Raw genomic sequence first — 57,166 nt, 5'->3', positions numbered from 1 at the left:
TTCATGATCGCCGGTCAGGCCTCGACGTACGGTGAGATCTGGGAGGAAGCCCGCATGATGTCTTCTCTTGTAGGAGTTAATTGCACATCCGTATCAGCGGTGGGTGAAGGTGCGTCGGTGCTATCGGCCATCGAGCTGCTGGATCATGTAGGCGGCGCATCTCCCCTGTGCGAACGATGACATCGGCGCGGTGCTTGGGGCAGTGGTTGTTTTTTATGAGCGCGCCCCACACAGTCAGAGCCTTGTCCGGTCAATCGGGCAGGACGAAGCGATGTGGAGAATGGAGGAGCGGCTTGGAAGGCCGCAGGGGATCATCAATCTGTGCTTCTGGCGCAAACGGGTCACGGAACAGTCCGGCGAGTGGTATGATCTCGCCACCTTCATCGCAGAACGCTCGGCGATTCAGTTCAACGGCCGGCTCTGTCCGGACTCTATGGACCAGTGCTTCCCCTTCGACGGCAGGCATAAGTAGCGCGAGGCATTCCCGAACAATTTATCACGCTTTCGGTGGTGCCACGTCGGTGGGTCGATGGTACGCGTCCGCTTCGTAGGGCTGCTCCGCCTTGTTGCACGAATTTCGAAGAACACTTCAAGAACGCGCGAGAATAGACTATAGTAACACTGCAGATTTGCAGATTACTTGTGACAAACCCTAGCCAGAACACTCCAATTTCAGGGCCGTTGCGGATTGCGCTCATCGGCGCAGGCCGCCACGCGCAACACCATGCCCGCGCCATCTTGCGATGTCCCGGTGTGCAGTTGGTTGCGGTGGCCGATCCTTCCGATGCAGCTCAAGCCGCCATGCGCGACATCGTGCCGGGTATTGGCTGTTTTAAGACGCCGGAAGAGCTCTTTGCTTCGGAAAAGCTTCACGTCGTCCATATCATCACTCCGCCGGCGACCCATGCCCCGCTCGCGCGTATGGCGCTTAAGGCCGGATGCCACATTTATGTGGAAAAACCGTTCACCGAGTCGGTCGAAGACGCACAGCAGATCCTGGATGAGGCGAGCGCAAAAAACCTTCGCGTCTGTGCCGGCCACCAGCTGCTCTACGAACCGCCCACCCGGGTGCTGACGCAATATTTGCCCTCGATTGGCCGGGTCGTGCACGTCGAAAGTTACTTTTCCTTTCGGACCGTCCGGCATGCGCCTGGCGGACGGAAGGTGCTTCGCGCCGACCATCAATTACTCGATATCCTGCCGCATCCCGTCTATCTTCTGCTGCAGGTGTTGGAGCAAGCCGGAGAGGGGCGCACGGAACTATTGTCGCTGGAGGTCAGTCAAGCCGGAACCGTACACGCGCTGGTACGACGCGGCGGCGTCACCGGGACGTTGATCGTGACGCTGGAGGGACGCCCTGTCGAAAGTTATCTGCGGGTGATCGGTCGCAACGGTTCGTTATTTGCTGATTACGTTCGGAGTACCACCCAACGGGCTATCGGGCCGGGATCGTCCGGCATTGATAAGCTCTTCGCGCCCTACCGGCAGGCCTGGCAATTGTTGGCCGGGACCACTTCTGCGATGGCGAGCCGGTTCCTCAAGAGCCAGCGGAGTTATCCGGGATTGGCCGAACTGTTTTCGGCCTTTTACGAGTCGGCCCGCACCGGTCACCAGTCGCCGCTGTCGCCCGAGAGTTTGCTCGAGACCGTGCGTATCTGCGAGCGGGTGGCGAAGGCACTCAAGGCAGGGGAAGCCAAGGCCCTGGCGGCGGCCGCACCAAAACCGGTCGAGAGCCGCGGCGTGCTGGTCACCGGCGGAACGGGATTTTTAGGGAAGGAAATCGTCCGCGCGCTCTTGTCGCGCGGACGTCCTGTTCGTGTGGTGGCACGGCGCGAGCCATCGCCATGGGAACGGATTGCCGGCGCCGAATATGTGGTGGCCGATGTGGCGACCGGCGCTGCCGCGTCTCTCTTCAAGGGGGTGGATACGGTCATTCATGCAGCCGCAGAAACCGCGGGTGGCTGGCCGGAGCATCAGCGTAATTCGTTGGATGCGACGGAGCAGATGCTGCGAGGGGCGGCCGGGGTGGGCGTCAAACACTTCGTTCATGTCAGCAGCCTCGCCGTGCTGGCACAGGGCACGGGGCAGCCGATTCCCGACAATCATCCCTTGGAACCGGACAGCAAGGGATCGGGACCTTATGTATGGGGGAAGTTGGAATCAGAACGTCTGGCGGTGCAACTCGGCAGAGAGCTGGGCCTGTCGGTGAAGGTCGTCCGTCCTGGCGCATTGGTCGATTATCGCGATTTTGACCCGCCCGGCCGTCTCGGCAAGCGATTGGGCAATATCTTTGTGGCGGTCGGATCAGCGGGTGATCGTCTTGGAGTGGTGGATGTCGGATTTGCCGGTCGATTCCTCGGCTGGATGACAGACGCCTGGGACATGGCGCCCAGTCCCTTGAATCTGCTTGACCCCGTGTCTCCGACCAAACGTGAGCTGCTGCATCGTCTCCGCCAGGCCAATCCGGATCTGTCGGTGTGGTGGCTGCCCAGGTTCGTCCTCGTTCCGCTGTCGTGGCTGGCAACATTGGCGCAAAAAGTCTTGCGTCCCGGGAAGCCGGCGATCGATGTGGCTAAAGTCTTCAGTGTGTTGCCCTACGATACTTCCGGGATCGCGAAGCTCGCTCCTCACGTCGATTCCGCATTGGAAAAACCATAGTTGGTTTCCTTCCTCACGATGTGCCCCTGCAGTCGTTGATGGCCTCTGGTCCGCAGAATATCTGTCCGGATCGAGAGGGCTAAGTGCCTGAAAAAGTGAACGATCCACCTCCTGTCAAAATAGTTGCTTCCCCGGGGTTGATTTGAGTCTCTAGAGGGGGTAAGTCTTATTGTATTCCGCAAGCAAAGGTAGTCTTCAAACAGCAACCGCCTCACCACCGAAGAGTTAACCATCATGAACATGCGATCGAATGCGCTGGCATTTACCATTGGTCTAGCCTTTCTGGGCTTCTTCTCCGGATGCGCGGAGGACCATCGCTGGCGCGCGGCGATGAATAGTGGCAATAACGCGATGCGCTCGGGCGATTATACGCATGCCGAAGAATCCTTTGTGGCGGCGCGTAAAGAAGCGGAAGTATTGGACCCGCAAGGCAAGCGTCTCGCCGAAACCTTGAGCCAATTGGGAGAAGTGAATCGTGAGCTGGGCCGGTATCCCCGCGCTGAAGCACTCTTTCAGGAGGCCTTGGCCATCAGAGAGCGCGTGTATGGACCCGCCCATGCTGAGACGGCTGCGAGTTTGACGGACTTAGGCGAGCTCTATCGCCTCCAAGGGTTGTACACGCAGGCGGAAGCGCTCCATCAACGAGCCAGAGAAATCCGTGAGAAGGTGTTCGGCCCTGATCACAACAAAACGGCGGAAAGTCTCAACAACATTGCCGTAGTGTATCAGGATCAACGGCGATTCTCCGATGCGGAACCGGTGCTGCAGCGTGCCCTTGCCATTTTCGAAAAGCAGCTCGGTCCGGAGCACAGCCTGACGGCGATCACACGAGACAATCTGGCGAAAATGTATCAGGCGCAGGGGCAACATCCCCGCGCCATGCCGCTGTATCAGCGCGCCCTCACCATTCATGAAAAGGCCTTCGGCCCCAATCACCCGATCGTGGCGAGGAACCTGGAAAATCTGGGCGACACCTATCGCGCGCAGAATCAATATCCACAGGCCGAAGCGCTGTATCAGCGTGCCGTCAGCATCTTCAGAAAGTCGCTCGGGAGCGACCATGTAGATACGGCAGAGGCCATGAGTCGATTGGGACAACTCTATGAACTGCAGGGACTCTATTCGCAGGCAGAGCCGTTGTTTCAGCAGGCGATTGCGATTCGGGAAAAACAGCAGGGCGCCTATAACCCTCAAGTGGCGGGCGAGCTGAAAAATCTGGCGTCGCTCTACCAGTCGCAGAATAAGCTGGATCAGTCGGAAGATCTGTACAAACAGGCCCTGGTTATCTACGAGCAGGCTGTCGGGTATGATCGTGAGACGTATGTGAAGACCTTGAAGAGTTATGCCTCCTTATTGAGACGCCGGCAACGCTCGGGCGAGGCCGAACGCCTGGAAGAGCGGGCGAATAGCGTGTTGAAGCGCCTCTCGTTGGAGAGTCAGAACCTGGGGAAAACTGCCGCGGATATGCCGCTTGCGCCTGTTTCTCCGGTCCCATAGGAACTGCAGCACTGCCCCCCGACCGATTCTCCTGTCCTCTCTCCTGCCTCTCACCTGACAATCAGGTGATTGCATGCCTGCTTCTTGGCGAAGCCCGCCCGGCGGCGACATGCCCCCTTCGTAAGTATCGATTGAGACACAACGTAGAATCTCCTACACTGTGGCCGACGAACCGGTCAGTGCGACCCACCAAGAGGAAGTTCTATGAATCGAATGGTCATCTCGATGGTAGCCGTCGTGTTTCTCGTCAGTGCGGCCTGTGCGAGTAAGCCCCCGAAGAAACAGTTTCAGCGGCTAGCGGGGGAGTTTGTCTCGCCGGTCCACATTACCAAGCCGATCGACCAGCAGAGCGCCGTGATCGGGATCACGCTCAAGAGTTCCGCATGGACGCCGAACACAGAGGATCGCCTGTATCTCGTAAAGATCGAGAATGATCGCGATGTATTCGAAGGAACGAAGCTTATTCCGACGAGTATCGTGGCCCCACCTCCGGGAAGCGGGGGAGGCGGAACGGTGTATGTGCAGAACGTGCCGCCGGGACGTTATGCCGCGGTGGCGTTCAGCACATCGGAAAAGGGGTTTGGTAAGGTGCGGGAGGTGACCCTCTTTCTGTTGCCGAAGACGGCGGTGAAGCAGAGCGACACGACCGTGACTCCCGGGAGCATGCATTTCATGGGGGAGTATGAGGTCGGCGCGTCGATGATGGTGCTGCAGGAGAATGCGGCCGATGACGTGCAAGCCCATTACTTCGAAGCCTTCTGGGGGAAACCCTTGGGACAAGTGATTGCCGATCTCCAGGTCCTTGGCACGCCTGCCTATTTCGCCGTTCATACTGTTAGCGTAAAACGAGGAAGCCGGGATGGAGAGGCTGAAGCCCGGTTTCAGGCAACGGCGAAGCGCGATCTTGAACCTTCGTGGGCGCCGATCATTGAACGGTATCGAGCGTCGGCGAAGTAAGAGGCGGAACGCATCAGTCTGAGGTTGCGCACCATACGGTCGGTGCGCAACCGTTTGTATGACGCATCCGGCAAGACCCTGCCTATTCGTGACCCACATGTTATCAGCGCAGGCCATGTGTTCAACATGGCCGCTCCTCGTTAACACACTGTTTACTTGCTCCGGAGCGCTCTGTGATCTTCCACCTGTACGCTGGTCGTGATCGACTCACCTCACCACCACCGCAGGAGGAATCACATGCGACTTGTACAGGAAGGGCTGAAGATCAGTCGATTCCGTCCACGCCGTCAAAATATCTTGTCGTTTCGTCATGGGTTGTCCAGGGTTAACGGCGTCTGCCGTGAGTGTAGAACCGATCTTCGCGCCGTCCCCGGGATCCGTCGACCTCAGGCGACGCTGTGCCAGGGTTGCATAGCCGAACGACTTGAACGTCTCTCTGCCGACGCGTTGTAAGATGGGTTCACCAGGGCCGCCGTCTGACCTGTAAAGGCTGCGCGGGAGTGTCCGGTGCCAACCGCTGTGCGCGCTGCATGGCGGGAGGTACAGAAATCGGCATCTGTCCTCCTGTCAGCGTTCCTCCTCATGCCTCGAATCTTTCTAATCGTCGTCCCGGCATGAGCTGGAACCGAGCGCCCTCTATTTTCTCGCTCCGTCACCAATGATGCACAGTCACGATAGATAAGGGGAGCTGTCCCGCTCCGGCTCAGAAGAGGGGGACAGCCCGGGAGAGGAGGTGCGGAGAGGTGGGCGCAGCTCAACTCCCATCCCACGAAGCGATTAGGCCCCCGTACGCAACAGGGCGCGATGTCTCACGAGCTCGTCGAGCGCCAGGTCGCGTTCGCACGTGGCGGTGTCGAGGACATCGGCGTGAAGTTCCGATTGCGTTGCCGCTGGTGTCCAGTCCGCAGCTTGCCGCAATAAGTTGCGCTGTTCGTGAAGCAATTGCCGGCGAATGGATCGGAACGCCTGGTGACGTGATCGTGATCGAACGACATGCGCGACGCCCATGCCCCCCTCCCATCGGTAAAGTGACTGTTGCGGCCACAGGCTACCGCGTGAACACGACAAGCGGATCACGGACAGGTTAAGAAGGGGTTACAACGTGCGGAGGAAAAAGACTCTGGTCGTTGATGGAAGCGTTAGGTGACGAGTCGGTTCATCAACCATTGTTGCGCTGACCGCGCCGCTCTTCGGCCGGGCGTTTGTCGCTTGTAGGTTCCGTCTCGATGGAGAATCCAGGCGTGGGTATTGTCTTCCAGGTAGGGACGGAGACCTTCCTCGATGATCCGGTGGCGAAGTATCGGATCCAAGACTGGAAACGCGACTTCGATCCGCCGGAAAAAATTGCGATCCATCCAGTCTGCGCTGGAGAGAAACACTCTGTCATCGCCGTCGTTGAGGAAATAGAAAATCCGGCTGTGCTCGAGAAAGCGTCCGATGATCGAACGTACGCGAATATGTTCTGAGAGGCCGGCGATCCCGGGTCGCAGGGCGCAAGGTCCACGGACGATCAAATCGATTTTGACGCCGGCTTGAGAGGCCTTGTAGAGCGCGCGAATAATCTGCGGCTCCAGAAGCGCATTCATCTTGGCGATGATGTGTGCCGGTTTGCCTTTCCTGGCGCGGTCGGTTTCTCGCGCGATCCATTTCAGCAATGTCGTATGCAAGGTGAACGGCGATTGGAGCAGATGTTTGAGTCGACCCGGTTGCCCCAGCGAGGTGAGTTGTTGAAACACCGTTCGCACATCCCGACCAATCGCCGCATCGCAGGTGAGCAATCCGAAATCCGTATACAGCCGGGCATTGCGGGCGTGATAGTTGCCGGTGCCGAGATGGGTATAGCTGCGCAGAAGCCGGCCTTCGCGCCGAAGCACGAGACTCATCTTCGCATGCGTCTTGAGTCCCACCACGCCATACACCACATGGGCTCCGGCTTCCTCCAAATCATGCGCCAGCTCGATATTGGCTTCTTCGTCGAAGCGGGCTCGCAATTCGATCACCACCGTGACTTCTTTTCCGCCGCGCGCGGCATCCACGAGGGATTGCACGATGGCAGAATCGGCCCCGGTTCGATACAACGTTTGCTTGATCGTGAGCACGTGGGGATCGGTGGCCGCCTGGCGAAGAAACTCGGTGACCGGAGCGAATGATTGATACGGATGATGCAAGAGGATGTCGTTCTGCCGGATGGCATCGAACCAATCCTCGCTCGGCACCGGAGTCGCGGGAACGCCGGGCGTGAATGGCTGAAACTTCAGATCCGGTCGATCGACCAGGTCGGGCACGGCCATGAGCCGGTGCAGGTTGACTGGACCGTGGCATTGATAAATATCACGCGCATCGAGATGGAATTGCTCGCGGAGAAAATAGACCAGGTCCGGGGGGCAATTGTCCGCCACTTCCAGTCGCACCTCATCGCCGAAGCGGCGATCCGGCAACTGCCCCTCGAGGGCCCGGCGAAGGTCGTCCACGTCTTCTTCGTCGACGAACAGATTGCTGTTTCGCGTCACGCGGAATTGGTAGCAGCCGGTGACATGCATGCCGGGAAACAGTTGATGCACAAAGGCATGAATCACCGACGACAGGAACGCAAAATCGTGCGGCCAGGCTGCATTGCGAACGGGGAGTTGAATCACGCGCGGCAGCGACCTCGGAACTTGTACGATGGCCGTCCCATTGGGGCGCCCGAACGCATCGGTCCCTTCCAGGGTCACGAGAAAGTTCAGACTCTTATTGAGCAGTTTCGGAAAAGGATGCGCGGGGTCCAGCCCGACCGGACTCAGCAACGGGAGCAACTCGCGCGAAAAGAACCGGCGCATCCAGCGAATGTGCGACGGCATCCAGTCGGCCCGTTTTAGAAAGCGGATCCGTTCGTCGGCGAGTTTCGGAATGAGCGACTGGTTTAGCACGACGTACTGTTCCTGCACCAGTTGGTGGGTGAGTACGGCGATGCGGGCCAGGAGCTCCGACGGCGTCAGACCGTCGGCTCCCCGCTGCTCCACTCCATGCGTGACCTGTTCTTTAAGCCCGGCGACTCGAACCTCGAAAAATTCATCGAGGTTGGAACTGACGATGCAGAGGTATTTTAATCGTTCCAGCAGGGGAACTTTCTGGTCTTTGGCCAGATCAAGCACGCGGCGGTTGAATTCCAGGAGACTCAGCTCACGATTGATGAACCATTCGGGACGGGAGAGATCGCTCGTGACCGGGCGTCCGGGAGCAGCCTTAGGTGTCGGCGCCTGGGGTTGGCTGTCTGAAACTGTCGACCGTAATGCCATACGTAATGGGTGGGCAGTCTACACCAGCCGGGTGTCACGGCAGATCAAGAAACGGTTAACTTTTTCCGGTTACCGGCCGGACCTGCTGCCGGATTCGCCCGTTATCGGGCACAGCCGATCCTGGCGGTGGAGACCACGAAGTTGTCGAAATAGCGCTGTTGAACTTTGCTCAATGGAACAGAGGTCCAATATTGTTCCAGGTACACGGCATTGATGCCATATTCATGATAGCGGCCGATCCAATTCACGCCGGTCCGTTGCGCTTCCAACTGATCATCGATCCAATATTCCAGGACGCCGTCTTCCGCATCGCGACTGTTCAATTTCATGTGTACTTCGAGACAAAACCATTTCCCGATGTTGGCAGGGTTGAACAGCGCAGTCCGGCCGCCGGCGGCGCCGAGCCATCGCAGGCGCGAGAAATCGTTATAAGTGGTCGTGCGCAATGCGCCTGATTCGTCGGTGCCGGATGCGGGATCGATGTAGAGGCGGTCGGGATCCGAGTCCGGACGGGCCCCGCTCCACAAATGGCCGATTGCCGCCTGAGCAAATCGGTCGCTGGAGAGAATGGTGGCCCTGGTTAACTTATCGGCTCCGCCACCGGTCCAGCCCGGTTGCAGCCGCAGGTCGAATCGCCAGTAGATGTCGCGGTATTGAGCCGTCCCCGCATCGACCGGCCTCATGTAGCCGCTTGGAGTCTTTCCGAAGGCCAGATGGAGCGAACCTCCATGCGGATCGCCGGGAAGGTATTCCGCGCGCATGCCGATGGAGGCCCCGACGCCTGCCCCGTCTTCGCGGACGAAGCGGCCATGCCGGATGTCGTACTCGAAGTAATGGCTTAAACGGTCGATCTCGAAATCATCGCACCAGATCCATTCGGGGTGCCGGCTCTGCCAGTCTTCGCACAGGGCCTGGTGGGAATCAGTTGCAGCGCCAGGGCCAGGCCCGAAGAGACAAACGGCGGCGCACAGCGCCGCCGCGAGACTCCATCGAGACCGAATTGCCATGGCTAGCAAATTACGAAAGACCTCGTTGCGTTGCATGACGTCGCCCTTCGCTCGCATGTCTTGTTGGTGCCACAATCACCGCAGGATGCGCAGAAAGGCCGTCCAGCGAGACCGCAGCGAGTGAAGAAGCGAGTCGTACTCATTTGGTACGGTGAGCTTCTGAACGACGCGAGAACGCCGCTGGCGGACTTTGTCCGCATCCTGCTAGCTGGTCACCGCCCCTTCGGAAGCGGAGGAGACGTGGCGGGCGTATTTCCCCATCACCCCGGAGAGATAACGGGGCGCCGGGTGTTTGACTTTCTTCAGACGAGCGGCCATGTCTTTCTGGGTCACGTTGACGTCCAACCGCCGTTTCACAATGTCGAAGGTGATGACATCCCCGGTCTTCACGGCGGCGATCGGGCCGCCCTTGATGGCTTCAGGGGCGACATGTCCTGCCATCAGGCCGTGTGTCGCGCCGGAGAATCGCCCGTCGGTGAGCAGCGCGACGGAATCGCCGAGTCCTGCGCCGACGATGGCGGCTGTTACGCCGAGCATTTCCCGCATGCCCGGCCCGCCGGACGGTCCCTCGTATCGAATGACGACGACATCGCCGGCTGTGATCTTTCCGGCCTGCACGGCCTTGAAAGCATCTTCCTCGCGCTCGTACACCTTGGCCGGCCCGCTGAAATGCAGGATAGAATGGCCGGCGACTTTCACGACGCACCCCTCCGGGGCCAGGTTGCCTTTGAGAATGACCAGGCCGCCGGTCGGTTTGATCGGCTTGGACAGCGGGCGCAACACCTGCTGATCCGCTTTCTCGACGGCGGCCTTGGCCTCTTCGCCGATCGTCCGTCCGGTGACGGTAATCTGGTCCGGATGCAGGATCTTTGCATCGATCAAGCGTTTCGCCACGAGGGTCGTTCCCCCGGCCGCATAGAGATCCGCCGCCGTGAAGTGACCGCCCGGCTTCAGATCGGCCAGCAGCGGCACCTTCCGGTTGATCTTGTCGAAATCGTCGATGGTGAGACGCACACCCATCTCACGGGCCACCGCCAGCAGATGCAGGACGGCATTGGTCGAGCCGCCGGTCGTCGCGACGGCGGCGATGGCATTTTCGATTGAGCGGCGAGTGATGATCTGTTTGGGGCGAATGTCTTTCTTGAGCAGGTCCATGACCAATTTGCCGCATTCGAAGGCCACATCGTCCTTGCGCGCATCCATGGCCGGAACCCCGTTGCGTCCCATCGGCGAGATACCGAGGAATTCGAACGCAATGGCCATGGTATTGGCGGTGAACTGGCCGCCGCAGGCGCCGGGTCCCGGACAGGCATGATCTTCCAAGTCTTTCAACTCGGCATTCGTCATCTTGCCGGACGCGTGCTTGCCGACTGCCTCGAAGACGTCTTGAATGGTGACATCATGTCCTTGAAAGTGTCCCGGCATGATGGAGCCGCCGTAAATCATGAGCGAGGGGACGTTCAGCCGGCAGAGCGCCATGACCGTGCCGGGAATGGTCTTGTCACATCCCGATAAGGCAACGACGCCGTCGAAGAGATGCCCGCGTGCGACGAGCTCGATGGAATCGGCGATCACCTCACGACTGATGAGCGACGCCTTCATGCCCTCGGTGCCCATGGAGATGCCGTCTGAGACCGCAATGGTGTTGTATTCGATCGGGGTGCCGCCAGCCGCGCGGATGCCTGCCTTGACCCGCTCCGATAACCGGCGCAGGTGAAAGTTGCAGGGCATGACTTCTATCCAGGTGTTGGCGACGCCGATCAAGGGGCGTTCGAGGTCGGCATCGGTAAATCCGACGGCTTTCAGCATGGCGCGGGCCGGCGCGCGGCCCGGTCCGTCGAGCAGGTTATGACTTTTGTGCCGAGGGTCGATCGTCATGGAAACTCCTTCAGTTACGGGACGGGACACCACCGTTCAATGCGAGACGTGTCGAGATTGATCGCAAACTTTCGCATAGATGGGCGTGGGGGGTCAATCCGCGTACATGATGGTCAGGCCTGGCAGGGACACTGGCAATGCTGGAGCGCTGAAGGGGGGATGAACGGGGAGGCGGTACCGAACGCGCGGCAGGGAGGCACCCGAGGATGCGACCCTGCCGCAAGGAGTATTAATGCTTGTCCTTCTTGTCGTGCTTTTCTTTCTTGTCGTGTTTCTCGTGCTTCGCTTCCTTGTCGATAACGGCGCCTGTGGCTGCGTCGATATGCACTTCCGTCATCGCGCCGTCGGCTCCGAGCACTTCAACTTCCCAGACCGTCTTGTCGTGCTTCTTTTCGAGTTCAGCTTCGACTGCCGTGCCCGGCGCCGCCTCCAACGCAGTTTTGATCGCCTGGTCGATGGTGACTTTGGCGTCCTTCACCAGGTCCGCGACATCGCATGTCTCGTCCTTGCCCTTGTGGCCCTTGTCACTCCACGCGGGAGTCGTCATGAGACACAGGGCCGCAACCATGAGGGCTGGAACTGCCAGGTGCTTGATCATCTGTGACCTCCGATTCAGTTCAGGTGAACGGATTACTGAGGTTTCGCTTCGCCATGTGGATTCGCGCCATGAGGGTTGCCGCCGTGCGGATTCTTTCCATGGGGTGCGCCCTGGCCCATGCCCTTGTGCTGCTGCATCATCTTCTCATGCTCGGCCTGTTCCTTGGCGCGCTGTTCGGGAGTCAGCAGCGCAAGGACATCCCGTCTGGTTTTGACCGACAGCACCCGGAGTCCGATTTGCACGTCGGCGCTCTGCTTCAACTTCGCTTCGATGGCTCCGATGTCGGACTTTTCGTCATCGGTCAGCGCCTTCACTTCCCGTTCGGCGACCTGAATATCGGCCTCCATCTTGATCCGGTTCTTGTCGAGATTCAGCTGCAGTTCCTTCAGCTTGGTCACTTGATCGGCGCTCAACCCGATCTCCTTTTCATGCTTCAGAAGGTGACGGATGAGGTGGCCGGCGCCCCCATGCATCATCATCTCCATCATGGCGGCGCCCATGCCGTGCTGGCCTTTCTGGTAGCCGCCGCCGTGCCCGCCATATCCGCCTTCGGGATTCGCCCAGGCGGGGGAGAGTGTCAGCGCGCAGGCAACGGCAGACGCGGTGGCCAGAGTGAACAGTTTCGTCGTCATTCGGTTCCTCCTTCAGTTAAGTGCGATTAATGTCCTGTCAGCCCACGTAACAAACCCCGGTCACCGGTGAGGGCATTCACCATAAATTGAACGGCCAACGCAGCCAGCAACAATCCCATCAAGCGAGCGATGATTTTCTCGGCGATGGGATTCAGCCATTTCGCGCTGCGCGCGCCGATCGCTAATATACTGTAACTCGCCAATCCGATCAGTACAAGGCATCCCAACAATACTATACGCAACAACCAGGTGGTGGCCTGCGTTTCCAGCAGAATCACGGTTGAGATCGCCGCTGGTCCCGCCAGCATGGGGATGGCGAGCGGGGTGATGGCGATATCGTCTTTGCTGGTGCCGGCGGCGGTTTCTGCCGCCGTTTCCTGAACCGTGGACCGTTGGGCGCGCAACATGTCCAGCGAGACCAATAACAAAATAAGTCCGCCGGCGATTTGTACGGCGGGTAAGGAAATGCCCAACAGACTGAGCAATGTTTGGCCGAACAGGGCGAAACCACTCAGGATCCCGACCGTCACGAGACAAGCGACCCGCGCGGTTCGAAGTCGCTGGGCGACTGAATCGCGAGGGGTCATGGCGAGAAACGCCGGGACCACGGCGATGGGATCGACGATCACGAAGAGGGAACTGAACGCGAGGAAGGCATATTCGACCATCGTCATAGAAGTGGCCGGCATCAGGATCGTGCGGATCAGGACGAACTGCGTCTCGACGCGGCGAGGATCTCGGCTCGTGGATCGCTGTGGCGGCCCTGTCTCAACTGTTCATAGAGCGCCCGCTCTTCGGCGGATATGTCCGTCGGCATGACGATTTTCAGCTTCAGGAACAGATCCCCATGCTCCCCGGCGGCAGTGGGCAGGCCTTTGCCCTTCAGGCGCAGCTTGCTGTCGGCTTTACTGCCGGGCGGAATTTTCACCTTTACCGGTTCCGCCAGCGTAGGCGCCATCACTTCAGCGCCGAGCGCCGCTTCCCATGGCCAGACCGGGAGGGTGACGTGAATGTCGGACCCCTTCTGCCGGAAGACGCCGTTGGCTTGAAGATGGACGCGCAGGTACAGATCACCCGGTCGGCCTCCATTCACTCCCGGTTGACCTTTGCCTGCGATACGAACGCGCGTATTGTCTTGAACACCTGCCGGAATACGAACTTCAATCGTACGCTTTTCGGTTTGAGTGCCGGTGCCGCCGCAGACGACGCAGGGGCGGCCTCTCACGATGGCGCTGCCGCCGCACGCCTTACAGGGCACGCGCTCGGTGAGGTCGATGCGCCGGCTGACGCCGGTCGCCACGTCGCGGATGCTGAGCTCCACATCTGTTTCCAGGTCTTCTCCATCGACGGCAAATCCCGTGGCGTTTCCGCCGCGTCCCCGTCCGCCGAAGAAGGTTTCGAAGATATCCCCGAAGTCACCACCGCTGAATCCCCCGGCTGCGCCGCCTCGTCCGGTTTGGGCGCCTGCCTGCTGCCGGGCTTTCTCGTAGGCTTCGGCCTGTTCCCAGTTCTGGCCGTACTGATCGTATTTTTTGCGTTTGTCGGGATCCGACAACACCTCATGCGCTTCGTTCAATTCCTTGAACTTTTTCTCCATTTCCGTTTTTTTCACGCCGGTATGGAGATCGGGATGAATTTCGCGGGCCCGCTTGCGAAATGCCTTCTTGATGTCGTCGGCAGAGGCGTCCCGTTGGATGCCGAGGATGTCGTAGTAACCGCGTTGTGCTGTAGCCATCAGGATCTGTCCGTAGAAAATCTTGTGCGGCGCGCAGGCAAGGAGTGTAATCCTTTCCGGAGCTTACGGAGTCTCCCGGCGCATTGCAAGTGAACTGATGGTTTTTCCTCTTTGCCGCCGTTCTTTCTCCTCACGAGATAAGAAAGTCCTTCGCGTAGTCAAGGGCCGGAGATTAGGGCGAGGCGACACGACGGAGCGCAATGCGTCTTGGCCGGCTATCCCCTGTGCCAGGACAGGCGGGCGTGTGAAGCCTACCGTCTCTTGCGTGCGGTTCGGCGTTACTGTCGTCGGCGAGACCATGCGAGTTCCCAAAGGATGATCGCTAGGAAGAGGTCGGTGGCCGGTTCCGAGCCGGCTTGGAATGTAGACGAACTGGTACAGATCCAGGATGATCCTGCGGGCCTTCAGAATAAAATGATGTGATGGACTGCGTGAGCAGGACAGGATTGGGTCCTGTTCGGACAGGGATGGTGCTGGAGAAGAGATTCGTCGCATGACTGACAAGGAACTGTCTTCCTGCTGTGTCCGTCCAGTTACGATGAACGTTGCCCAGGATGTCCATGCTTGCGGACAGGTCTAACAGGATGCGGAAAAAGTCCACCAGCGGCGTTCTCGCCTCGTTCAGCGGCTCAACGTACGACAAGAGTACGATTCGCCGCTTCACTCGCTGCGGCCTTGCTGGATGGCCTTTTTGCGCATCCTGCGTACTATCCTGATACCAACACGCCACGTGACCTGATCGCGGCGCAGCGTGCAAAAAATGAGTTTTTCCGCAGCCTGCTAAGACAATACACCACACCATGATTCTTTGTTGACGACAGATCGGCGACCTCCTGGGTATTTTCTGGAGACTGTCGAGTAAGCACGCGTCTGGGTTACTCATCACTAGATCAGCTCCCTGTGCGTGCTGGTTGAAGCATCGACTCAGTGCGGTCGACCAGAATCAGCCGGTCGTTGCATTGTTCATTGTGGTGTCTCTACGCAGTCTGGCCAAGTGTAAAGGGGGGAGCTGGGTGTCAAGCGTTCAAGTTAGGGTATGTCTTGCGGTCGCACCGTTCGCTGCGGGCTGAGATCTCTCGTGCCATTTGTTCCGCGCCGCTAGAAAGTGACTGGTGTCGCTCAAGCAGGCGTCGTTGATAGCGGATCGACCCGCTGGCGGTCGATGAATAGATGCAATTTGCGGGTAGGAAAATAGAGGCGTACCGACGAGTTCGCGCTGCGGGCGATGCCACGATCGGCCCGTGCGACAAGTCGAAGGGGCCCGACGCGGCAGTGTAGCAGCAGATCCGCGCCGAGGTCTTCGATCAAGTCTACTTGGGCGTCGACCATGAGTGACTCCGGCGTTTCCTGCAGCGCAATGTCCTCCGGGCGGATGCCGAGCATGACAGGCGTTGGCTGTTGCGGAGGGCCTGCTATCAATCGCGACGGAAGCGGCACCGACAAGCCGTCGCTGTGAAAGATTGTCTCACCCGCCTGTGCGCTGAGACTGCCTTCCCAGAGGTTCATCGGCGGGGTGCCGATGAAGGCGGCGACGAAGGGGTCGGCCGGCGCGGTATATGTCTGCTGGGGCTCATCCGCCTGTCTGATCCGTCCACCTTCGATGACGACGATGCGGTCGCCCAGGGTCATCGCCTCCACTTGATCGTGGGTCACATAGATCATGGTGGCCTGCAGGCGTTGTTGTAACTTCTTGAGCTCGATGCGCATTGTGGTGCGAAGTTGGGCGTCCAGATTGGACAGCGGTTCGTCGAAGAGGAACAGCTTGGGCTTGCGGACAATGGCGCGTCCCATGGCCACCCGTTGCCGTTGCCCTCCGGATAAGTCTTTCGGCTTGCGATCCAGCAGCCGCTGAATGTCCAGGAGCTGCGCGGCTTCGCTGATGCGGGCTTCAATGGTGTCGCGTGGCACGCGGCGCATCTTGAGCGCAAAGGCGAGATTTTCACGAACCGACAGGTGCGGATACAGCGCATACTGCTGGAACACCATGGCAATGTCGCGGTCGGCCGGTGGCAAGTGATTCACTGACTGGCCGTCGATCAACACTTCACCTGCGGTCTGATTGTCGAGTCCGGCGATAATGCGCAACAGCGTGGATTTGCCGCAGCCGGAAGGGCCGAGCAGAATCGTGAAGCTGCCGTCAGGCACCTTTAGCGACACGTCGCGTAAGACTGGTTGATCGCCAAAAGATTTTGAGACGGAGCGCAGTTCTAGTTCGGCCATAGCGATTCTCTAGCAGATAACATGCTCACAGCATGCTCAAAAGGGTTCTCGATCTCGACGGCCCTGCTTATACCGGCCTTGCCGGAGTATTTATCTGGATGTCTGTCACTTTCATGCGTGGCAGACGCAGGCTATTCAGAACGGCTGTCCAACAAGGCCATACGAAGCACGTCGACTGAGGCGTACCCTTGCGGTACGTCGCAGGGAGATGCGCGACCGAGAACGAAGGTGGCGGTCGTTTCCGATAGTCTGCTAGCCTTTCACGGCCCCGGCGGATAGTCCGCTCACAATCCATCGTTGGCACAACAGGACGACTCCAATCAACGGCAGAGTCGCGATCACCGAGGCAGCCGCCAACTCGCCCCAGGGCATGGTGAACTCTCCCTGGAAAAGCGCGATGCCCACAGGCAATGTTTGCTGTTCGGGTTGGGTCAGAATCAAGAGGGCAAAGAAGAACTCGTTCCAGGCATAGATCAGGATGAGAATCGCGGCCGTGAAAATCCCCGGCGCCGCCAGGGGGAGTGTGATGCGGAACAGGGTGCTCCAAGGCCCGCAGCCATCCACCCGTGCCGCATCCTCCAGCTCGGACGGCAATTCCTTGAAGAAGCTCGCCAGAATCCAGATCGCCAACGGCAGCGTCAGCGCAACATACGGCAACACGACGCCCCAACGATGGTTGAGTCCGCCCAGCGAATCAAGTAGCCGCCAGATCGGTCCGGCGATGGCCATTTGCGGGAACATCGAGACGCAGAGCAGCACGCCCAAAATGCCGTGTTTTCCGGGGAGGGTCAGCCGCGCCAGTGCATAAGCAGCCGGGATCGCGAATAGAAGGGCCACCAGCGTGGTGGAGCCGGCCACGACGACGCTGTTCAGCACGTAGTCAAACAGATGATGGTCGAACAGGGCCGCGCGATAGAACCCCAAGCTGCCTGAGGGCCACCAGGAAGGTGGGGCCGCTTCGATTTCAGTTTGGGACTTGAACGAGGTGAGGACAAACCAGAGAAACGGCAGCAGACTGAGTCCCACCGTCGCGAGGATGCCGCCAATCAGTGGAATCCGGCGGCTCATGGGCGTCCACGCTCCAGGAGGCTCGATCCAATGGCGCGGAGGTACGTCAACGACAGAGCGAGGATCATCAGAAACACGGCCACGGATATGGCAGATCCGTACCCGATGCGGCCCTCCGTGAAGAGGGTTTGATAGCCATAAAACTGCAGCACCTGGGTGGCGTCGCCAGGGCCCCCTTGCGTCATCACAAACACCAGATCGAAGACGCGAAACGCGTCCATGGTGCGAAACAGGAGTGCGAGCAACAGCGCCGGTTTGAGGAGCGGCAGGGTGATGTGCCAAAACCGCTGCCACACGGTGGCGCCGTCGACGCGGGCGGCATCGTACACATCGTGTGGAATGACCTGAAGGCCGGCCAGGATTAAGAGGGCAGCGAAGGAGGAGGTTTTCCACACGTCGGCCAGGACGACGACGGCAAAGGCCACGCTCGGATAGGACAACCAGGGGAGATAGTCCGTGACGCGGTCGCCGAACAACAGCAGATTCGCGAACCCGTACTGGTCGTTGAAAATATAACGCCACAATTGTGAAGCCACCACCGTGGGAATGGCCCACGGAATCAGGATGGCGGCGCGTACCAGGCCCCGGCCGCGAAATCGCTCGTGAATCACCAGTGCAATGATCAGTCCGCAGGCCAACTCGAGCAGGGTGGAGAGGGCCACAAACGCGAGGGTCACTCCCAACGCCTGCCGCGCGACCGGATCGTGGAACAGCGCCAGGTAATTATCGAGGCCCACGAACGGACTGCCAAGGTGTGGAATGCCCACGAAGATGTGGTGCAGGCTGAGCCAGAGTGAGTCCATCACGGGATATAACGCGAAGACCACTGTGACCAGGAGCGCCGGCGCCACCATCGCCCAGGCGGCCAGTCCCTCACGGTGTCGTAGACGCGAATGCCTGTGGATCATGGCGCCGCCTGTGTCAGTGCCAGGAGCCGATCGATGTGCGCATCGGTGATCGCCGCCTCTTGTGCGAGGTCGAGGCCGTCAACGGCCAGGGCGCGGCTGAAATATCGCTGCAAGAGATGTGAAATGGCGGGATAGACCGGGGACCGTGGGCGAGACGTGGCGGCGTGGAGGACGTCGCGCTGGTTTCGGAGCTGCGGCGAGCGGGCCAGGACTTCGGGGTCAGAGAAGAGCGATTCCCGGGACGGCGCGATACCGGCTTCGCGCGAGAATTTCTTTTGCACGGCCTGGCTGGAGAGAAATTCGATGAGGGCCCAGGCTTCGTCCGGGTGTTGGGAATAGGCGCTGATGCCGTAGAGCCAACCGCCAAGCGCCGCAGCAGTCCGTCCGGGCGCAAATCCCGGCAGAGGCGCCACGCCCACGTGTCCGGCAATCGTCGAACGCGACCGGTTGTTGGCAAGTTCCCAGGCGTAGGGCCAGTTTCGATGAAAGACCGCATGGCCCTGCAGAAACAGGGACAGGGCTTCCGGTTCCTGATAGGTGAGGGCGGCGCGTGAACTGAGCCGGCCAATGACTCTATCGCGGACGAATTGCACGGCTGCCAGCGCGTCAGGCGAGGACAAGGTCGAACCGGTCCCATCCGGCCGCAGCAGGTTTCCGCCATGCCCCTCTATAAATTCCAGCATGTTACAGACCAAGCCTTCGTATTGCTTGAACTGCGCGGAATAACCTTGCAGCAGGGGATTGGTTGGCTGTTCGCCGGCCAGGATGGTTTCTGCCTGGCGGACGAGTTCCGGCCAGGTCGCCGGTACGGCGAACCCATATTTCGCAAGCAGGTCCTGGCGATAGTACAGCAGCCCGGCATCAATCCGGCTCGGGACACCGTAGTAATGAGCGTCGTACCGGCCGACCTCGACGGCGGCAGGCAGAAATTCCCCTCGCATGGCCGGTGAAAATACGTCGTCAAGCGGGCGAGCCCATCCGGCCACGGCAAACTCCGGGACCCAGATGACATCGATAAAAAAGACATCGACCGTGGCATCACGATTCTTCAACTTCTGGGTCAGGAGATCGTGGTATGCGGTTGAACTGTGCGGGGCGAGTTCGCGCACGACCGAGATCTGGGGGTGTGCGCGGGAGAAGTCCGCGAGCACCGCATCCCATACGCGCGCATGGTCAGGTTTCCAGGAGACAAACCGAAGTGTGACGCGCGGCTCCGAGGTTGTGCGAACAGCACCAGGCGGTGATTCCGAGCACGCGATACCGGCGCTGCAGGTCAGCAGGAGGACAGTGAGCAGGCCGATCCAGCGGAATGCCGTTCCGGCAGACGACTGTGACGGGCGCTGGATGCGCTGACGTGGAGATCTCCATCGCATCACTCTGTCAGGTTATACACAGTCCGGTGGGGTGATGCAAAAGAAACGAAGGGCTATTCCTCTCACCATGACGGTCGCGTCGGCGGCCTCTACCAAATCTGTGACCGCCGCGACAACGGCAACCGTCTCCTGGGTGCCTCACACCGACAGTGACCTGGCGGGGTGCAAGGTGTACATGAGGACATCGTCCGGCCTCTACGGCACACCGGTAGACGTGGGAAATGTGACGACCTATACGGCCAGGAATTTGTCATCTGGAGCCACGTATTACGTTTCCGTGACCGCATACGACCAGAGCAAGAATGAAAGTCTCCACTCAAGCGAAGTGAGCAAGCGTATTTATTGAGGTGAGGCAGGCGGGCTTGGATAGTGCCACCACCGGCCAGGCCCGTCTCTTATTTCTTGCTCTGCACGGCCAGTTCCCACCGGTAGCCATCGGGGTCCGAAAACCAGATTCCCATGCTCTTGGATCCTGGCGCCACGGGCCCGATTTCATCTCCCGGATCCTCCACCTCCACCTTGAGTTTTTTGAGATGGGCCAGGGCTTTCTTCAGTGCGGTCATCGAGGGCAGATGGAACGCCACGTGCCCGACGGTTTTCGGCGATGGCTTTCCTTTGGCGAAGACGATCAGCACATTGGCATTTCCGATCCCCACGCCGCCTTCATATTCAAACTGTTTGCTGAGTCCGGATATCCGCATGAACCACCGGGCGCTGGCGCGTGGATCGCGAACCGCCAGCCCGAAATGCCAGACTGCGCCGAGCGTGAATGGAACCTTCATGTCTGTCACCTCCTGCTATGAAATGGGGTACATCCTATCACGGTGCCGCATGGCCTGACGCCCCTGAACGCGCCGCCTACTCTATCGCCTGTTTTTCGTGATTCAGCAACCAACGTTTGCGGTTCAGCCCGCCGCCGTAACCGGTGAGGGACCCGTCGGCGCCGATGACCCGGTGGCAAGGGATGACGATGCCGATGGGATTGGCGCCATTGGCGAGGCCGACCGCGCGCACTGCGGTCGGTTGCCCGATGAGTCTTGCCAGGTCACCATAACTCACCGTCTGTCCTGCTGGAATCTCGCGCAGCGCCTTCCACACGCGTTTCTGAAAGGCGGTGCCTGCGGTTGACGTCAGGAGTGAGTCGATGGCGCGGAGATTTCCCTCGAAGTAGTCCGCGAGGGCCGAGGCATGCCGCGATGATGCCACTGCCGGTGTCAGGATCATGCCCTGTGATCCATAGTGACGCGCCAACAGCCGCCGCATGCGATCCTCGAAGTCTACCCAATCGACAGCACGCAAATGTCCCTCATCATCTGAGATCACGACCAAGGTTCCGATCGGCGTCGTCAGGGTCTCCGTGAGAAGGTGAAGCTGGTGAGCCATGATGGATCTCCCTGTTGCGGTGACGGTGCTTATTGATCGAGGATCCAGAAATACTGGGCCGCGTATGCCCGCCATGGTCGCCAGGCCTCGGCGCGCTGCAGCAGGTGGGAGGCCTTGTTGCGCATCCTGCGTACTATCCTGATACCAACACGCCACGTGAGCTGATCGCGGCGTAGCGTGCAAAAAATGAGTTTTTCCGCAGCCTGTTAGGTCTGCGGCGGCGAGACAGCGGGCCGTCGGAAACGTTCGCGTCAGGCGCGCGGCGGTGCGGCGGTTTTGGCCTTCGCCATCATCTTGCAGTAGGAGCAGGTGCCGGCGGTCGTCGGCTGTCCGCAAGACTCGCATGGAATGAGGGTGCGTTGATCCTTCTCGGCCATGGACTCCGTGGCGGGTGTGGCGGTGGATTGTTTGTCTAGAAACCCCCAGTAAAAACGCTGCTTGGTGCCCGGGGATTCGGTCTCCAGCCGGTTGAGCACTTCCTTGTAGAGAATCATCTTGGAGCCCTTGGCCATGGGGCATTCTTCGACGATGTAGTCGATGCGATTGACCACGGCATAGGCGGCGATTTCCCGTTCGGACAATCGGCAGAGGGGTTTGACCTTCTTCGCAAATCCTTGCACCGATGCCGGCAGCGTCGGGCTCTGCTTATCCAGATAGTCGTCCTGCCAGTGCAAGACATTGCCCAACAGGCGCGCCGCTTCGTCGTCGAGGTTATGGCCGGTGGCCATGACGTCATAGTCCTGCTCAACTGCCGCGCGGTTAAATTGATAGCGTTTGATCGTTCCGCAGGTGGAGCAGGTCGGACGATGAAGGATGGTGGCCAGTTCACGAATGCCGGCTCCGGCTTCCTGTTCGACGACGTGCACCAGCAGTTTCGCGCCATGAGAAGCGGCCACCGTCTCGGCATAGTGCCGCACTTTCCGGTGTGACTCTTCCGAATAGGCGCCGATGCCGAGATTCACATACAGCGCGTCGGCGCGATACCCGAGCGCGAGCAGGATATGCCACAGGGCCAGACTGTCTTTGCCGCCGGAGACTGCGACGAGAATCCGGTCTTCGGGCGTGAACATCTTGAAGGCCTTCACGGCGCGCGCGACCTGTTCATGGACAAAGGTCGTAAAGCAGGCCTTGCAGAAGGCGGCATTGTGCCGCGGCAATCCGATGACCGCGCGTGTACTGGTCGGACATTTGGTGCAATTCATGGTTGAGCAGTGTTGAGTGGTAAGTTGTGAGTGCTGAGTGGCAGACCAAACTCGCCACTCAAAATGTTCCGCCGGAGATCACCGGGCGGATCTCAACCTGGTCGGCGTCGGCCAGCATTTCATCTTCCGTGACGAGTTCATCGCCGCGGATGACCAGATGCGCCTCCATGACCAGATTGAGCTCGCGCAGCAGTTCCTTGGTGCGCTTCGGTCCTTTGATCTCGACTTGTCTGTGCGGGTGACTCAATTGTACGAGCATGCGCGATGATACGGCTGATGCGCGCGGGATTGCAATCGGATGATGAGCCCCCGGAGATGAAGCGGGGAGAGAGGTCGTCCCGTGAGACGGTCCGAGGCAAGCGCCGGCTGCACCTCTACTGACCGGCTGTGGAGCGTTACCTGACGTTCTGGATGATCTGGTAGATCAGCAACCCGACTACGCCGAGGAACAACATTGCGGATGCCACTGCCAGACGTTTATATTTCTGGTTGTTGATGTCCAACGCGCTGAATGAAGAGTTTTTCCAATCGAGGTTCTGTTCGTTCACTATCTCCTCCTGTCCTTCTCCCGTCTCGGTAGACCCCGCCTCCCCATCCCGTTCTGCGGGATGAATGTGTGACTGATTGAGCGGTTACGTTGAGGACCATCCCGAATCGCGAGTTCCCTGGGCATACTCCCTGGTTGGTATACGCTCGCATACCTGGAATTGCAATGAAAGATACTGGACAAAATTCTGGTAGCGACCGGATTTTATCCAATCGCGCTTGGTGAAAATTGGCGGATGACACTGCTGGCTTTGCCGTGCAGGGTGGCCGTGACATGTCGCCGCGGAACCGGCCACAGACACTGGATTGAGCGATGGCCTCTTCGACGATCTCGTGTCCCGGCGAGTTCCAGCGGTGGTCAGGTGCAAATTCCAGCGAAGCGAGCGCCGTCATTGACCGGTAGGAACCGCTGCCTCCGTCCCATGGAAAATAGCGTGAATAGAATACCACGGTCTATGCTGATGAGAGGGAAGGTGGTCCGTTTCATGCCAGACGGGCAAGAAGCTCGAGGTGAAGAGGCGGACCCTGCTCAACGCCACGCGTGGAGCGGGGGAATGGTGGTTCGACACGGGACGTATCACTCACAGCAGGGCATCCCTGAGGCATTTGGCCGCTTCTTCCGGTGCGACCGGGTTGATGTAAAATCCCGTGCCCCATTCGAATCCGGCCACTTGCGTGAGTTTTGGAATGATCTCGATGTGCCAGTGATAGAAGTCCCCCGTTTTTTCATGCAGCGGCGAGCTGTGCAGGATGAAGTTATACGCCGGCCGCGCCAGCACCGCATCCATGCGCCGGAGTGCTTCACCGAGCATGGGGGCCAGAAATTCGAACTGGGTCCGTTGACACTCTTCGAAATAACCGGTGTGGCGCTTCGGAAGAATCCACATCTCAAAAGGAAATCTCGGCGCATAGGGCGTGAGGCAGAGGAATTCCGGATTCTCCAGGACCACTCGCGTTCCCTCCGCGGATTCCTGCCGCAGGATATCGCAGTAAATACAGCGCTCTTTTTGTTGGAAGTGTTGTTTGCACCCATCGATCTCTTCGAGCACGCTGGTCGGCACAACCGGCAGGGCGATCAGCTGAGAATGGCTGTGTTCTAACGTCGCGCCCGCCGCGGCCCCGTGGTTCTTGAAAATCAGGATGTACCGAAGCCGAAGGTCTTTCTTCAGGTCGAGAATCCGGTCGCGATAGGCCCAGAGCACATCCTCCACTCGTTTTGCCGGCAGATCGCCGAGGCTTTCTTTGTGAGTAGGGGTTTCAACGATGACCTCATGAGCCCCGATTCCGTTCATGCGGTCGTACAAGCCGAGGCCTTCCCTGCCCATGTCTCCCTCCACCTGCAAGGCGGGAAACTTGTTGGGAATGACTCGCACGGTCCAATTCGGACCGTCCAGCCCGGAGCCGTGGGGCCGGTACGCAAGAATTTCTTTCGGGGTCAGCCGTTCCTGTCCCGGGCAAAACGGACAGAGGGCTGCTGAGGGAAGCGGCGCAGACGGCATATGCACATCCTGAGGGCGTCCGCTCCGTTCGGTCGAGATAATCACCCAGCGGCCGACGATCGGGTCTCTTCTCAATTCGGGCATCTCAACTCCTATCGTTCCTGACACATGATTCGTGCGTCCTGTTCGCTGTTCAGCGCGGGAATCGACACAGACTGATTCCGTGAACCGCGAGCTGTAATCAGTCCCGCTTACACCCGCCACATTGTGGCTTCAAAGTCGTCTCCCGGGCGGGTAAAGGTAGCCGGGCTGTGATGAGGGTATCGTGCGATTTCCATTCCGTGCTCCGACACCGTCAGCGTCAACCGCAATTCTGTGCCGACATCGATCTCCAGGTCTTTGAACGGAATGCCCAGTTCCAGGATTTTCTGGCGGCAGATGGTGCTGTATGCGCCCATGTCGCGATACGTGCCGGATTCATCCGTCCGTGCGAGCTGGAAGCTCTCGACTTCGCCCGTCAAGGCAAAGGACAGTTTGTATTGCTGGATGCCTGAGCCGATGTACAGATCCGCCGTGCATTGCTCCTGGCGGGTTTCGGATCGCTCATCGAAATCGAGACGGAAGTACAGGTGTTCGGGATCGAATCCGAAGAAAATTGCGGTGAAGAGTCCTTCGGATTTCCACATCGCCCCCAGGGGAGGCGTCGGATTGATGGCGCCGGCCCCGCGCCATTCGAAAAAGTTCGACGCCCGGCCGTCCAGGGTGGGGGTGATCAGAGCCAGGGGGAGCTGCACCAGATCGAGGCCTTGGGGCGTGCGCGTTTCGACCAGGGGTTGATTCAGGATATCAGGGGGCGTCATCCCGGCATAGGTCCAGACGTTGCGCAGGTGCGTGCGAAACAGGCGGTCGAATTCCTGTTTGTAGTCGGTGTCGAAATCATCGCCATACCACCAGAACCAATCGCTGCCCTCGGCGGCATACAGTTCGTCCCAGGCTGCGCGCGCCTTGGCCGGCTCCAACGACGGTGTCAGTTCGACGAGGCGTGCCCGCGTGTGTTGCAGGAGATCCCAGCCGCGATTGTCCTCCTGGTGGCCGATCCAGATCTTGAAGTCCTGGTTGATCCAGGATCCGGAGTGCAGCTGTTCGAGTCGCTGCGTTGGCGGAGCGGCTTCCATGGCATTGCTGATGGTGTTCAAGCGCACGCGGATGCCGTGGCCCAGTTGGAGCCCGTCCCGTTCGAATGCGCGAAACAGCAGGGAGAGAAAGCGTTCGCCGCCGTCGTAGTAATGTTCCCAGGGATTTTCGCCGTCGAGAATGACCGCGATCATTCCATTATCCACGCGGATGTCATAGGCGAGGCTGCGGATCCGCCGGAGCACGTCGTCCGCTGCGGCTTCCGGAGTGGTTTTATGGTAGACGAAACCAAATGCGTCGGAGATGTCCCGGTCACGGAACACGATGGAGAGCGGAGGGGTCTCCGTGCCGACCGCATAGGGCTGATAGAGATGATAGTGGCGGTTCCAGCCTTGTCCGGCCATCTGCAACGAGCGGTAGAGGATGCCTTCATCCGTGGCCAGCCAGCGGATTCCGGCTTTTGCCACGATCGGTAACAACTCTGGACAGACCGATCCTTCAGATGGCCAGAGCCCTGCCGGCGCGCGGCCGAACGTGCGCTGGTGGTACTCGACCGCCCGCCTGACTTGCGCCTCGGCATCGGCCGGCGCATGAAATCTGGCCGGAAGCGGCAGGTCCGGTCTGGCGCGACGCGTGATTTCCGAGTCGATGACCAGGGGAAGGATCGGGTGGAAAAATGGAGTCGTCGTCAATTCGATCTGTTTCCGGTCCTGGAGCGCGCGATACATTGGGATGATTTGCCGGATGGCCGTTTGCTGCAAGCCCAGCACTTCCTGCTTGTCTTCTTCCGTAAACCCCCGATTCTTTGCGCGCAGTTCCGCCAGGCGGGGAAATCGTTGCAGGCTGCCGTATCCGAACCAGGCGAGGTTGTGCCACACCTGAAGATCGAGAAGCTCCTGGGTGGAAAACTGGCGGGCCAGCCGTTCGAGATCCTGTCCGTGGACATCGAGGCCGCGTTTGACCAGCAGTTCCTGGTAGCGCGGAAACGGCCGCACCATCGTGGCCCAGTTGGCCGAAAAAAAATGGCGGACGAGAAAGGCTTTTTCCGTCGGCGTGAGGTCGGCGGCCGGACGTTGCGCATGTTCAAGGAACAGATCACGGACGCGCCCCGCGGAGAACTCTTCGAGTTGCAGCAGCAGGGAGGGGGTGAAGTTGAAGGTCGAACGGGCCTCAGGAAACTGTTCGAGCACGAAGGCCATATCATAGTAGGCCTTCGTGGCATGCAAGCGGACCCAGGGCATACTCGCGGTCCCGGTGAGCGGGTCCGTGTAATACGGCTGATGCATATGCCAGAGAAAGCAGAGCTGTATGGTTTTCATCGGGAAGTTTCTTGCAGACTCACGGGCAGTATGTCATAGGGGTATGAGCGTTGCAACGAAACGGTTGGATTGATGACGGGCGATCACTTCTTGCGGCCGTGTGGCGGTTCCGGTCTCGAGATGAGTGTGGGAAGCGAGGAATTCACGAAGATGGCTTCTGAGCAGATGATCTCGGCTGAGATGCAGATAGCGTCGTCAATCACGCCCCTGTCGATTGTTCGATACTGGGGACCGGTGGGGCTGTATGCCGGTCTCATCTTTTTCGGCTCATCGATCTCGAGCCCGCCCGATGCGATTTCGTCGCTGCTGAAGGAACTGTCCGACAAAGTGCTACATCTCAGTGAATATGCGCTGCTCGGGGCCTTGATCTACCGTGCGTGCCGTCATGCGGCAGGTCCGCGGATGGCGCAACATGCGGTGTTGGCAGCGGTGGCCGGTTCGGCGCTCTATGGCATGAGCGATGAGACGCATCAATTGTTTGTGCCTCTTCGCGACGCGGATCTGTTGGATGTGGTCGCCGACACGGTTGGCGGGGCGGTGGGGGCGTGGGGCTGGCGTTGGATCGAGCGGCGTAGGTACTGCGACTAGGTTCCCAGCACGATCATTTCATCATCCAGTCCCTTCCGGGCTGTTCCCTGCCTTGCGGGGCCGTTGGTTGTCGCTAATCTCTGCGATGCGTCTCCCACGCGTCCCGTCTCCTCGATAGTACCGCACCGAACGCAACGTCGCGCACGAATCCAGACATGGCCTCCCGCGTCAACCCTGTCAATGTAGAGGTCGGCGACGAGGTGTCCTTGACAGTGTGAACAAGCGAGGCCGGCGGATTTGAGGCTGCCGGGCGAGGCGGTGTTCCTGTGCTGGTGTGTCAGAAAGGAAGGTGGTGGCATGGATGTCCTCCTCTGCGGGGATGGTGAATGGAGATGGATCGGAGGCTACGCAAAGAAGATGCCTGCGGGGCGCGACCGAGGCCGGCTGATTTGTGATGTGGCAGATGAGAGGAGGGCTACCGCACGGTAGCCGTGAACAGCGCGGTCACGTACGGTTTCGCCCGGGCATGTCAGGGGCGAAGGCGACCCGGCACTTGCGGGGAGCGAAGGTTATGGAATCCTGTGCGCAGGAAATATTTGCCGCAACCCTCCTCTCACTGTCTGCCCTTACCAGGCATAGGCTTCCGGGGCCGCCCCTCCGGGGCCGGGAAAAATCGCGTCCAGCGTCTTCAGTTGTTCTGGCGTCAATGTGAGGTCCAGGCTCAGGATCGCGTGGGTCAATTGTTCCATCGTGCGCGGACCGATAATGGGAGCGGTCACGGTTGGTTGGTGCAGAAGCCAGGCGAGGGCGACGGCAGCGGGCGCGGCGCTCAACGTGCTGCAGAACTGCTCATACGCCTCTAACTTCCGACGATGGATCTCGATGTCTTTGCGGACGTCCTCTTCCGCCCGGCGACCGCTTGCGCTCGGGCTCAACGCGCCGCCGAGCAATCCTCGCGCGAGGGGACTCCAGGGAATGATCCCGATGCCGTAGGCCTGACAGGCAGGAATCACTTCGAGTTCGACCGTTCGCTCAAGGAGATTGTAGAGACTTTGCTCGGAAATCAGTCCGAGAAAATGGCGCGATTGAGCCAACTCCTGCGCCCGGGCGATGTGCCAACCGGCAAAGTTACTACTACCAATGTAGAGCACTTTGCCTTCCCGGCACAGTTGCTCCATGGCCTGCCAGATTTCCTCCCAGGGGGAGTCGCGATCTATATGGTGCATCTGATAAAGATCGATATGGTCAGTCTTCAGTCGCCGCAGGCTGGCCTCGCAGGCGCGTTTGATATGCAAGGCTGACAGGCGCGATTCATTAGGCCAGTCCCCCATACGTCCGTAGACTTTAGTGGCCAGCACGACCTTCTCGCGCCGCCCGCCTCCCTGGGCCAGCCAGCGACCCACGATCTGCTCCGTCACGCCTTCCCCTAGCTTCCAGCCATAGACGTTGGCGCTGTCGAAAAAATTGATGCCCGATTCGAGGGCGTGATCCATGATCAGGCCACTGTCGGCTTCGGAGGTGTGAGGACCGAAGTTCATCGTGCCGAGGCACAGGCGACTGACACGCAAACCGGAGCGGCCGAGGTGAACGTATTGCATGGGGCCTCCTTGGCTAGAACGATCAGAATACCGGCTTCTGATGGACGCTGACAACCAATCACGGCATGGGTGACCGCGGGAGGCGCGGAGGTCGGATGCAGCAGGTGACTTTCTACTGGCAGTTCGGAACGGTTTGGCTATAATGCCGATCGTATGACCACGACAAACCCAGCCGCGCCTGCGGCGCCGCTTGCACCTCCCGATCCCGTACGTATTGGCAACACTGTCGCAACCAGGTTGCCGTTTCGCGGCGAGATGGCCGGACTCAGCCCGCTTGCGGGCGACGCGTCCAATCGCCGGTATTTCCGCATTGCCCTGAAGGGCACACCCCCGGCGCTGATTCTCATGCAGCTTGCCGACCCGGAAGGATTCAAGAAATCCGAGGAGGCGGTGAGTGGCGCGTCTGCTCACATTGCCGAATTGCCGTTCACCAATGTGCTGACGCATCTACAACGGACCGGCGTGACTGTGCCAACGCTGCACTACTTCGATCGCGAAGCCGGGCTGCTGTACCTGGAGGATTTCGGCGATCTGACGTTGGCGGAAGCCTGTCGCCACGCGGCCCCGGCCAAGCTCGATGCTTTGTATCGCCAGGCGATCGATCAACTGACTCTCCTGCAGGTGAAAGGCACCACACCGCCCGCGCCGGGCTGCATCGCGTTTCACCGGCGCTTCGATGTGCCGCTGTTGATGTGGGAATTCGACCACTTTCTCGAATATGGCATCACCGCCCGTATTGGTCGGCCGATGAAGGCCGAGGACGAGGCGGGTATTCGTATCGAGTTCAAGCGTATTGCCGGGTTGTTGGCCGGGCAGCCGCAGGTGTTGGTGCATCGCGATTACCATTCCCGCAACCTCATGGTGGATGGGGCACGCATGGGTATCATCGATTTTCAGGATGCGCTCATGGGGCCGGCCACGTATGATCTGGCGTCGCTGTTGAAGGATGCCTATATCGAATTAGATGATGCGGTTGTGGATGCGCTGGTCGAGCATTTTCTCGATCGCCTCGAGGGTTTGGGGGCGAAGGTCGACGACCGCGAGGCCTTTCGCCGCCTGTTCGATCTCACCAGCATCCAGCGCAATCTCAAAGCCGCCGGCCGGTTCGTGTATATCGATCGGGTGAAACACAATCCGAAATTTCTGGCCGATATCCCTCGCGTGCTGGGGTATGTCAAACGGAACCTCGCAAAATATCCCGAGCTGGCTACACTCCGGCAGCACCTCGCGCCGTACGTGACTGAACTGCAAGAACCGTAAGACGAAAAACGTAAAACGTGAAACGGGTTGTGAGAGAACGATTCCGCACGATCATGTCCCTTTCGCGTTCCACGTTTCACGTTTCACTTTTCACCTTTCACGCCTGGTCGGTATGAAGGCGATGATTCTTGCAGCCGGCCTTGGCACTCGGCTGAGACCGCTGACCGATACCACCCCGAAACCGCTCCTTCCGGTCGCCGGCACGCCGATGATCGTCTGGAACCTGCTGCTTCTGAAGCGGCATGGCATTCGTGACGTCATCATCAACCTGCATCATCTGGGCACGATGATTTCGCAAGCCCTGGGCGACGGCCGCGCGCTGGGGATGCGAATCGTCTATTCGCACGAGCCGGTCATTCTCGGCACCGGCGGGGGAATCAAGCAGGCGGAACCGCATTTCAATGGTGAACCGGTGTTGATTCTGAACGGCGACACGCTGTTCGAACTGGATCTCGGCGCATTGATCGCGTTTCATGTGGCGCAACAGGCTGCGGCGACCCTGGTGTTGCGGCAGGACCCTGAAGCCGCACGGTGGGGACTGGTCGAGGTGACGGATCGGGGTGAAGTGGTTCGGATTACCGGACGTGGGTTGTCTGAGCCAATCCCGACGACCGCACGCATGTTTGCGGGCATCCACATTCTCCATCCCCGTTTGTTGCGGTACCTGCCAGTTGGCAAGGAATGTTCGATCATCGATGCCTACGTGAAAGGCATTCAGGATGGAGAGCGAATCGTAGGATTTGATTTCGACGGATTCTGGAGCGACGTGGGAACGCCGGAACGTTACGCACAAGTTGAGCAGGACGCGGCGGCGGGACGACTCAGTCTGTCTGCTCGCTCAGCGAGTAACTAAGCTGAATATCGGGGGAATGCCCAGTCTGTGAGCGTGCTAGCGAATGGAGTTGGCTGTACAGGATGGTCAAAACGATTGTCCAGCAAGGCCGCAGCGAGGTCCACGGCGCGAAGCATAATGAGCGCCACGCTTGTGGACGCCGGCGAGATGGTGAGCCGGCCGTGTCTTAGGGCCGAGGCGTACCCGTAGGGTACGTTGAGGGCCTGAGCGATGCGAGAACGAAGCTGGCGGTCGTTTTCACCATCCTGCTTGGTTATTCCGCTGGCGTAGGCTTACGCTGCTTGATCAGGCGCGCGAGATAGGTACGCTGCAGGTCCAGAAATTCCGCCGCCTTCGTCTGATTTCCCGCCGCTTTTTCCAATGCCCGATCGATGATATAGGCACTGTGCGCCTCCATGGACTCATGGTAGGTGAGATTCATATAGGGAAGCGCATGATCGGCCCCGCCTTTGCCTGCCGCGTCATCGGGGGACAAGGCCAGAAATTCCGGTTCGATCACGTCATGCGGGCTGAGCACGACTGCGCGCGACAGGACATTGTCGAGTTCGCGGATGTTGCCGGGCCAGGAGTAGTGCGTCAGCGCGGCCCTGGCCGCCGCACTCAGGGTCACGCCGGGGCGCTTTGCCTCGTAGGCATGCCGCTTGAGGAAAAATTCCGCGAGCTGGACGATGTCTTCGCTCCGTTCCCGCAAGGGAGGGAGCGTAAAGCTGACGACGTTGAGCCGAAAGAAGAGATCCTCCCGGAACTGTCCGGCCTTGACCGATTGCCGGAGATCCTTGTTGGTAGCCGCCACGAAGCGAATGTTGACCGACACCGACCGTGTGCCGCCGACCCGTTGAAACTCCTTGTCCTGCAGCACTCGCAGAAGCTTCGCCTGCAACGGCAGGGGCATGTCCCCGATCTCGTCGAGAAAGACCGTCCCGCCCTCCGCCATTTCAAGTTTGCCCTTCTGCAGCCGATCCGCTCCGGTGAAGGCGCCGCGTTCGTGGCCGAAGAGTTCGTTCTCGAGCAGCGTTTCGGTGAGGGCCACGCAGTTGATGACGACCATGGGCATGCTCTGCCGCGGGCTCCACTGATGGATGGATCGTGCGAAGAGTTCCTTGCCGGTCCCGCTTTCTCCCAGCAGGAGAATGCTGGCATCCGACTTGGCGGCGCGCTGGGCTGATTCGATGATGCTCCTGATCTTCGGACTGTCTCCGACAATGGTGGCATAGCGGTTCTGCACGTCGGACTTGAGGGCGGCGACCTGTCGCTTTAACGAGTCCCGTTCCAGCGCTTTTTGAATCACGATCAGCAGGTGATCTTTTTCCAACGGCTTGGTCAGAAAGTCATACGCGCCGTGGCGCATGGCTTCGACCGCGTCGGGAATCGTGCCGGCAGCGGTCATGACGATCACCGGAATGTCTTCGCATTGCTTGTTCTGGGCCATGCGTTTCAGGACGTCCATGCCTTTGAGGCGCGGTAGGTACAGATCCAGCAGAACCAGATTGGGTGATTCCTGTTCGATGAGTTCAAGCCCACGTTGGCCGTCGCCGGCGGTGAGCGTTTTGTATCCGCCCGCATCAAGGCGATCCTGTAACATCGTCACGATGTCTTGATCGTCATCGACTATGAGTACCTTGGCCTTCATCGCGTCCTGCGTGTCATTCTTAGCCTTCCATCACATTCATGACCAGGCCTGTCAGCGGCTTGGGAAAGAAGTAGGTCGACTTGTGGGGCATCCGTTCGCCCGCTGAGGCGACCGCTTTGACTTCGGCCACCTTCGTCGGGTTGAGCAGGAGGGCAGCCGTGCCTTTTCCCTGGCGCACCCAATTCAGTGCTTCGTGGTCATCTTTCGAATACACCATGGCTTCCTGCTCCTGCTGGCTCGGGCAGAGCGTGGCAATCACATGCTGCTGTAGGAGCGACACGTCCAGGCGATCGCGCGGTGACGCGGACGCCGTGGGGCGATGGGATTCCCGTAGGGTCAGCAGGTAATAATTTGAATCGTTCTTTAGGGCTAAGCCGAACATCGGCACGGACTGTCCCTGGCTGCGTAGCCGGTCGATGAATTGCGCGCGCACCTGCGATTCATTGCCTGCTTGAAAGGGGAGTGCAGTGACCTCAAACACCGGATCGAATTTCCCCAGCAGATCCTTCGTCGCCGGAACCGGTGTCGTCAGGACACGATGGGTCGGCAGCACGGTCAGGCCCTTGTCCTCCAGGCTCGCGAACAGCATCAGCACGTTGTCGTAAGGTTGTGGTGAGGTGGCGGCTCCAGCCTGTTGCCGTCTGGATTTGCGGTAGTTGAGAGCCGTTTCGTACCGATGATGGCCGTCGGCGATGAACAGTTGTTTCGTGTGCATGATCTGGACGACCTTTGCGAGGACCTTCGCATCGGTGACACTCCACAACTGCTGCCGGAATCCCTCGTCGTCCTGGAAATCGATGCGCGGTTTCTCCGTAGCGATCGACTGTTCGAGCAAGGTGAGGACCTCGTTCTGGGGGTCCGAATACAGCGAAATGATGGCGCTGAAATTGGCGCGGCAGGCTTCGAGGAGATTGAGCCGGTCGGTTTTCGCCGCCGCGCGGGTGTTCTCGTGCGGATAGATCTTGCCCGAACCGAATTCTTCAAGCTCCACCGTCGACAGGAATCCTTTGAAGACCTTGGTCGGTGTGCCGGGTGCAGAGTAGGGCGGCCGGTATTCGATGGTGTGGTAGTAGACTGCCGGCTGGGAGTCCTTGCGGAGGGCCCCGGTCTTCAGCCAGTCGGTAAGGGCAGCCGTGGCGCGGGTGTACTTATTGTTGCCAGGCATGTCGCCCGCTTGTTCGTAGCCGAGTTCCAGGCGGATGACATTGTTCGGGTGGCGGTCGTGCAACGTCTTTTGCAGCGTGCTGTCGATAATGTCGTAAGGCGGTGCGACCACCTGCTTGACGTCGCCGATCGTCGTGGGATTATAGAGGGTGCCGTGAAAGGGGATGACGTGTGCCATGCGGTTCTATCCTTTTTTCTCTATGGGTACGGTGTGGCATGCGGGCTGTCGGGAAAAGCCGCCGGCGGAAAGTTGACGGACAGCCTTTCCGAACAGCCTGCGGCGGTTGCTGTGCAAGCGTGTGAGTCTTCGAGCGTCATATAACCGTAGTGGGTAGGGACTTGCCATTTTTTATGGGTTCATCCGGCGGCGAAATACAACCGTCACGGAACGAATTCACACGGTCAGCAGAGCGTGGGCGTTGTGAAGCCGGACGGCGGCAACTCAGCGGTCGCGAGTCACCATATAGTCGGCGGCGATGGACAGGGCGCGTTTGGCGGTGTTGTCGTGGAACAGGTCGAGATCCCGTTTGGCGGCGGTGACAAACGCGTGCGCCCGTTCCATGGCGTAGGCGATGGACCCATACTCCTGCATCAAGGCGACGATACGGCGCAGTTCCTCATCAGTCAAGGTCCTGGTTTCCATGCGATCTTTGATCAACTGCCGGTCCGGTTCCGAGCAATGTTGCAAGAGATGCAACAGCGGCAGCGTCGCTTTGCCTTGCCGAAGGTCCTGCCCGAGCGTTTTGCCCAGATGTTCGCCGTTGGCGGTGTAGTCCAGTGTGTCGTCCGCCAGTTGGAACGCAATGCCCAGCCGCTGTCCGAAGCGGAACAGCGCCTCCTGTAATTCCTCCGTCGCTCCGCCGACGATCGCGCCGATTTTGCAGGAGGCCGCAATCAATCCGGCGGTTTTATGCTCGATGATGCGGAGATACTCCGGTTCCGGCATCAGCGGATTGCCGTTGTAATACAGTTGAAGGACTTCGCCTTCGGCCATCTTTCGGCAGGCTTCCGAGAGCGCTTCGTTGATCCCTTGATTGCGGAAGTCGACGATCTGGCAGATGGCCCGGGAATAGAGATAATCACCCACGAGGATGCTGATTTGATTGCCCCAGACTTTACTCGCGGTACGGCGGCCCCGTCGCAGATCGGCGTCGTCCACGACGTCATCGTGCAGCAGGGTGGCGGTATGGATAAATTCAACGAGACTGCCGAGGGCTTGGTGGTCCTGGCCGGCGTATCCGCAGAGATGGGCGCTCAGGAGAACAAAGAGGGGACGGACGCGTTTACCGCCACTGTTCAAGATGTGGGCGGCGACCGTATTGACCAGGTCTACGCTGGAGTCGAGATTTTTCCGGATCTGTTCCTCGACCCCCTCGAGCTCTTCACGATACACGTCCCAGACATCGGCCATGCTGTGGAGTGTGAGAGTGGACGGTCCGTTCGACATGGGGCGGATAGTAGGGCAGGAAACTCCACTAAGTCAAGCGCTGGTCGGCGGGTTTGTGCTTCGGTTTGCGTCGCCGTTCTCTTGACAGTATAACGGCCCATCCAGTAAGGTGACCCTTCGCTGATTTCCCCAACTGAATGGTAGCAGTCACCGTGGTCGTGCGACAGCTTCAATGTCCCCGAGAGGGGAGTCTGTTCCCCGGTTCATTGCCTGCCTCTAGACGAGAATACGTGCCATGAATGTACCAGGGCTTCCTCCCAAACAAGGGCTTTATGATCCGCAGCACGAGAAAGACTCGTGCGGAGTCGGATTTGTCGTCGATATCAAGGGCCAACGCTCGCATCGGATCGTGGAGCAGGGACTTCAGGTTTTAGAAAGCCTGACCCACCGCGGCGCGCAGGGGTGCGATCCCTGTACCGGAGACGGCGCAGGCATCCTGCTTCAAGTCCCGCATGAGTTCTTCAAGCGTGCCGCAAAGGACAGCGGGATCAAGTTGCCCGGAGCGGGAGAGTATGGCGTCGGCATGGTGTTTTTGCCACCCGATGCCGATGCCCGCGCGCAGTGCGAGACGGTGTTCACTCGGGTGATCAAGGACGCGGGCGCGAAGCTGCTGGGCTGGCGCGATGTGCCGGTCAAGAGCGATGCCATCGGACCGGTTGCGCGCAGCACTGAGCCGTTCATGCGGCAGGTCTTTATCGCTCGCGGTATTTTCACGGATGAGGAATTCGAGCGGCGCTTGTACGTCATCCGCAAGTGCGCGGAGCGGGCGGTGCGCGAATCCGCCATTGAAGGCCGCGACTATTTTTATATCCCGAGTTTGTCCAGCAGCACCATCGTGTTCAAAGGGCTCCTGCTCCCGCACCAGATCCCGCAGTATTATCAGGATCTCACCGACAGCAGCCTGACGAGCGCCATGGCCCTCGTCCACTCCCGCTTCAGCACGAATACGTTTCCCACCTGGCCGCTGGCTCATCCCTATCGCTACATTTGCCACAATGGCGAGATCAACACGTTGAAGGGCAATGTCAATTGGATGCGCGCGCGGCAGGGGCGGCTGAATTCCGAGCTGTTCGGCGAGGACATGAAAAAGCTCTTCCCGATCGTCTACGAGAATCAGAGCGACTCGGCCAGCCTGGATAACGCCTTGGAATTTCTGGTGCTCGGCGGCCGATCACTGCCGCACGCGATGATGATGTTGATCCCGGAACCGTGGGTCGCCAATCCGCAGATGGATCTGGATCGCCGTGGGTTCTATGAGTACCACGCCGCGATGCAGGAACCCTGGGATGGCCCCGCGGCTGTCTGTTTCACCGACGGCAAACTGATCGGTGCCACATTGGACCGGAACGGGTTGCGCCCATGCCGGTATCAAGTGACGACCGATGGATTGGTCGTGTTGGCTTCTGAAGCCGGTGTCTTGCCGATGGACCCGCAGCGCATCCGTCAAAAGGGCCGTTTGATGCCGGGCCGCATGTTCCTGGTCGATACCGAGCAGGGCCGCATCATCGACGACGAGGAAGTCAAAGCCGATATCGTTCGTCGCAAGCCGTATCGGTCCTGGGTCACCGAGCATCGCATTTCCCTGGATGAGTTACCCGATCCGATCAACGTGCCGCAGCCTGACCATCCCACGATTCGGCAGCGTCAACAGGCGTTCGGGTACACCATCGAAGAACTGAAGATGGTCATCACCCCGATGGTGGTGGAGGGGCAGGAAGCCATCTCCTCGATGGGCACGGACACGCCGCTTGCGGTGTTGTCTGAACGGCCGCAGCTGCTCTTCAAATACTTCAAGCAACTGTTTGCACAGGTGACGAATCCGCCGATCGATCCGATCCGCGAAGAACTCGTGATGTCGCTCACCACCAGCATCGGCCCCAAGCCCAATCTGATGGACGAGCATCCGGAATCGGCCCGCCGTATCCGGGTGAAACAGCCGATTTTGACGAATGCCGATCTGCACAAGATCCGCGAGATTGCCGATCCGCATTTCAAGAGCAAGACGTTGAAGATGTTGTTCCGCGTGGCCGAAGGTCCGGAAGGATTGGGGGCTGCGGTGGATGATCTCTGCCGGCAGGCGTCGCAAGCGATTCGTGAAGGCTACAAATTCCTCATCCTCAGCGATCGCGGGGTGAATGCGGAATGGGCGCCGATCCCGAGTCTGCTCGGTGTGGCGGCGGTCCATCACCATCTGGTGCGGGAATGCACGAGAACCGAGGTCGGCCTGACGGTGGAAACCGGCGAGCCGCGCGACGTGCATCATTTCGCCTGCTTGATCGGCTTCGGCGCCGGGACTGTGAATCCCTATCTGGTCTTCGAATCGCTCGTGGACCTGGAGCGCGACGGGTATTTCCCGGAAGGATTGGACTCGGCGACCGCCGAGGGCAAGTTCATCAAAGCCATTAACAAAGGCCTGCTCAAGATTTTCTCGAAGATGGGTATCTCCACGGTGCAGTCGTACTGCGGCGCGCAGATTTTCGAAGCGATCGGGCTCAATCACGAATTGATTGATCGATACTTCACCGGCACGCCGTCGAGGATCGAAGGTATCGGCGTTCGTGAGATCGGGGAAGAGACGTTGCGCCGTCACCGGGTGGCCTATGAGCCGGTCCCGATTCGTCAGCTGGATTTCGGCGGCGAGATTCACTACCGGATTCAGGGCGAGCACCACAACTGGAATCCGGATACCATCTATAAGCTGCAGCATGCGACGAAGAATAACGATCCCAAGACATTCGCTGAGTTCTCCCAATTGGTGAATGACGAGAGCAAACGTCGCTCGAACCTGCGCGGCCTGCTGGAGTTCAAGTTTCTCCCTGAGCCGATCGCGTTGGACGAAGTGGAGCCGGCCAAGGACATCGTCAAACGCTTCACCACCGGAGCCATGTCGTTCGGTTCTATCAGTAGAGAAGCGCATGAGACGTTGGCCATCGCCATGAACCGGCTGGGCGCCAAGAGCAACACAGGCGAAGGAGGCGAAGATCCGGAACGATTCGCGCCGCTCCCGAACGGGGACTCCCGCAACAGCTACATCAAGCAGGTGGCGTCGGCGCGATTCGGGGTCACGAGCCATTACCTCGTGAACGCCAAGGAACTGCAAATCAAGATGGCGCAGGGCGCCAAGCCCGGTGAAGGCGGTCAGTTGCCAGGTCACAAGGTCGATGAGAACATCGCGCGGCTACGCTACTCCACGCCCGGCGTGCAGCTTATTTCACCGCCGCCGCACCATGACATCTATTCCATCGAAGACCTGGCGCAGCTCATCTTCGACTTGAAGAATGCCAATTCCGATGCGGCCGTCTCGGTGAAGCTGGTCTCCGAAGTCGGCGTCGGCACGGTAGCCGCCGGAGTGGCCAAGGCCCATGCGGACAAGGTGCTCATCAGCGGCGATTCAGGCGGGACCGGCGCCTCTCCGCTTTCCTCCATCAAGTACGCCGGTGTGCCTTGGGAATTGGGATTGGCGGAAACGCATCAAACGCTGGTGCTCAACGATTTGCGCGGACGGATTCGGGTAGAGACCGACGGCCAGATGAAGACCGGGCGTGATGTGGCCATTGCGGCGCTGTTGGGGGCGGAAGAATACGGATTTGCCACGGCACCGCTCATCATCGAAGGCTGCATCATGATGCGGAAATGCCACCTCAATACCTGCCCTGTCGGCATTGCAACTCAGGATCCGGTCTTGCGCAAGAAGTTTACCGGCCAGCCGGAGCATGTCGTCAATTTCTTCTTCTTTATCGCCGAAGAGTTGCGGCAGATCATGGCGAAGCTGGGATTCCGCACCATTAATGAAATGGTCGGGCGCGTGGACAAGCTCAAGATCCACAAGGCCGTCGAACATTGGAAGGCCAAGGGTCTGGATCTGACGCCGTTGCTGAAGATGCCTGAAGTCGGTCCTGAAGTGCCGCGGTATTGCGTGCAGAAGCAGGATCACGGCATTGCCGAGATTTTGGACCGCACGCTTATCGAAGAATGCGCACCGGCGATTGCTCAGGGTCAAAAAGTGACCCTCGAACTGCCGATCCGGAATCTGAACCGGACTGTGGGCACCATGTTGTCGAGCCAGGTCTCAAAGAAATACGGCCAGGAGGGATTGCCTGCTGACACGATCACAATTAAGTTCAACGGATCGGCCGGCCAGTCATTCGGGGCATTTCTCTCGCGCGGCATCACCCTGATCCTCGAAGGCGAGTCCAACGACTATATCGGCAAGGGATTGTCGGGCGGCAAGATTATCGTCTTCCCTCCGAAGAATGCGATTTACACGCCGGAAGAAACCATTCTCGTCGGTAATACGTCGCTCTATGGCGGCACGCAGGGCGAAGCCTATTTTTATGGTATGGCCGGCGAACGGTTCGCGGTGCGAAACAGCGGTGTGCGTGCCGTCGTCGAGGGAACCGGCGACCACGGGTGTGAATATATGACCGGCGGAGTCGTGGCAGTCTTGGGCCGCACCGGTAGGAATTTCGCCGCCGGTATGTCAGGCGGGGTGGCGTTTGTCTTAAACGAGTTGGATAAGTTCCAGTCTCGTTGCAACTTGGGCATGGTCGAGCTGGAGCCGGTTGTCAGCGACGAGGATAAGCGGCTGTTGCACGACATGATCACGTCGCACTTCCTCTATACCGGCAGCCGCAATGCCAAGCGTATTCTGGATGGTTGGGAGGCGATCCTGCCCAAGTTTGTGAAGGTCATGCCGATCGATTATAAGCGGGTGCTAGCCGAGCGGAAGGCCGCTGCAGCCAAAGTGCAAAAATAGATGGCGCGCGTCTGTTGACGCGCACGTGTGAGCAATCCAGATCGATAGCTGAGCTACGAAGGACGAGAGACGAATTAGCGATGGGTGATCCGAAAGGCTTTTTGAAATACGCGCGTGAGGGACCGAAGCGCAAACCGGTCGAGTTGCGCGTGCTCGACTGGAAAGAAATGTACGAGCCCATCCCTGAGGAAAAGCTCAAGGTGCAAGGCGCGCGCTGCATGGATTGCGGTGTGCCTTTTTGCCAGGGCAATACCGGCTGTCCTGTCGTGAATCTCATTCCCGAGTGGAACGATCTCGTCTATCGCGGGCGCTGGAAAGATGCGCTCAAGGCGTTGCACACCACGAACAATTTTCCGGAATTCACCGGCCGTCTCTGCCCTGCGCCCTGCGAAGGCGCCTGCGTGCTGGGCATCAACAGCGACCCGGTGTCGATCCGCGTGCTCGAATGGAACATCATCGATCGCGGCTTCAACGAAGGCCTGGTTGAGCCGGCCTTGCCAGTCAGAAAAACGGGCAAGACGGTCGCCATCATCGGGTCTGGTCCGGCCGGTCTGGCGGCTGCGCAGCAGTTGGCGCGCGCCGGTCATAGCGTCACCGTGTTCGAGAAGGCCGATCGTATCGGCGGGTTGCTGCGGTACGGCATCCCCGATTTCAAGATGGAAAAGTGGGTGATTGACCGGCGGTTGGAGCAGATGAAAGCCGAGGGCGTGGAATTCAGAACCGGTGTGACGGCGGGAGTCGATATCACCGGTGACCAGTTGCGCCAACAGTTCGATGCGGTGGGGTTGACCATGGGCGCGGAAATGGCGCGCGATCTGCCGGTGCCGGGTCGTGAACTCAAGGGCATCCATTTCGCCATGGAATACCTTACGCAGCAGAACAAGCGGACGGCAGGGATCTCCGTGTCCGAGGAGCCGATCACCGCCAAGGGGAAGCGCGTGGTGATCATCGGAGGCGGCGACACCGGGTCCGATTGCCTGGGAACCGCGCATCGCCAGGGCTGCAGTGAAGCGCATCAGTTCGAAGTGCTGCCGGAGCCACCGCCCACGCGTGCGGGCACGACTCCGTGGCCGCTCTGGCCGATGCAACTCCGCACCTCGCATGCACACGAAGAAGGCTGCGATCGTCAGTGGAGTGTGTCCACTACTAAATTCACCGGTCACAACGGGCATGTCACCAAGCTGCATGCCAATCGTGTGAAGTTCGAAGGCGGTAAGTTCGTCCCCATGCCCAATACGGCCTTTGAACTGGATGCGGATCTTGTGCTCCTCGCCATGGGCTTCACAGGCCCGGTGCGCAACGGATTCCTCGACAGCCTTGGCGTGAATTGTGACGCGCGCGGCTGCGTGACCGTCAACGAGAACTTCATGACCAACCTCGACGGCGTCTTTGCCGGCGGCGATACCAAGCGCGGCGCCTCCCTCATCGTCTGGGCCATCGCCGAAGGGCGCAAGATGGCGGCAGGCGTGGATAAGTATCTGCAAGCCAACAAGTCTGCGAAAACAGGCCGCTGAAAAAGCCTCCCAGCGTCGTTCTCGCTTCGCTCAAACCCTCAACGTACCCGAAACAGTACGCCTCGGGTTTTCGCTCGCTGCGGCCTAGCTGGATAGGCTTTTTGAGCGGCCTGGAGTGACTGTAAAGATCCCTTGTCGGTAATCCGCTGGGCTTGTCACGTGGTCATCTCTGCCACTGTAAGATCGACTGCTAATTGTATCCGTATCCGCTAAAATAGTGCCATGTCGGTCTTTGAACCTATATTTCAAATACTGAATACGGCAGGAGTGCACTATGTTGTCGTGGGCGGCCTCGCCACAAAAGACTCTTTTCACTCACCCACTCCGGCACGTCGAGACGCGCTTTTCACCAAGCGTCGTTCTCGCTTTATAATTCAAAAATCATAGTCTCGCCTGGTCAATTCTTATACTAGACTAGCGCAACGCGCGGCCTCCGAAGGATTGGAAGGGTAGCCTGGCCGTCCTCCTGCTCGCGGAACGCGCACGATCAGAATGTGCTCGTTCGACGCGCGCAATCGAGGATCGACCAGGCTGCCCTTGAAAATGAAATGGGGAAGTGTGAAGACGTGCGCAGGGGAAGATCAATCAGCCCCCATCCCCAGAGACATAACGCGCAAGCGTGGAGGAGAGAGGGCAGACTAGATGCTCTCCTGTGCTCGTGCAACGCGCGGTCGCAGACTCCCCTCGTTGGACACGCACAGCGGGAGAGCATCTAGCCTGCCCTCAAGGCTGAAGAGACGAATAGGAAGGCGGTGGTTGCTCGATGCGCGTCGTGAAGGCCTGTCTGGCGATTCCCCTCAAGATTTGGAAGTGGCAAGTAGAGAATTGGAAATCCCTCCCCGGACTCAGCCCATGGTGTGGAACCCTCGGTTTGTAACTGACCAACTGTAATGGAAGTATTTCTCAGGGCAGCCATTCGGGTGGCGCTTGACGCCGCACATGAATCCGCCGAAAATATGCGCCGTGATTGATGTTTCCCCTCATCGGGCTTTGTTCTGAAATGAAGAAGAGACAGCGTGATTCAGAAGATACTGGCGCCATCACATTGACGAATCACTGGTACAGAAAGTTGTCAGGAAGGCCGTGGCGAAGGCCGGGCTCACGAAACGAGCCACGTGCCATACGTTCCGCCACTCGTTTGCCACGCACCTGCTCGAACGCGGCTCTGACATTCGAACCATTCAGGAATTGTTGGGGCATCGCGACATCAAAACAACGATGATCTACACGCATGTGCTCAACCGAGGGCCAGGGGGTGTTCGCAGTCCCCTGGACGGATGGTGAGCTTCCTCAACGAGGTGGTGTGATGCGGATACGCATAAGAACCCGTGATAAAGGGTCGATGAGGAGACGTGATCACCAAGGCCCAAATCATCTCGGAGATCAAGCGCACCGCGCAGGGGAACGGCGGATCTCCGCTGGGTACAGCGCGTTTTGAGACCGAGACCGGCATCAGGTCCTCGGACTGGATGGGCAAGTTCTGGGCTCGTTGGGGCGACGCTTTGGTTGAGGCTGGATTCCAGCCGAACGTCCTTCAGGGTCCGCGCGGCGAGGACGATCTGCTGGAAAGCCTCGTCCTCTTCGCCCGCGAACTCGGCCACTTTCCGGTCGCGAACGAGATCAAGTTGAAGGCCAGAACCGAGCCCGGCTTCCCGTGGCACAACACCTTCTCGCGCTTCGGCGGTAAGCAGAAGCTAGCTGCGCGGGTGCGCGAGTTCGCTCTGACGCGTGGCTACGAAGATGTAGCGCAGCTTTGTGACCCGGTGATCGCTCGTCTTGCCAGGAGCGAGCCGAATGCTGCCGAGGACGCGGCGGTGGAGGCCGAGCCGGATCTCAGGTACGTGTACTTGCTGAAGTCCGGTCGCTTTTTCAAGGTCGGCCGTTCGAACGCAGTGGGTCGGCGAGAGCGTGAGTTGGCAATTCAACTTCCCGAGGAGGCGAAGGTCGTTCACTCGATCAAGACCGATGATCCGGTGGGCATCGAGAACTACTGGCACGGTCGATTCAGTGATCGCCGGAAGAATGGTGAATGGTTTGAACTCACGGCCAAGGATGTTACCGCGTTCAAGCGGCGCAAGTTCATGTGACCGGCTAACAACCGGTTGCAGCGGACGGTCCGCTCCGCGGCCCGCCGCTGAACCGGCACGTTAGACATCCGGGCAAAACCAATGGGATTCACACTCGATAAGGTTGTACCGTGGGGACGCTCCTATGACGAATACGTCGCCATGTTTGACCTCACAAGCTCCGACCTGAAGCTTCGGGTGATTGGCTGTGGTGATGGTCCAGCCGGATTCAATGCGGAACTCACGAGGCGTGGTGGAACGGTCGTCTCTGTTGACCCGATCTACGCCTTCGACACTTCGCAGATTAGGGGTCGTGTTCATGAGACGTATGAAACCGTGATGGCTCAAATGAAGAAGAACCACAGCGATTATGTTTGGACTGCTATCTCGTCTATTGAAGAGTTTGAGCACGTTCGTATGTCCGCCATGAACGCCTTTCTGTCCGACTACGACCTCGGAAAGAGTGAAGGACGATATATCGCCGGGGAACTACCCGCGCTTCCGGTCGAAAGCGGAAGTTTCGACATCGCCTTGTCATCCCATTTCTTGTTTCTTTACAGTGCTCATTTGTCGGCTGAGTTTCACATTCAGGCGCTCAAGGAGATGCTGCGGGCGGCCCGCGAAGCCAGAGTGTTTCCCGTGCTGACGCTTGATGGAACTAAGTCGCCACACATGGGCGTCGTAACTGAAGCTCTTGAACGGCACGGGTTCGGTGTTGAGGTGAGACCTGTCCCTTACGAATTTCAAAGGGGCGGAAACGAAATGCTACTGGTTCATCATGTCTAACGAGTCGGTCGAGAGGGACGCTTCGCAAGCGGGCTCCACCCGCTTGCGAAGCGTCCCTCACCTTCAACGTTAGGCGTCAGGAAGAAGGGATGCACGTCACACTGGCCACTGCCCTCATCGCTATCTTCTCAGCTCTCGCGTTGCTTCATATCTACTGGGCGCTCGGGGGCCGCTGGGCGTTTGAGGGCGCCCTTCCCACTGAAGGCGGTCGTCCGGTCTTCGTTCCGGGTCCAGGAGCATCCGCTGCTGTCGCCATCGCATTGCTCATGGCGGGGGCCGTGTGTGGCTTGCAGGCGGGCGTTCTGACGTCTGGGTTTCCGGCCTGGCTTCCGCATCTCGGCGTCTGGGGCGTCTCATTCGTGTTCGCGGCGCGGGCGGTGGGCGAATTTCGATACGTGGGCTTCTTCAAGCGCGTACAGGGCACGGTCTTCGCGCGCCGAGATTCGCGGTTCTACAGCCCACTGTGCATGGCAATCTCGTTACTGGCCGCGGGGCTTGCTCTTACATCTCCATAGCTGGCGCGGCTGCCGCCTAACAAGCGGCTGCAGCTGAGCCGCGATCCGTTAGACCGCTTCGGTATGCACAGAAACCATAGGAGTCCGACCATGACAAAGCCAGTACTGGCCCCAGCGTTCTGCCAAGTGGCCTGGGTCGTCCGAGACCTTGCGGCCGCCGAGAAGTTCTTCGTTGAAACGATGGGAATCAGCCGCTTCATGCACATGGACAACCTTGCCGCAAAGGACACCGAGGGCACTTATCTCGGGAAGCCCGGGAACTGGGTCTGCAACCTTCACATCGCCTACGCAGGAGACACCCAGATCGAACTGATCCAGCCTGTCTCGGGGGCCAGCATGTACCAGGAGTCACTTGATCGCCACGGTGACGCCGTTCAGCACGTGGCGTACTGGCTGGACGATGCGGACTATGACGCCGCAGCCGCTCACCTGGAGTCCTCGGGCTATCCCAAGATTCAGAGCTTCCGGTTGCCCATCTTACGTGTCGGCTACTACGACACGCGTCGGGTTATTGGCGTCGTCACCGAGATTGTCGGTTCCGCCGAAGCAGGCCATGAGCTCCGGCGCAATCTGAAGTCTGGTAACTTTTGAGGTAGTCGGGCAGCGGTCTAACAACCGGTTGCAGCGGACGGCGCTGCGCGCCGCTGTTGAACCGGCGCGTTAGAACGCAGGGAGGCTGTTCGGTCCAGTGAAGGAAGATCAAACCTTTGAGGCTGACTTCTGAGGAGGAACAAAGGGGTCGGAGGAACAAAGGGGTCGGGAGTCTTTCTGGATTCAGGTAGGAAACGACCGCTGGCCTATTACCGCGCGACCTTGCCGGAGGAACGGGGTCCCGCCGAGGCTTCACCGACAGAGAAAACTGGATAATGGGGGTTCTGGCTTCCGTATAGATTTCTGTTGTACTTACCAGTAGACTTGCCGGCAGGAGAGGCTCTTGGAGATGCCTATAGAAGCCCAATATCTCAGCCGTGATCCGGAAATCATGAGCGGCGCCCTCTGTTTCAAGGGAACGTGCGTTCTGGTTCAGACTCTCTTCGACTACCTTGAAGGAAGCTCCTCTCTTGAGGACTTTCTCGATGACTTTCCCTCGGTCTCTCGTGAAGCGGCGGTTGCACTCAGCGGAGACTGTCTGTAGCAGGAGGAAAACGATGACCGCACGAGCGTTGGCTCTCGAAAAACAGGCGCGGAAGTTGCCGGCGACCGAACGCGAGCGGTTGGCTGAACGATTACTTGTGCAGATGAAGCGCGAGCCACTCACTGTCGTGGACGAAGCGTGGATTGCGGAGGCTGAGAAGCGATTTGCCGCGTGGAAGCGAAAGGCGACCAAGACAGTTGCTGCACGTACGGCGCTGCGTGAGATCCGCAAGGAACTTGGGCATTGAGAGTACGCCTCGATCCCGCCGCGAAGTTGGAAATCCGCCAAGCCGCATTGTTTTATGAAGATTGCCGTGAGGGACTCGGGCAAGAGTTTCTCGACGCGGTTGAGTCTGCTTTCGAACAGATTCGACAACACTCCACAGTGTGGCGAATCCTCAAGGGCCGATTCCGACGCTATCTTCTGCAGCGGTTTCCCTACGGCGTGATCTATGCGGTCGAAGGAGAAGTCATCTATGTTGCGGCTGTCATGCACCTGAAACGAAAACCTGGTTATTGGGTTTCGCGAGGCAAGACGTAACTTTCAAACAAGCCTTTCGATTGGAGAACATTACGATGATGAATTATCCCCGCAGTCCCAAAGCCCTCCTCGGCGGCATCGCTCACCTGGGCCGCTTCATTGATAAAGTCCGCCTGCGGCATGCCGGCAAGATTCAGGATTACAACTACATCACGGTCGGGTTCGATAAGTATTTGATCGATTTTCTGCAGATCGACCCGAAAGCCTTCGAGCAGCAGGTGTTGGCGGGTGGAAGCGATGAGTCACTACTAGCTTGGGTCACCACTCACGGCCGTAAGCATTCCGATCAAGAAATTGCCGAGTGGTCGAAGGGCATTCTCACCGGAGGCCCGAAGGATGATGCGGCGAAGCAGCGGTATCAGGGGCGTCTGCAGGACATCGCCACGAAGCGAGGCGTACCGGTGACGGCGCTGCCTCCCGCGACCACCTGGGTCGATGCGATCGAGCTGGACGAAGGACGGATGTGAGCTCGTGATCGGGTGTGTGGAGACTCGCTATCGCACCTCGGTCCAGCCGGTGGATTGAGACTTGAAGATGACGGTGCGAGACGAGGTGCGGACGACTATGCCGCTCTGGCTGCCGTCGACGGACAGGACTCGCTCTTCAGGCGTCCAGGCGATGTTGAAGAAACCGCCGGTATAGGTCGAAAACCCCAGGGCCCGTTCGTTGGTGATGGCCACGGCGACATGTCCATGACCGCGAAGCTGCGACACGGTCTCGTTGGGTCCCAGCGAAACGGTGGTCCAATGTCCGCGCGTTTCCTGGAATCCATACACCTGCTGATTGCTGTGGGCGAGAATCAGAAACGGCAGCAATTGATGCCGTCCGATCCGTTCTTCGACTCCGAGTGAAACCTCCCGCCATTGACGCAGGCCGGCAGAAAATCCTAACAACCGGCTCGACGTCTGGACGAATCCGGTGTGTCCGCGCGCTCCGGAGGTGACGACCGCTTCTCCGGGTTCCAGCGATTCCTCAACCCCTCCCCCTGCAGCAGACCAGGCAATGACTTTGCCGTCGGTTGGCGTGATGGTGACCTGGCTCCCTCCGCCCTGACTGTGCGAAGGTGTTTCGGTCAGGAGGAGGTTTCCGGTCGAAACCGTCATGACGAGAAGCAAAAGGAAGATAGATCGACGCAAAAGGAAATTCCAATCAAAGGGTCCGTTACCCTAACACATCGTTATGCATAAGCGAAGAGTTTGGGCGCGTGCGGAGGACGTGGGAAAAATCAGCAGTGGGGGGGAATGAAGATGGAAGAGGCGGGCCAATTCCAACTCGTGGTGCGCCAAGCCCCGGTCGTTCTCGCGTGTGCTCCTGGTTTGACATTGAGCACGAACCGAAATCATGAGCGCGACGACAAACAAGCACAGGATGAGTGTGCCGGTCAGGATGAAAGTTTTCATCATGTCAGTTTCTTTCTGACAAAGATGGATCAGCGGAAATTACGCTTTTAAGTAGCGCGCCTGAATGGCCACGGAAGGCGGTCGTCAGGAGTCGCGATGGGTTTCGGTGCGTATATCGCCTGTCAGCCACATGCTTCTAGAAGTGCGTCCGAGTTGTCGCGCATCTGGTCCATGAGGGACATGTTGTCTCAGCCCTTACGCTACGGAAGTCCGGACAATGTCGCAGAATAAGGCATCATCCATGTGCTCGAGGCCGCACTGGTCCACCATTGCATTGGTCTTGGCCGGGGTCATCGTGCTCCCCCTGCTCGGCCTCTGGCTCGATGGGCGATCGCTTCGGTCTTATCTTGCGTTCCCGCCGCTCATCCTGGGCGCCGTGACACATGCGCCTTTTTCCTGGCCTCTCTCCATCGGTCTGGCAATCTTGATTACTGGCCTGCTCGCGCCGTTTCTGGTACGCGTGGGGCGAACGAACTGTCAGAGTGTGCCCGCGCCAGATGATCCGACCTCTGCCTCACATGGAGCCATTCACTTGCGAGGGGATCCACCGCGCCGCTTTCCTTGGTGGGGCTGGCTTGCCGCCGGCTGGACTTGCTGTGTTTGGCTATTGGCCTGGACCCGCTTCGGCTGGATGGAGGCGTGGCAGCCTCATACGTTCACTCCGCTCTGGCTGGGCTACATTGTCCTCGTGAATGCCTTGACGTATCGCCGCACCGGCCGGTGCATGGTGATTCATCGTCCACGGTATCTGCTCTCGCTCTTCCCGCTCAGCGCCTGCTTCTGGTGGCTCTTCGAATATCTGAATCGATTTGTGCAGAATTGGTATTACCTGGATGGCGGAGATCTGACGCCGTGGGAATATTTTTTGCGCGCAACGCTGCCGTTTGCGACGGTGTTGCCGGCCGTTCTCAGCACGGCTGAATGGCTCACGGCTTGCCCGCGTCTTTCGGCGGGATTGGATCATTTTGTGACGATCAATTTTCCCAGTCGCCGCGCAGGGGGATGGCTGCTGGGTTGCGGCGCTGTGGCCGGACTCCTCGGCATCGGCCTGTGGCCGGACTATTTGTTCCCCCTGGTGTGGGTGGCGCCGCTCTTGCTGATCACGGCACCGCAGTTGATTCGCGACGAACCGACAATCTTCAGCGAGACGGAGCATGGCGATTGGCGAACGCTCTGGGCGGTGGCGCTTGCTGCCTTGATCTGCGGATGGTTCTGGGAAATGTGGAATTTCTACAGCCTAGCGCATTGGGAGTACGCCGTGCCGTACGTGCAAGGGGTGTCCCTGTTTCAGATGCCGTTGCTGGGTTATGCCGGGTATCTGCCGTTCGGTCTGGAATGTCTGGCTGTGGCGGACTTGTGTCTGGCGAGAAAGTTCTCGGGAGGCGTGGCCTATTATCGCGCGCTTGATCCTGATACCGACTTGGCGCAACGGAAGCCCACGGTGGCCGAACGCTGATCGGCGGGCGCGCCGCTGCGGGTTGCGGTTCGGAGCATGATCGGCCGGCTTTTCCAGGAGCCGCCGCGCAGGCTCTTGTATCGGCCGCTGGTGGGTCCGGGCGGGTTGCGTTCCGGCATATAGGCATAATAGTCGAATCCGAACCAGTCATTGACCCATTCCGCGACGTTGCCTGCCATGTGATGGATTCCATAATAACTCTTGCCAGGCTCTCCGCTGCTCACCGGCGCCAGAATCGGAATTTCGTGCACATGGTGCTGTCCGAACATGGCCAGGGAATTGTCGGGGAACGTCTCGCCCCAGGGAAATCGATTGCCGTCAGGCCCGCGCGCAGCTTTTTCCCACTCGGCTTCCGTCGGCAGGCGTTTGCCTGCCGCGCGGCACAAACTCTCGGCCTCTTTCCAGGTGACATACAGAGCGGGCCACTGCGCCAACGTCTCATCGCTGACGGAGTGCACGGTAATGACGTGCCAGATCAAATGCTGGAGGTCTTTGGACGGATGGATTTTTCGCGCGTGCAGATAGGTCAGATATTCGCCGAGGCTGACTTCATCGCGATCGATCTCGTAGGCGTCCAGCCAGACGCGATGCTGCGGCAGTTCCGTATCATCGAACTGCGTGCCCATGCCGTAGGGGTCGTCATCCACGCGGATGCTGCCGAGTAAAAACGGCCCCTCGGGAATAGGAATGGTCGGCGAGCCGGCCGCTAATTCGGCGATCGATCTCAGGTGTTTGGCCAGCTCCGCAGTGGGCGGCGGGGTCGGGGCGCGAGCAGCCATGGAGAAGGCCGGGTTGAGCCACATTGCCGAGAAGGTCAGGAGCGCAAGACTGAGATAGTGCGGAAGGAAACCCCTCCCCGATAACGGCGCGCGAGCAAACATTACGATTTACTCGGCGGGGCGGCGACAGATTTCCCGATTTCGGCAATGAGCCGGCGTTCGATCTCCGCGATTTCTTCCGCGTCCACCGCCAGGATGCGACCGCCTTGGACCACCCGCTCAAACTCAGCTTTCACGCTCAACCGGGTGACGTTCGAGGAGAGGGTTTGAAGGGAGACCACATACTGATTACGGGAGCCGGCGGTTTCCAGCGAGGTCGGCGTGGAGATTTTTCGCTCGGTGACAAAGACCGCTTTTTGATCTGTTTTAACGGTGACGCGCACTCGGTATCCATTGCGCGCCAACGCTTCTTCGGCAGCTTTTCCGACAACGGGCAGTGGGCGCGGGAGATCTTCGACCTGCGAGCCCTTCTCTTCCACGCGGATACTCTCGGCAACCTGGGCGGCTTTGGCGGCGGTCCGTTGAATTTCGCCGGACAGTTTTTTCGATTCGATGAGTTGCGCGTCGAGCCGGGCCCCTAGCGTCTTGGCTTCTGTTTGTAAGGACTTGGCCTCGGTCTGGGCATGCTCAGTCTGTTTCTTGGCGTCCCGCAATTCTTGATTGAGCAGATCGATCTGCTGCTGCATGACTTTGTTGCCGTCCTGCAGTGAATTCAGGAGCGACTCCTGTTTCGCCAGTTGCTTGCGGAGGTTTTCGTTTTCCTGCCGAAACGGAGATTCGTCAGGGGTGCACCCGACACACCACGATAGTACCGCGAGACTGAACAGGGGGGCGAGCGATCGCTGGGAGGCCTTGATCATAGTTTGGGTAAGACAGTCAGACTAGTATCAGAGTTTGGCCCCCCTTGTCCATCTTCAATCACATTCGCGCCGGTTTGACCATGGGGCATGGAGCAGCTATTCTGTGCCATGCGGTACTGGCACGAGGTGGTCTTGATCATAGGTCTGGCGTTGTTCCCACCGGCCACGGAGGCGGTCCCGATCGCAGTCCTGTCCGAATTGACCGAGCCCGTACCCGCCGAGGACTATCCCTTCTACGACCTCGCGGTCGAGGAAAAGTTTCTGACGTCCCGAACGAAGTTGGTCATGATCGAACGGATGACGGCGACGCATCTCCATCCGGAAGAGCCGCAGCTGCCGACGCTCGCCTGGTTTGCCGAGCGGGAATACTTTGACGGCCGGTTGCCGCAGGAGCTTATTCGGGATTTCGTGGTGAAGAATCAGCGACCCTCCCGACTCGATAGGCGGTTTGGTTTCGGGGTGCGGTACCGGTTTGTGTCAGGCGAGGGAGAGGGGGATGCCGAGACTTTCGTGCCGGTGATTCCCGCTGCCTGGTTGGTTGAGCACGAAGGCGGCGCCCCGGACATCATCGACCACCTGGCGTTTTCGCGTGTGGGCCTCACCTTGCGTGCTGATCAGGCCCTGCTGTATATCGCCAACCCGCGTCCAGATGGGACCGGCGCGGGTTTTTTGCTGTGGTTCGTGCGGCGGCAAAAAGTCTGGACCCTGCACGACACAGAAGTGCTCTGGGTGTCGCGCCTGAACCAAAACCCGTCAGGCCGCCGCTAGCGGGTAGTACCGGTCCTTGCTCGATTCGCTGAGGAGTGCGCATGATTCGCAAGACCTTTGCTGTTCCACCTCTCGGGTGCAATTGCTCGATCATCGGAGACCCGATCACCAAACAGGCCATTGTGGTTGATCCGGGCGGCGCGCCCGAGCGCATTCTGCAGGAAGTGCGCTCCATGGGGTTGACGGTCGTACGTATTCTCCACACTCATGCGCACTTCGATCACTTCCTCGCGTCCGGAGCGATGAAGCAGGCGACCGGCGCGGTGCTGTGCCTGCATCCTGATGACCTTCCGCTCTGGAACATCCTGGAGACGCAATGCCGTATGTTCGGCGTCCCGTATGTGCCTGCGCCGCAGCCTGACTATTGGCTGAAGGATGAGGAGCGAGTGACCATCGGGGAGACGGAAGGCGTTGCCTTACACACGCCGGGACATACACCGGGCTCCATGTGCTTTCACTTCCCCGCCGCGAAATTGGTGGTGGCGGGAGACACCCTGTTTCGCGGCGGCATCGGCCGCACCGATCTATGGGGCGGCGATTTCGACGCCATCGAGGCATCGATCCGGGAACGGCTCTACACCCTCGATGAGGACACGGCCGTCGTGACCGGACATGGAGCCGACACGGAGATCGGCCGGGAGCGAGAGACGAATTCGTTCGTGCGCGCCTAGCAGAGAGGCGACAATCTCACGATGCGTGGACGTTCTGCGGGTCGCGGCACATTCCCGGACGCAGTTGTCATAGCCGTTCATGAACGGGCCTCCAGAGGACACACAGGAGGGTATTATGATCGCAACGGCACGGCGCTGGCTGCTCCTTCCGCTGTTTTGCCTCCTGCCGGGATTCTCCGCTGCTGATGTGCCTGTCTCTGCCGACGAACCGGGCCCTCCCTCCCAGGTCACGATCAGTCATGTCCGGGTGGGATTGTCCGATCACGGCCCGGTGGTGTTGCTTTCGGCAGACGGGAAAACCATTCCCGTCTTTGTCGACCATACGGTGGCGGCCTCCATTCAATCGGCCTTGACCGGTGAAAAGCTGCCTCGTCCGCTCTCCCACGATCTGATGCATACGATTTTGGAATCACTCGGCGGTCGGGTGGTCAAGACGGTGATTACACTCAAGGCGGGCACGTATTACGGGAGCTTGACCGTGGCGTTTCAGGGGCAGGAAAAAGTGTTCGACAGCCGGTCCTCGGACTCTATCGCCTTGGCGATTCACTTTCACGCGCCGATTCTCGTGGGGCGGGATATGTTGGATGCGGTCGGCAGGTCTTCTCTTGAGCCCAAACCGGAATCGCTCTGACAGTTGTTGGACAAGTCCGCCACGTCGATCATGTGGTCGAACTCGCACGGCACCAACAAATGCGTCCTCAGCCGCTCGGTCTTGACGAACCGGCTTGTTGCGTGTGACGGGAAATCGTGAGGTTCCGGGGCTTTTCGCGAAGAAGTGTGCAGTGCTGGTCTTTTGCCCGGTTCTGTCCTATCGTACTGCTGATGCGCACAAGCCTGGCGTGGTGACAGGTACGGAGGCCACTTCCCGATGAAAAACCAACGCAAACATGAGCGGGTTCACGTCCAGTTTCGCAGCCATTTCTCGATGAAGGGCAAGATGCTGGCCGGCGACGGGGACCTTACCGATCTTTCTCCCGGCGGCTGTCGTATTATCAGCTCCGTTGAAGTGCTGGTCGGCTCGGAAGTCGAACTCTGCATTTTCCCCGGCGACAATGCCAATCCCATCCTCATTGATGCGGCCACGGTGCGGTGGTGCCGCCCCAACGAGTTTGGGTTGTCGATCACGAAGATTCGTGGACCGGTCCAGCGCCAATTGACCGATGTCTGGCGCAAGTTGGCAAAGCCTGCCTAGTCCCGTTTCTACGGCGAGTCTAGCAGGATGCGGAAAAAGTCCACCAGCGGCGTTCTCGCCTCGTTCAGATCCTCAACCTACCCCAAGGGTACGCCTCGGTCTGAGACACGGCCGGCTCACCGTCTCGCCGGCGTCCACAGACGTGGCGCTCATTATGCTTCGCGCCGTGGACCTCGCTGCGGCCTTGCTGGATAGCCTTTTTGCGCATCCTGCCTACTATCCTGATACCAACACGCCACGTGAGCTGATCGCGGCGTCGCGTGCAAAACATGAGTTTTTCCGCAGCCTGCTAGATCTTCATGGCCTCTCGTACTTCAGCCATTGTCTGAGAGGAGACTGCTGTCGCGCGGCGGCGGCCGTCCTCCGCAATTTCATCCAGGCGTCCGGGGTTCTGCGTGAGGGTCGCGCGAGCCTCCCACATCGGCGCCAGGCGTTCCACCACTCGATCCGCCACCAGCTTCTTGCAATCGATGCAGCCGATCGCGGCTTTCCGGCAATCCTGATTCACCTGATCGATGACCGGCAGCGGCGAAAAAATCTTGTGAAAATCGTAGACTGGGCAGACATCGGGGTTGCCGGGGTCGGTGCGCCGGACGCGGGCGGGGTCGGTGATCATGGTCTTGAGCTTCTGGCGGACGACGGTTTCCGTATCGGACAGGTTGATCGCGTTGCCGTAGCTCTTGCTCATTTTTCGCCCGTCGGTGCCCAGCACTTTCGGGAACTTCGTGAGGTGTTCCTGAGGCTCTGGGAAGACGGAGCCGTAGAGACTGTTAAAGCGGCGCGCCAGTTCGCGCGTCAGTTCCAGATGGGGTAATTGATCTTTGCCGACTGGCACGAAATCAGGCTTGTAGAGGAGGATGTCGGCCGCCTGGAGGACCGGATATCCGAGAAACCCATAGGTGCTGAGGTCACGCTCCTTGATCTCTTCCTGCTTCTCCTTGTAGGTCGGATTCCGTTCCAGCCAGGACACCGGAATGATCATGGAGAACAGCAGGTGGAGGATGGCGTGGTCCGGGACCTGGGACTGCACGAATACGGTGGCCCGCTTGGGGTCAATACCGGCTGCCAGCCAGTCAATGAGTAATTCCCGCACATAGTCGCGCAGCCGGCTGGTATCGGCATAATTGGACGACAGGGCGTGCCAGTCCGCCACGAAGAAGTAACAATCGTACTGTGCTTGCAACGCGTTCCAGTTTTCCAGCGCCCCCAACCAGTTGCCGAGATGGAGCAACCCGCTTGGCTGCATCCCGCTGAGTACTCGCTTACGAGCCGTCGTCATGCCATCACTCCCATGTTCCGAACCGATGTGTTGTTGTCCCTGACCGGCGGGCTACTCCAGGGGGACGAACTTGCCTTGTTTGACTTGAATGAGGAAGACGTGGCGATTGAGGGTGCCGTCGGGGCTAAACCCGCTGGGGCCGCTCAAGGTCGGCAGGTCATGCTGCATCATCAAATAGTCACGGACCGCTTCTCCGCTCGTGGCGCCTCGCCGGATCGCTTCCACCGCCAGTCGTGCGGCGTCATATCCTTGGGCGGCGAAGAGCGACGGCGTGGCTTGGAATCGTTTGCGATACCGTTCCACGAATTCCTGCACGACCGGGCTGGTGCTGTCGGAGAAGAATCCGTCCGCAAACACGCTGCCTTCAACGCTACGATCGGCCACGCGCGCGAAATCCGGGGTGTTCCATCCATTGGCGCCGAGCAGCGGAACGGCGATGTCGTAAAAGGCCAGTTGGGCCGCCAACAGGCCCACATCCAATGAACGTCCGGGGATAAACACAGCGTCGAATCCTGGCGAATAGAGTAGGCGTTTGCCTTTTTTGCCTCCCCGCCTGATTCCGGTTTTGGCCGGATCGTTGTCGACTTGCACCTCGACGCCATACCGCTTCAGATCTTCGGCTTTGAGCTTGCCGATCACGGCCCGGAAGTCGGTGTCACCTTCCTTGTAGGGTTCGCTGACGATCAGTTCTCCATCCTGTTGCCGGATTTCTTGCGCGAAGAGGCGCGCCAGGTCGCGGCCGTACGGGGTATCGGGATAGAGAATGGCGAACCGTTTGAACTGTTGCTCTTTGACGGCATACTCCGCCATCCGTTTGGCTTGATGCCCGTAGGTCAGCGCCGTACTGAAGACATAGTTGCCGAAGCGACGCAAGTTCGGGATGGTCGCACTGGGGGTGATCAACGGGATGTGGGTGCGTTCGGCCAGCTCGGCCATGACCGGCAGGTTTTTCGACAGCAACGGCCCGATGACGGCAAGCGGCCGGTCATCGGATAAGACCGAGGAGAGTTCGTCGAGGAATGTCGAGCGGTCGGATTCCGTATCTTTGACGATGAGGCCGATCGACGGGCTTTCGCCTCCGTCTTTCGGTCGCTCCAGCGCGAGTTGGATCCCGTTCAACACTTCTGTGCCGAAAGGGGCGAGTTTGCCGGACATGGGAAAAATGGCGGCAATGGCGTAGGGGTGCGATTTGAATTTGGTTCGCACCACGCTCTGGAGCTCGGCGGCTTTCGCGGCGTAGGGATGGTTGGGGAAGCGGCTCAAAAAGAGGCGCAAGTCCCGCTCGACTAAATGGTCCTCTCCGGCAGCGGTATGGAGGTCGATGAGCTTGATGGAGGCCAAGTCGCCGGGGAATGTCTTCGGGTAGGCATCACGGACGCGCATCAGCGACGGCCCGTCGAGTTTGTCGTTGACCAGTTCTCGAATCTGCATCTCGGTTTCGTGTGCCTGGTCGCCAACATCCAGCGGTAGCTCATCAAGCCAGGCTTGAATGGCCCGGAGAAAATCCTTTTTCTGTGCTTGAAACTCTCCTGTCAGCCGCAGGGCGTCGCGCTTGATGGTGGGATCGGCGGACAGGCTGCGCACTTCGGAAAGCAGAGGCAGCGCGAGATCCAGATTGCCGGCCCTGGCGTGGGACCTGGCGAGCAGGAGCTTTGCCCGGTCAACTAGGTCTGAGTTCGGAAACTCCCCGAGCAGCTGATTGACGTAGCGGATGGTTTCCGCATGCTCCTTCATGCCGTACATGGCGGCGGCCATCAGGAGATAGGCGTCGTCGAGGAGATCCGGCGCGGGGCCGCCTTCGATGAACCGTCGCAGCATGACGGCTGCAGCTTCCGGCTGTTCCGCGTCGATCAGCCGTTTGGCCTGATCTAAGGAGGATTGGCCGGTGTTTGCGGGCGGTTTCGCCTGGTTCGAACGGGGTGCGGACGGAGTCTTGGGCGCAGGGGCTGCGTCGCCGAGCGCGGCAAAGCCTACGAGGAGCGCCACCGCGAGGGCGACGCTGCACGCGCGGAGATGCGGGGCGCGGGATACGGATCGAGGAACCATTGACTCCTGTGCATGGCGAACGCTCTCGCCGCAATGGTGGCTACTATAGGAAACAGGTGCTGGGGTGTCAAGGTAAGTCGGGGTGATGGCG

52 protein-coding genes and 1 pseudogene (1 of these 53 running past the window's edge) are annotated in these 57,166 nt (G+C 59.3%); 25 read left to right on the top strand and 28 right to left on the bottom strand.

The annotated features are described in order from the left end of the window. Positions 1-271 precede the first annotated feature (271 nt). From GDA65_09800 to GDA65_09785, 4 genes are all read left to right on the top strand, one after another. On the top strand, positions 272-472 hold the full coding sequence (locus GDA65_09800) for a hypothetical protein (protein MBA5862986.1): 201 nt from the start codon (positions 272-274) through the stop codon (positions 470-472). A 170-nt stretch (positions 473-642) separates the two neighbouring features. Further along, positions 643-2,658, top strand: a complete 2,016-nt coding sequence (locus GDA65_09795) for an NAD-dependent epimerase/dehydratase family protein (protein ID MBA5862985.1) — start codon at positions 643-645, stop codon at positions 2,656-2,658. Between the two features lie 234 nt (positions 2,659-2,892). Then, the gene (locus tag GDA65_09790) at positions 2,893-4,155 is read left to right on the top strand and encodes a tetratricopeptide repeat protein (GenBank protein ID MBA5862984.1); all 1,263 of its coding nucleotides are present in this window, start codon (positions 2,893-2,895) and stop codon (positions 4,153-4,155) included. Between the two features lie 204 nt (positions 4,156-4,359). Beyond that, complete coding sequence (locus tag GDA65_09785; GenBank protein MBA5862983.1) at positions 4,360-5,112, top strand: hypothetical protein; 753 nt, start codon at positions 4,360-4,362, stop codon at positions 5,110-5,112. 777 nt (positions 5,113-5,889) lie between these two features. Here the strand turns inward: GDA65_09785 and GDA65_09780 are convergent. The 13 genes from GDA65_09780 to GDA65_09720 form a co-directional block, all read right to left on the bottom strand. After that, the gene (locus GDA65_09780; GenBank protein ID MBA5862982.1) at positions 5,890-6,120 is read right to left on the bottom strand and encodes a hypothetical protein; all 231 of its coding nucleotides are present in this window, start codon (positions 6,118-6,120) and stop codon (positions 5,890-5,892) included. A gap of 131 nt (positions 6,121-6,251) precedes the next feature. Beyond that, a complete protein-coding gene (ppk1, locus tag GDA65_09775) occupies positions 6,252-8,390 on the bottom strand; it encodes a polyphosphate kinase 1 (GenBank protein MBA5862981.1) in 2,139 nt (712 codons plus the stop codon). Positions 8,391-8,491: 101 nt separating this feature from the next. Beyond that, complete coding sequence (locus GDA65_09770; GenBank protein MBA5862980.1) at positions 8,492-9,397, bottom strand: hypothetical protein; 906 nt, start codon at positions 9,395-9,397, stop codon at positions 8,492-8,494. Between the two features lie 2 nt (positions 9,398-9,399). Next, positions 9,400-9,597: a hypothetical protein gene (locus tag GDA65_09765; protein MBA5862979.1), complete on the bottom strand. Its 198-nt coding sequence runs from the start codon at positions 9,595-9,597 to the stop codon at positions 9,400-9,402. A gap of 4 nt (positions 9,598-9,601) precedes the next feature. Further along, the gene (ilvD, locus tag GDA65_09760) at positions 9,602-11,275 is read right to left on the bottom strand and encodes a dihydroxy-acid dehydratase (protein ID MBA5862978.1); all 1,674 of its coding nucleotides are present in this window, start codon (positions 11,273-11,275) and stop codon (positions 9,602-9,604) included. A gap of 229 nt (positions 11,276-11,504) precedes the next feature. Further along, on the bottom strand, positions 11,505-11,873 hold the full coding sequence (locus tag GDA65_09755) for a hypothetical protein (protein ID MBA5862977.1): 369 nt from the start codon (positions 11,871-11,873) through the stop codon (positions 11,505-11,507). A gap of 32 nt (positions 11,874-11,905) precedes the next feature. After that, positions 11,906-12,505 carry a hypothetical protein gene (locus GDA65_09750; protein ID MBA5862976.1) on the bottom strand — a complete coding sequence of 200 codons (600 nt, stop codon included), beginning with the start codon at positions 12,503-12,505 and terminating at the stop codon, positions 11,906-11,908. A gap of 26 nt (positions 12,506-12,531) precedes the next feature. Then, on the bottom strand, positions 12,532-13,179 hold the full coding sequence (locus GDA65_09745) for an NAAT family transporter (GenBank protein ID MBA5862975.1): 648 nt from the start codon (positions 13,177-13,179) through the stop codon (positions 12,532-12,534). A 29-nt stretch (positions 13,180-13,208) separates the two neighbouring features. Continuing rightward, complete coding sequence (locus GDA65_09740) at positions 13,209-14,240, bottom strand: DnaJ domain-containing protein (GenBank protein ID MBA5862974.1); 1,032 nt, start codon at positions 14,238-14,240, stop codon at positions 13,209-13,211. 1,119 nt (positions 14,241-15,359) lie between these two features. Next, positions 15,360-16,460, bottom strand: a complete 1,101-nt coding sequence (gene ugpC, locus GDA65_09735; GenBank protein ID MBA5862973.1) for a sn-glycerol-3-phosphate ABC transporter ATP-binding protein UgpC — start codon at positions 16,458-16,460, stop codon at positions 15,360-15,362. A 252-nt stretch (positions 16,461-16,712) separates the two neighbouring features. Then, the gene (locus GDA65_09730) at positions 16,713-17,528 is read right to left on the bottom strand and encodes an ABC transporter permease subunit (GenBank protein MBA5862972.1); all 816 of its coding nucleotides are present in this window, start codon (positions 17,526-17,528) and stop codon (positions 16,713-16,715) included. Then, entirely contained in the window at positions 17,525-18,436 is a 912-nt protein-coding gene (locus GDA65_09725; protein ID MBA5862971.1) for an ABC transporter permease subunit, read from the bottom strand. The genes GDA65_09730 and GDA65_09725 overlap by 4 nt, the downstream gene beginning before the upstream one ends. Then, the gene (locus GDA65_09720; GenBank protein MBA5862970.1) at positions 18,433-19,809 is read right to left on the bottom strand and encodes an extracellular solute-binding protein; all 1,377 of its coding nucleotides are present in this window, start codon (positions 19,807-19,809) and stop codon (positions 18,433-18,435) included. Before GDA65_09720 ends, GDA65_09725 begins: the two co-directional genes overlap by 4 nt. Before the next feature lie 34 nt (positions 19,810-19,843). Between GDA65_09720 and GDA65_09715 the strand changes: the two genes are divergently transcribed. Next, the gene (locus GDA65_09715; GenBank protein MBA5862969.1) at positions 19,844-20,155 is read left to right on the top strand and encodes a hypothetical protein; all 312 of its coding nucleotides are present in this window, start codon (positions 19,844-19,846) and stop codon (positions 20,153-20,155) included. A 49-nt stretch (positions 20,156-20,204) separates the two neighbouring features. On the opposite strand, the gene GDA65_09710 is transcribed toward GDA65_09715, so the two are convergent. The 6 genes from GDA65_09710 to GDA65_09685 form a co-directional block, all read right to left on the bottom strand. Next, complete coding sequence (locus GDA65_09710; protein MBA5862968.1) at positions 20,205-20,591, bottom strand: hypothetical protein; 387 nt, start codon at positions 20,589-20,591, stop codon at positions 20,205-20,207. Positions 20,592-20,667: 76 nt separating this feature from the next. Next, a complete protein-coding gene (locus GDA65_09705; protein MBA5862967.1) occupies positions 20,668-21,192 on the bottom strand; it encodes a methylated-DNA--[protein]-cysteine S-methyltransferase in 525 nt (174 codons plus the stop codon). A 251-nt stretch (positions 21,193-21,443) separates the two neighbouring features. Then, a complete protein-coding gene (locus GDA65_09700) occupies positions 21,444-22,394 on the bottom strand; it encodes a phosphoadenosine phosphosulfate reductase family protein (protein MBA5862966.1) in 951 nt (316 codons plus the stop codon). Between the two features lie 58 nt (positions 22,395-22,452). Then, complete coding sequence (locus tag GDA65_09695) at positions 22,453-22,653, bottom strand: thiamine biosynthesis protein ThiS (protein ID MBA5862965.1); 201 nt, start codon at positions 22,651-22,653, stop codon at positions 22,453-22,455. A gap of 868 nt (positions 22,654-23,521) precedes the next feature. Next, positions 23,522-24,523 (bottom strand): galactose-1-phosphate uridylyltransferase, encoded by a 1,002-nt coding sequence (gene galT, locus GDA65_09690; GenBank protein ID MBA5862964.1) that lies wholly within the window; start codon positions 24,521-24,523, stop codon positions 23,522-23,524. Between the two features lie 107 nt (positions 24,524-24,630). Continuing rightward, positions 24,631-26,832: a glycoside hydrolase gene (locus tag GDA65_09685; protein ID MBA5862963.1), complete on the bottom strand. Its 2,202-nt coding sequence runs from the start codon at positions 26,830-26,832 to the stop codon at positions 24,631-24,633. Between the two features lie 72 nt (positions 26,833-26,904). Here GDA65_09685 and GDA65_09680 point away from each other — a divergent pair, with 72 nt between their 5' ends. Further along, positions 26,905-27,420 carry a hypothetical protein gene (locus GDA65_09680; GenBank protein MBA5862962.1) on the top strand — a complete coding sequence of 172 codons (516 nt, stop codon included), beginning with the start codon at positions 26,905-26,907 and terminating at the stop codon, positions 27,418-27,420. A 566-nt stretch (positions 27,421-27,986) separates the two neighbouring features. Here the strand turns inward: GDA65_09680 and GDA65_09675 are convergent. After that, entirely contained in the window at positions 27,987-28,958 is a 972-nt protein-coding gene (locus GDA65_09675; protein ID MBA5862961.1) for an aldo/keto reductase, read from the bottom strand. Positions 28,959-29,111: 153 nt separating this feature from the next. Here GDA65_09675 and GDA65_09670 point away from each other — a divergent pair, with 153 nt between their 5' ends. Continuing rightward, a complete protein-coding gene (locus tag GDA65_09670; protein ID MBA5862960.1) occupies positions 29,112-30,218 on the top strand; it encodes a phosphotransferase in 1,107 nt (368 codons plus the stop codon). A gap of 112 nt (positions 30,219-30,330) precedes the next feature. Further along, positions 30,331-31,071 (top strand): NTP transferase domain-containing protein, encoded by a 741-nt coding sequence (locus tag GDA65_09665; GenBank protein ID MBA5862959.1) that lies wholly within the window; start codon positions 30,331-30,333, stop codon positions 31,069-31,071. Between the two features lie 253 nt (positions 31,072-31,324). Here GDA65_09665 and GDA65_09660 read toward each other — a convergent pair whose 3' ends face one another. The 3 genes from GDA65_09660 to GDA65_09650 form a co-directional block, all read right to left on the bottom strand. After that, complete coding sequence (locus GDA65_09660) at positions 31,325-32,701, bottom strand: response regulator (protein ID MBA5862958.1); 1,377 nt, start codon at positions 32,699-32,701, stop codon at positions 31,325-31,327. 19 nt (positions 32,702-32,720) lie between these two features. Beyond that, entirely contained in the window at positions 32,721-34,043 is a 1,323-nt protein-coding gene (locus GDA65_09655; GenBank protein ID MBA5862957.1) for a DUF1015 family protein, read from the bottom strand. Positions 34,044-34,307: 264 nt separating this feature from the next. Next, positions 34,308-35,312 (bottom strand): hypothetical protein, encoded by a 1,005-nt coding sequence (locus tag GDA65_09650; protein MBA5862956.1) that lies wholly within the window; start codon positions 35,310-35,312, stop codon positions 34,308-34,310. Positions 35,313-35,547: 235 nt separating this feature from the next. Here GDA65_09650 and gltB point away from each other — a divergent pair, with 235 nt between their 5' ends. From gltB to GDA65_09595, 11 genes and pseudogenes are all read left to right on the top strand, one after another. Beyond that, positions 35,548-40,068 (top strand): glutamate synthase large subunit, encoded by a 4,521-nt coding sequence (gene gltB / locus GDA65_09645; protein ID MBA5862955.1) that lies wholly within the window; start codon positions 35,548-35,550, stop codon positions 40,066-40,068. A gap of 80 nt (positions 40,069-40,148) precedes the next feature. After that, positions 40,149-41,582: a glutamate synthase small subunit gene (gene gltD, locus GDA65_09640; GenBank protein ID MBA5862954.1), complete on the top strand. Its 1,434-nt coding sequence runs from the start codon at positions 40,149-40,151 to the stop codon at positions 41,580-41,582. Positions 41,583-42,617: 1,035 nt separating this feature from the next. Beyond that, positions 42,618-42,866: pseudogene (locus GDA65_09635) on the top strand (tyrosine-type recombinase/integrase). A gap of 68 nt (positions 42,867-42,934) precedes the next feature. After that, on the top strand, positions 42,935-43,669 hold the full coding sequence (locus GDA65_09630) for a GIY-YIG nuclease family protein (protein MBA5862953.1): 735 nt from the start codon (positions 42,935-42,937) through the stop codon (positions 43,667-43,669). A gap of 81 nt (positions 43,670-43,750) precedes the next feature. After that, positions 43,751-44,434 carry an SAM-dependent methyltransferase gene (locus GDA65_09625; GenBank protein ID MBA5862952.1) on the top strand — a complete coding sequence of 228 codons (684 nt, stop codon included), beginning with the start codon at positions 43,751-43,753 and terminating at the stop codon, positions 44,432-44,434. A gap of 89 nt (positions 44,435-44,523) precedes the next feature. Beyond that, positions 44,524-44,949, top strand: a complete 426-nt coding sequence (locus GDA65_09620) for a DUF3995 domain-containing protein (GenBank protein ID MBA5862951.1) — start codon at positions 44,524-44,526, stop codon at positions 44,947-44,949. 63 nt (positions 44,950-45,012) lie between these two features. After that, entirely contained in the window at positions 45,013-45,540 is a 528-nt protein-coding gene (locus GDA65_09615) for a VOC family protein (GenBank protein ID MBA5862950.1), read from the top strand. Positions 45,541-45,889: 349 nt separating this feature from the next. Beyond that, positions 45,890-46,084 carry a DUF433 domain-containing protein gene (locus tag GDA65_09610; GenBank protein ID MBA5862949.1) on the top strand — a complete coding sequence of 65 codons (195 nt, stop codon included), beginning with the start codon at positions 45,890-45,892 and terminating at the stop codon, positions 46,082-46,084. Continuing rightward, positions 46,026-46,331 (top strand): hypothetical protein, encoded by a 306-nt coding sequence (locus tag GDA65_09605; GenBank protein MBA5862948.1) that lies wholly within the window; start codon positions 46,026-46,028, stop codon positions 46,329-46,331. Before GDA65_09610 ends, GDA65_09605 begins: the two co-directional genes overlap by 59 nt. Continuing rightward, the gene (locus GDA65_09600; protein MBA5862947.1) at positions 46,328-46,624 is read left to right on the top strand and encodes a type II toxin-antitoxin system RelE/ParE family toxin; all 297 of its coding nucleotides are present in this window, start codon (positions 46,328-46,330) and stop codon (positions 46,622-46,624) included. Before GDA65_09605 ends, GDA65_09600 begins: the two co-directional genes overlap by 4 nt. 35 nt (positions 46,625-46,659) lie before the next feature. After that, entirely contained in the window at positions 46,660-47,091 is a 432-nt protein-coding gene (locus GDA65_09595; GenBank protein ID MBA5862946.1) for a DUF5069 domain-containing protein, read from the top strand. 27 nt (positions 47,092-47,118) lie between these two features. Here the strand turns inward: GDA65_09595 and GDA65_09590 are convergent, their stop codons facing one another. Continuing rightward, entirely contained in the window at positions 47,119-47,727 is a 609-nt protein-coding gene (locus tag GDA65_09590) for a hypothetical protein (protein ID MBA5862945.1), read from the bottom strand. A gap of 514 nt (positions 47,728-48,241) precedes the next feature. On the opposite strand from GDA65_09590, the gene GDA65_09585 reads away from it, so the two are divergent. Then, positions 48,242-49,480 (top strand): hypothetical protein, encoded by a 1,239-nt coding sequence (locus GDA65_09585; protein ID MBA5862944.1) that lies wholly within the window; start codon positions 48,242-48,244, stop codon positions 49,478-49,480. Here GDA65_09585 and GDA65_09580 read toward each other — a convergent pair. Beyond that, a complete protein-coding gene (locus GDA65_09580; protein MBA5862943.1) occupies positions 49,417-50,361 on the bottom strand; it encodes an SUMF1/EgtB/PvdO family nonheme iron enzyme in 945 nt (314 codons plus the stop codon). The genes GDA65_09585 and GDA65_09580 overlap by 64 nt on opposite strands. After that, the gene (locus tag GDA65_09575) at positions 50,361-51,119 is read right to left on the bottom strand and encodes a hypothetical protein (GenBank protein MBA5862942.1); all 759 of its coding nucleotides are present in this window, start codon (positions 51,117-51,119) and stop codon (positions 50,361-50,363) included. The genes GDA65_09580 and GDA65_09575 overlap by 1 nt, the downstream gene beginning before the upstream one ends. 108 nt (positions 51,120-51,227) lie before the next feature. On the opposite strand from GDA65_09575, the gene GDA65_09570 reads away from it, so the two are divergent. The 4 genes from GDA65_09570 to GDA65_09555 all read left to right on the top strand — a co-directional run bounded on the left by GDA65_09570 (position 51,228) and on the right by GDA65_09555 (position 53,750). Next, complete coding sequence (locus tag GDA65_09570) at positions 51,228-51,887, top strand: hypothetical protein (protein MBA5862941.1); 660 nt, start codon at positions 51,228-51,230, stop codon at positions 51,885-51,887. A gap of 41 nt (positions 51,888-51,928) precedes the next feature. Beyond that, positions 51,929-52,558 (top strand): MBL fold metallo-hydrolase, encoded by a 630-nt coding sequence (locus GDA65_09565; protein ID MBA5862940.1) that lies wholly within the window; start codon positions 51,929-51,931, stop codon positions 52,556-52,558. A gap of 79 nt (positions 52,559-52,637) precedes the next feature. Further along, a complete protein-coding gene (locus tag GDA65_09560; GenBank protein ID MBA5862939.1) occupies positions 52,638-53,189 on the top strand; it encodes a hypothetical protein in 552 nt (183 codons plus the stop codon). 237 nt (positions 53,190-53,426) lie between these two features. Continuing rightward, positions 53,427-53,750 (top strand): hypothetical protein, encoded by a 324-nt coding sequence (locus GDA65_09555; protein ID MBA5862938.1) that lies wholly within the window; start codon positions 53,427-53,429, stop codon positions 53,748-53,750. A 289-nt stretch (positions 53,751-54,039) separates the two neighbouring features. On the opposite strand, the gene trpS is transcribed toward GDA65_09555, so the two are convergent. Then, complete coding sequence (gene trpS, locus GDA65_09550) at positions 54,040-55,029, bottom strand: tryptophan--tRNA ligase (protein ID MBA5862937.1); 990 nt, start codon at positions 55,027-55,029, stop codon at positions 54,040-54,042. Positions 55,030-55,080: 51 nt separating this feature from the next. Beyond that, positions 55,081-57,075: an ABC transporter substrate-binding protein gene (locus tag GDA65_09545; GenBank protein MBA5862936.1), complete on the bottom strand. Its 1,995-nt coding sequence runs from the start codon at positions 57,073-57,075 to the stop codon at positions 55,081-55,083. An 82-nt stretch (positions 57,076-57,157) separates the two neighbouring features. Here GDA65_09545 and xerD point away from each other — a divergent pair, with 82 nt between their 5' ends. After that, positions 57,158-57,166, top strand: the 5' end (the start) of a protein-coding gene (gene xerD / locus GDA65_09540) for a site-specific tyrosine recombinase XerD (GenBank protein MBA5862935.1). 1,023 nt of this gene lie beyond the right edge of the window; 9 of the gene's 1,032 nt are visible here — the first part of the coding sequence; it begins with the start codon at positions 57,158-57,160; the stop codon falls past the right edge of the window.

The sequence above is a fragment of the Nitrospira sp. CR1.1 genome (assembly GCA_014055465.1).
GTDB lineage: Bacteria > Nitrospirota > Nitrospiria > Nitrospirales > Nitrospiraceae > Nitrospira_A.
This window is presented reverse-complemented; position numbering and strand designations above follow the sequence as displayed.

Excerpts from the sequence above, each read along its gene's own strand:
- GDA65_09700 (MBA5862966.1), bottom strand. The coding sequence starts at position 22,394 with ATGAATTGCACCAAATGTCCGACCAGTACACGCGCGGTCATCGGATTG.
- GDA65_09695 (MBA5862965.1), bottom strand. The coding sequence starts at position 22,653 with ATGCTCGTACAATTGAGTCACCCGCACAGACAAGTCGAGATCAAAGGA.
- GDA65_09615 (MBA5862950.1), top strand. The coding sequence starts at position 45,013 with ATGCACAGAAACCATAGGAGTCCGACCATGACAAAGCCAGTACTGGCC.
- GDA65_09725 (MBA5862971.1), bottom strand. The coding sequence starts at position 18,436 with ATGATCCACAGGCATTCGCGTCTACGACACCGTGAGGGACTGGCCGCC.
- trpS (MBA5862937.1), bottom strand. The coding sequence starts at position 55,029 with ATGACGACGGCTCGTAAGCGAGTACTCAGCGGGATGCAGCCAAGCGGG.
- GDA65_09655 (MBA5862957.1), bottom strand. The coding sequence starts at position 34,043 with ATGGCACACGTCATCCCCTTTCACGGCACCCTCTATAATCCCACGACG.
- GDA65_09710 (MBA5862968.1), bottom strand. The coding sequence starts at position 20,591 with ATGAAGGTTCCATTCACGCTCGGCGCAGTCTGGCATTTCGGGCTGGCG.
- GDA65_09740 (MBA5862974.1), bottom strand. The coding sequence starts at position 14,240 with ATGGCTACAGCACAACGCGGTTACTACGACATCCTCGGCATCCAACGG.
- GDA65_09790 (MBA5862984.1), top strand. The coding sequence starts at position 2,893 with ATGAACATGCGATCGAATGCGCTGGCATTTACCATTGGTCTAGCCTTT.
- GDA65_09560 (MBA5862939.1), top strand. The coding sequence starts at position 52,638 with ATGAACGGGCCTCCAGAGGACACACAGGAGGGTATTATGATCGCAACG.
- GDA65_09750 (MBA5862976.1), bottom strand. The coding sequence starts at position 12,505 with ATGACGACGAAACTGTTCACTCTGGCCACCGCGTCTGCCGTTGCCTGC.
- GDA65_09555 (MBA5862938.1), top strand. The coding sequence starts at position 53,427 with ATGAAAAACCAACGCAAACATGAGCGGGTTCACGTCCAGTTTCGCAGC.
- GDA65_09620 (MBA5862951.1), top strand. The coding sequence starts at position 44,524 with ATGCACGTCACACTGGCCACTGCCCTCATCGCTATCTTCTCAGCTCTC.
- GDA65_09610 (MBA5862949.1), top strand. The coding sequence starts at position 45,890 with ATGCCTATAGAAGCCCAATATCTCAGCCGTGATCCGGAAATCATGAGC.
- GDA65_09605 (MBA5862948.1), top strand. The coding sequence starts at position 46,026 with ATGACTTTCCCTCGGTCTCTCGTGAAGCGGCGGTTGCACTCAGCGGAG.
- GDA65_09570 (MBA5862941.1), top strand. The coding sequence starts at position 51,228 with ATGCGGTACTGGCACGAGGTGGTCTTGATCATAGGTCTGGCGTTGTTC.
- gltD (MBA5862954.1), top strand. The coding sequence starts at position 40,149 with ATGGGTGATCCGAAAGGCTTTTTGAAATACGCGCGTGAGGGACCGAAG.
- ppk1 (MBA5862981.1), bottom strand. The coding sequence starts at position 8,390 with ATGGCATTACGGTCGACAGTTTCAGACAGCCAACCCCAGGCGCCGACA.
- GDA65_09705 (MBA5862967.1), bottom strand. The coding sequence starts at position 21,192 with ATGGCTCACCAGCTTCACCTTCTCACGGAGACCCTGACGACGCCGATC.
- GDA65_09585 (MBA5862944.1), top strand. The coding sequence starts at position 48,242 with ATGTCGCAGAATAAGGCATCATCCATGTGCTCGAGGCCGCACTGGTCC.
- GDA65_09780 (MBA5862982.1), bottom strand. The coding sequence starts at position 6,120 with ATGGGCGTCGCGCATGTCGTTCGATCACGATCACGTCACCAGGCGTTC.
- GDA65_09730 (MBA5862972.1), bottom strand. The coding sequence starts at position 17,528 with ATGAGCCGCCGGATTCCACTGATTGGCGGCATCCTCGCGACGGTGGGA.
- GDA65_09720 (MBA5862970.1), bottom strand. The coding sequence starts at position 19,809 with ATGCGATGGAGATCTCCACGTCAGCGCATCCAGCGCCCGTCACAGTCG.
- galT (MBA5862964.1), bottom strand. The coding sequence starts at position 24,523 with ATGCCCGAATTGAGAAGAGACCCGATCGTCGGCCGCTGGGTGATTATC.
- GDA65_09625 (MBA5862952.1), top strand. The coding sequence starts at position 43,751 with ATGGGATTCACACTCGATAAGGTTGTACCGTGGGGACGCTCCTATGAC.
- GDA65_09770 (MBA5862980.1), bottom strand. The coding sequence starts at position 9,397 with ATGGCAATTCGGTCTCGATGGAGTCTCGCGGCGGCGCTGTGCGCCGCC.
- GDA65_09660 (MBA5862958.1), bottom strand. The coding sequence starts at position 32,701 with ATGAAGGCCAAGGTACTCATAGTCGATGACGATCAAGACATCGTGACG.
- GDA65_09745 (MBA5862975.1), bottom strand. The coding sequence starts at position 13,179 with ATGACGATGGTCGAATATGCCTTCCTCGCGTTCAGTTCCCTCTTCGTG.
- GDA65_09665 (MBA5862959.1), top strand. The coding sequence starts at position 30,331 with ATGAAGGCGATGATTCTTGCAGCCGGCCTTGGCACTCGGCTGAGACCG.
- GDA65_09575 (MBA5862942.1), bottom strand. The coding sequence starts at position 51,119 with ATGATCAAGGCCTCCCAGCGATCGCTCGCCCCCCTGTTCAGTCTCGCG.
- GDA65_09580 (MBA5862943.1), bottom strand. The coding sequence starts at position 50,361 with ATGTTTGCTCGCGCGCCGTTATCGGGGAGGGGTTTCCTTCCGCACTAT.
- GDA65_09675 (MBA5862961.1), bottom strand. The coding sequence starts at position 28,958 with ATGCAATACGTTCACCTCGGCCGCTCCGGTTTGCGTGTCAGTCGCCTG.
- GDA65_09755 (MBA5862977.1), bottom strand. The coding sequence starts at position 11,873 with ATGATCAAGCACCTGGCAGTTCCAGCCCTCATGGTTGCGGCCCTGTGT.
- GDA65_09545 (MBA5862936.1), bottom strand. The coding sequence starts at position 57,075 with ATGGTTCCTCGATCCGTATCCCGCGCCCCGCATCTCCGCGCGTGCAGC.
- GDA65_09685 (MBA5862963.1), bottom strand. The coding sequence starts at position 26,832 with ATGAAAACCATACAGCTCTGCTTTCTCTGGCATATGCATCAGCCGTAT.
- GDA65_09680 (MBA5862962.1), top strand. The coding sequence starts at position 26,905 with ATGACGGGCGATCACTTCTTGCGGCCGTGTGGCGGTTCCGGTCTCGAG.
- GDA65_09590 (MBA5862945.1), bottom strand. The coding sequence starts at position 47,727 with ATGACGGTTTCGACCGGAAACCTCCTCCTGACCGAAACACCTTCGCAC.
- ugpC (MBA5862973.1), bottom strand. The coding sequence starts at position 16,460 with ATGGCCGAACTAGAACTGCGCTCCGTCTCAAAATCTTTTGGCGATCAA.
- gltB (MBA5862955.1), top strand. The coding sequence starts at position 35,548 with ATGAATGTACCAGGGCTTCCTCCCAAACAAGGGCTTTATGATCCGCAG.
- GDA65_09715 (MBA5862969.1), top strand. The coding sequence starts at position 19,844 with ATGCAAAAGAAACGAAGGGCTATTCCTCTCACCATGACGGTCGCGTCG.
- GDA65_09595 (MBA5862946.1), top strand. The coding sequence starts at position 46,660 with ATGATGAATTATCCCCGCAGTCCCAAAGCCCTCCTCGGCGGCATCGCT.
- GDA65_09765 (MBA5862979.1), bottom strand. The coding sequence starts at position 9,597 with ATGCGGACAAAGTCCGCCAGCGGCGTTCTCGCGTCGTTCAGAAGCTCA.
- GDA65_09650 (MBA5862956.1), bottom strand. The coding sequence starts at position 35,312 with ATGTCGAACGGACCGTCCACTCTCACACTCCACAGCATGGCCGATGTC.
- GDA65_09785 (MBA5862983.1), top strand. The coding sequence starts at position 4,360 with ATGAATCGAATGGTCATCTCGATGGTAGCCGTCGTGTTTCTCGTCAGT.
- GDA65_09670 (MBA5862960.1), top strand. The coding sequence starts at position 29,112 with ATGACCACGACAAACCCAGCCGCGCCTGCGGCGCCGCTTGCACCTCCC.
- GDA65_09565 (MBA5862940.1), top strand. The coding sequence starts at position 51,929 with ATGATTCGCAAGACCTTTGCTGTTCCACCTCTCGGGTGCAATTGCTCG.
- GDA65_09800 (MBA5862986.1), top strand. The coding sequence starts at position 272 with ATGTGGAGAATGGAGGAGCGGCTTGGAAGGCCGCAGGGGATCATCAAT.
- ilvD (MBA5862978.1), bottom strand. The coding sequence starts at position 11,275 with ATGACGATCGACCCTCGGCACAAAAGTCATAACCTGCTCGACGGACCG.